Here is a 41,058-nt window from a genome sequence, read left to right on the forward strand (position 1 = left end):
TCCACCGCCACCTGCGACGTCAGATGATTCGAACCGTCATACAACACCCGCGAACCATCATCGAACGACCACGTACTGCCATCAGCCGCATACGCGATCGACGCGACACCCTTACCATCAGGCAACACCACATGCGTCGGACCATCATCGGTGAAAGCACTAAACACCGAGCCATCCACCGCCACCTGCGACGTCAGATGATTCGAACCGTCATACAACACCCGCGAACCATCATCGAACGACCACGTACTGCCATCAGCCGCATACGCAATCGACGCGACACCCTTACCATCAGGCAACACCACATGCGTCGGACCATCATCGGTAAAGGCACTAAACACCGAGCCATCCACCGCCACCTGCGACGTCAGATGATTCGAACCGTCATACAACACCCGCGAACCATCATCGAACGACCACGTACTGCCATCAGCCGCATACGCGATCGACGCGACACCCTTACCATCAGGCAACACCACATGCGTCGGACCATCATCGGTGAAAGCACTGAACACCGTGCCGTCCGGCAACTCCTGCGACGAGACGTGACCGTCATCGTCGTACGAGACAACCGATCCGTCAGAGAGCTTCTCGGTCAGCACTCGGCCTCCTGGTCGGGGCGTCGGATGGCAGTCTCCACCGAGGCTAGGAGCGGGCATGGGAGCGCCGGAAATCCTCCGTTCAGGGACGTGCGTGAGATCTCCGGGGAAATCCGACCGTCCGTGAACCGGTGCCGCAGGCGACACGTTCTAGGAGCCGTTCACCCCGGTCCGCCCGGGTTGAGGCCCTGGAGGTACTCGTGTATTCAGTTGCGATCGTCGCTGCACAGCCCATCGCACGCGCCGGCATCGAGAAGCTGACCTCGGACGACCCGGGACTGCGGGTGGCGGCGGCAGTTGGTTCCCTGCGAGACCTGTACAACCGCGGCGGGTCGTACGACGTCGTCGCGCTCGACCTGCCGCAGGTCACCGCTTCCACGCTTGACGACGTGGCCAAGCTGACGTCGATCGGGGCGCCGCTGGTGAGTTCGGTGTGGGAGGGCTCCCCGTCGCTGCTGGCGACGATCCGCGCGGGGGCGCGCGGTTGCATCAGCCGGCAGGCGGAGCAGCGTGACGTGCGCGAGGCTATTCGGGTGACCGCTCAGCAGGGTTTCTACCTGTGCCCGCGCATGATCGGTCAGTTTCAGATGGAGCTGAACAGCCGCGGCGACGAGGACCGCAGCGGGCTGGCGCCACGGGAGGTGGAGACGCTGCGGTGGATCGCCTCGGGCTTCACCCACGCGCAGATCGCCACCCGGATGGGCCTGTCGCAGGCCACCGTCAACACCTACGCGAAGCGTATCCGCGCCAAGTTGAACGTGAGCAACAAGGCCGAGCTGACCCGGATGGCCATCGAGATGGGCCACCTGTCCCGTACCCGCCGCAACCCCGCCGCCTGACCTCAGAACAGTGCGCGGCCGACCGCGACCAGGTGCTCGAACACGCCCAGCACGCCCAGCGTCAGCGGCGCGATGGCGAGCCCGGTGACGACGCCGACGGCCTCGGCCCGGCTGCGTTTGCGCGGTGCCTGCACCGTGGCCTCGTCGGTCTGATCGTCCTTCGGGGGAATCAGGTAGGCCATCGCCACACCGACGCCGACGACGAGCAGGCCGGCGACGAGCAGCAGGGCCGCGACGAGTACGTCGGCGGCGCCGGCCCGGCTCACACCCACGATCAGCGCGAACAGCCCGATGAGACCCGCACCGGCGGCGGCGAGCAGTTCACTGGTGACGGCGGCCTGCCGGGCGCGGGCGAGCAGGGCCGCGCTGATGACGATCGCCGTGGCGACGGAGAACCCTTCGCCGGAGACCGCGAGCGGGGGCAGGGCGAGAGCCAGGGCGACGGTCGGCCCGGCCACGACGACGGCCAGGAAGCGGTTCGACTCGCGTACGAGGTGGGTGGTGGCTTCGGCAGCCGCGGTGCGCCCACGGGGGCGGCGTACTCCCCAGGACGTCAGCATCGCCGACGTGCGGCGCGAACCCGCGAGCATGGCCACGGCCACGGCGGCGACGAGGGCCATGGCCTGGTTCCGGTCGGCCTCCAGGCCGAGGAGGAGCAGCGCGACGACGGCCGCCACGAACAACTGGACCTCGACGGCGGCGACGACCACGCTGGGTACGAGCGCCAGTCCCATGAGCGCGGCGAGGTTCGCGCCGGCGATGGCACCGATCCAGCGGTAGTCCGGGCCGCCCAGGCCGCCTCCGACGAGCAGGCCGGCGACGGTCAGGCACGGCAGGGTGCCGAGCACCACGAGGTGGACGAACGCCTCGGGCATGGTGCTGGGCTTCTGTTGCAGGCCCCAGGCGACTCCGAGAAGCGCCAGCGCGACCAGGACCAGGACGATGACCGTGACGGACGGGACGCGCAGTCCGCTTGCCCGACCGACGAGGACCGCTGCGGCGGCGAGCCACGCGAGGCCGAAGGCGAGCACCACCGGGCCTCCACCCGCCCGGGTGCGGCGCTGGGCGGCCGACTCGTCGGCGACGACCTCGTCGATGTCCATGACCACGGGCGCCTCGCCGGGTTCCCGGGTGACGTCACGTAGGTAGAGCACCTGACCGTCGACCACGTCAAGGTCCTGGAGGCTGGCGTCGAGCGGGTACGCCTGCCCATCGACACCGGCCAACGACCAGGCGGCCGGCATCACGTCCGGCTCGGCCTGCCCGCACAGCTCTGCCAGCTGTGGCGCGTACTCGCCGATGGGAGCGGTGGACGGCACGGCGATGTCGACCCGGCGCAGTTGTCCCACGACCGTGATGCGGCTCTGCTCGTTCGCCATTGAAGACGCCTTTCGGGTACGGGTTGTCAGACGCTCGTGGCGACCTGGATGAGCCGGCGGGGACGTCCCCGCTCGACCAGGACGCCTCGGCCGGGTGGACGCTGGGCGGCACGTTCGTCGCCGAGCACCACCCCTTCGCGGTGGTCACCGGAGAGGATCAGTCCGCCGGTGCCCATGTCGCGGATGCGGGCGCCGAGCGGATCGCCCATGGTGCGGGACATGCCGGCGACCCGTCGGGCCAGCACGACGTGCAGGCCGACCTCGCGAGCCTGCGGTATGTACGCGGCCAGCGGGTTGAGCGGCCCGGACGTGCCGGTGAGCAGGTCGTAGTCGTCGGCGACGACGTACAGCTCGGTGCCCTCCCACCAGTCGCGGGCCTTCAGTTGGGCCTGGCTGATGCCCGGCGGGGGTACGCGTTCCTTGAGCTTCTCGACGACCTGCTGCACGTAGACCTGCGCGGTGGTGGCGTCGCCCGCGTACGCGCCGAGGTAGTCCTCGGGTACGACGTCGAGCAGGGTGTGCCGGTAGTCGAAGAGGACGACCCGCATGTCGTACGGGGAGGAGCGCTCGGTGAGACCGGTGAGCCATGTCTTGAGCACTGTGCTCTTGCCGGATCCGGCGTCGCCGTACACCAGGAAGTGGGGGTTGTCCCCCAGGAGGTCGAGGGTGACGGTTCCCAGGTCGTCCTCTGCGAGACCGATGGGGACGGCGGCGCTGGCGGGGTCGGTGGCCAGCTCACGCACCTCCACCCGGTGGGGGAGCAGCTTGACCGGGGGCGCGACCCGGCCGGTCCATCCTGCGGTGATCTTTGCGATCGTCTCCTCCTGGGCCTCGCGCAGGCCCTCGGCGGTGTCCTGCCCGTCGAGGCGGGGTAGCACGATCTGGAAGTACGCGCCGGGGGCACTGAGACCGCGACCGGCCGTCCCGGACGGCACGCGGGCGGCCATCCGCCGGTTGACCTCGGACTCGGTGGGGTCGTTGAGTCGCAGCTCGATGCGGGTGCCGATGCTGTCGCGCAGGGCCGGCCGGATGTCGTTCCAGCGGCCGGTGGTGAGCACGACGTGCACGCCGGCGCCGAGGCCGCGTGCGGCGATCTCGGTGACGATCTGCTCGGCTCCCTCGAACTCGGCGCGCAGGGCGCCCCAGTTGTCGATGAGCAGGAAGATGTCGGCCCCGCGTACTCCGGCGGGCAGTCCGCCGGCGGCGCGGCGTTCCCGGAAGTCCCCGATCGAGTCGACGCCCAACTCGCGCAGTAGGCGCTCCCGTTCGACGATCAGTGCCCGCATCTCGGCGAGGGTGCGGCTCACCAGTTCGAGGTCGGTACGTCCGGCGACCGAACCGACGTGCGGCGCCGCCGCGAACGGATGCAGCGTGCCGCCACCGAAGTCGATGCAGTAGAACTGGGCCTCGGCCGGGGTATGGGTGAGCATCGTCGACATCATGATCGTGCGCAGCAGGGTGCTGCGGCCGGTACGCGGTGCGCCGACGGCGGCGAGATGACCGTGCGCCCCGCCGAAGTCCATGAGCAACGTTTCGTGTTCCTGCTTGAGCGGCAGGTCGAGCAGGCCCAACGCGACGGAGAGTTGACCGGTCAGCGGCCACATGCGCGCGCTGTACCCCCGGTCCGGCTGGTCGGTGGGGCGGCCGATGAGGTGGTCGAGCGCGAGCGCGGGCGGCAGCGGCGGCAGCCACACCTGGTGGGCGGGCGCGGTCAGTGAGCTGAGCCGCTCGACGATGATCTGCAACTCGGTGGGGCCGCTGCGGTTGGTCGCCTGGTTCTCGTCGGGCTCCCGCTCGATGACCTCGGACGCCGTGCGAATCCCGAACGGCGCGAGCGTCGGACCACGACCGGCAGCCGCATCCCGCTCCTCGGGGCTGACGAACGGCGAGGAGACATGGGCAACCCGCAGCCGCTGGTAGATCGACTCGTCGACCTTCAGGTAGGCGGAGCCCGGGATCGGCGGCAGCTTGTACGCGTCCGGCGTCCCGATCACCGTCCGCGACTCGGCCGCGCTGAAGGTACGCAGGCAGATCCGGTACGACAGGTGCGAGTCGAGCCCGCGCAGCCGCCCCTCCTCCAGTCGCTGGGTGGCCAGCAGCAGGTGCATGCCGAGTGACCGGCCGACCCGCCCGATCTGGACGAACAGTTCGGTGAAGTCGGGCCGCCCGGCGAGCAGTTCACCGAACTCGTCCACGACGATGAGCAGGTAGGGCAGCGGCTCCAGGGGCCGACCCTGCGGGTCGGTGACGCCGCTGGCACGGCGCATCTGGTACTCGCGGATGGTGTCGACGTTGCCCGCGTCGCGCAGCATGCGTTGACGTCGCTGCTGCTCGCCCATGAGCGCGGCGAACACCCGGTCGATCATCGCGGCGTCGTCGGCCAGGTTGGTGATCAGCCCGGCGACGTGTGGCAGTCCGACCAGCGGGGCGAACGCGGCGCCGCCCTTGAAGTCGACGAGTACGAAGCTCAGCAGCTCCGGCGAGTGGGTCAACGCAAGGCCCATGGTCAGGGTGCGCAGCAGCTCGCTCTTACCGGAACCGGTCGCGCCCACGATGAGGCCGTGTGGACCGGACCCGCCCTGCGCCGACTCCTTGATGTCGAGTACGACGGTCCGACCGTCGCCGTCGGTGCCGATCGGCGCCCGCAGCATCCGGGGGTCTCCCGGGGCGACCCACCGACCGGTCAGGTCCGCGCTCACCGGGTCTGCGCCGAGCACCATCTCGGTCAGCGACCTGGTCCGGGTCAACACCTGCTCGCGCTCGTCGGACAGCCGCAGCGGAGCCAGCGCTCGGGCGATCAGCTCGGCGAACTCGGGGGTCACCGCGTCCGGCACGCAGTCGACCGCGGGCGTGGTTACCAGTTCGGTACGGCCCTCGACGGCCAGGTGACCGTTGTCGTCGACGCGTACCCGCAGGTCGACGCGACCGGGCTCGTCGGCGTCCCGGTCCGCCAGGAAGATCAGCGTGACGCCGGTCTCCGGCCCGGCCGCCAGCAGCAGCGCGTTCATCAGCTCCGAGCGTCCCCACTCGGAGACGGGTGCGAATCCGGTGAACACCACGATGAGCCGGCGCTGCCGAGGCGCGCTGCCGCGCTCGCCGGCCAGTTGGGACCTGCGGGCGGTCTGGGCCTCGATCCGCTGGGCCAGTTCCTGGGTGAGGTACGGACCCAGCAGCTCGGGGTCGGGGGCGATCAGCGACACGGTGCCCGCCTCACCGCGGGTCTTCGGCTCGAACGTGTGCGGCAGCCACTTGGCCCAGTTCCAGCGGGGAGCGCCGAACGTCTCGACGGCGATGGTGACGTCGTCGGGAGCGTGCAGCACTGCCACCTGGCAGAGCAGAGCACGCAACAGTGGTTCGGTGCGGGCGGCGCCACCGACGAGGCTGATCACCCCGGCGTTGCCGACATCCACCACCATCGGCTGGCGTTCCACCCGCCCCATCTGGTCGATCAGGGTGCGCGCCGCCTGCGCCGACTCCCAGTCGTAGTCGGCCAGCGGGTCCATCTTGGCGTCCATCTGCAAGGGCGTGGCGAGCCGCACCGAACCGCAGCCGAGCCGCGTACGCAGGAAGTCGTCATCCTGCTGGCGGCGCTCCCAGATTCGCTGTCGGGTGGTGGCGATCGACCAGAGCCGGGCCGGCTCAGGATTGCCGAACGCCGCCACCGTGCGCTGGACGGCGGCCACCTGCCGGGCGCGGTCCCGGGACAGTTTGAGGTGGCCCCGGTAGCGCAGCCGCTGGCGCCGGGTGGTCTTGCCGGCCACGCTGCGCTGCTGCATCCGCATGGCGACGACCGCGCCGACGGACGTCACGAAGAAGAGCACGCCGATGATGATCAGCGCGGGTCGCCCGAACGTGACCATGTACGCGGCCATGCCGACGCTGGACAGCAGCGGCAGGACGAGGCTCCACGCCGTGTTCGACGGGTTCTCGGTGGGCGGCTCGGGCGGGGTGGGCAGTACGACGGTGTCGTTCGGCAGTTCGGGTTGCAGGACCCGCGCCGGGCGGTGGAAGGCGAGTTTGGTCACCCGAGGTCACTCCCGGAAGTCGACGTCGATGCCGGCAAGGTCGTCCGCCTCCAGCGTGCTGAGGTGTTCGTCGGTCGGGTTGATCAGCTCGAACACCCGGGCGGCGTGTTGCTCGGTCATCTGCTGGAACACCTTGCGCGCGAACCGCCCGTTGCCGAAGCCCTCACCCCGCCCGGTGGCCCCGAAGAAGGACCGTAGCGCCGACTGGGCGGCCGGAGACAGTCGGTAGTCGTGCTCCCCGGCCTGCGCCTCGACGATCTCGACCAGTTCGTCGGAGGTGTAGTCGTCGAACGTCAACGTCCGCGAGAACCGCGACGACAGGCCCGGGTTGGCGGCGATGAAGTGCCGCATCTGGTCGGGGTAGCCGGCCACGATGACCACCACCTCGGCGCGGTGGTCCTCCATGAGCTTGACCAGCGTCGAGATCGCCTCCTGGCCGAAGTCGGAACCCTGGCCCTCGGGCACCAGCGCGTACGCCTCGTCGATGAAGAGCACGCCACCGAACGCGCGCCGGAAGGCAGCCTCCGTCTTGGGCGCGGTGTGCCCGACGTACTCGCCCACCAGTTGGCCGCGGTCGACCTCGACCAGGTGCCCGCTGGCGAGCATGCCCATGGCCGCCAGTAGTTGGCCGTAGAGGCGGGCGACGGTGGTCTTTCCGGTGCCCGGGTTGCCGGCGAAGATCAGGTGGCGGGACATCGGTGGCGGCGACAGCCCGGCGGCGCGTCGCCGCTGGACCATCTGCATCAGCTTGACCATGGTCTTGACGTCCTTCTTGACGCCGGTGAGACCGACCAGGGCGCCGAGTTGCGCGAGCAGGGCGTCGAGGTCCGCCTCCGATGCAACCGGATTGACCTTCCCGACGGACCTGCGCTGACCGCCTGCCGCCAGCGCCGGCACGGTCAGGGCGGAACGCTCCGCCGGGGTGGATCCCCAGGTGGCGCTGCCGACGTCGGTACTCCAACACTCCTGGAAGGTCGCCTGGCCGCCGTCGGCCTGGCTGACGTCCTCGTCGGCGTCGTGCACGTGGCAGCGCAGCAGTGTCGGGTCGGCGCCGCTGCCCACGTACACGGACGGGTAGGCGGTGTGCGACACCTCGGCGTCGATGACGAGACCGTGCGCGTCCGGCCCGAAGTAGAGACCGTTCTTCTTGCAGTGGCTCAACCGCAGGTCACGGATAACGGGTGCCGCCTCGGCCCAAACGGCAAGCCCACTGCCGCCGACCTCGGTGATCTCGCAGCCCTCCAGCACCGCGCGGGACTCCTCGCCGAGGAACACACCGGCCGCACCGCAACCCTCCACCCTGGTCCGGATCAGCGTCGGCGCGCAGCCCGCCGCCACCTCGATGCCGGTCTGCACGGCCGCGCTGATTCGACAGTCCTCCACCAACGGACGGTGCGGGGTGTCGAGGTGTACGCCTATCGTGCCGCCGGTGACTGTCACGTCGCGCAGAACGGCGTCGGCCGTGCCGTCGACGTGCACCCCATGGTGCTCGGCACCCTCGACGACTCCGCCCCGCACGTGCAGCAGAACCCGCTCACCGGCCCGGACGCCGATCTCCGGCGTACCCGCCACCACGCAGTCGACGAACGTGGCCTCGGTCGCGCCGACCAGGTGAACCGCAGTGAGCGCACTGCGGCGGATCTCGCAGTCCCGCAGCAGGACCCGACCACCCGCCGCGTAGATGCCGTTCGCGCCCGAGTCGGTGAGAGCGCCGGAGAAGCCGCGTACCTCGGCCTCGTCGCGGACCGCGAGCGCGGTCTGCCCGTTGTGTGCCACGCGGACGTCGTGCAGCGCGAGCCGGCTCTGCCCGGTCGCGAGGATCCCCGCCGACCCGGCCCGCTCCACGTCGGTGTCGTCGACGCGGACCTCGGGAGAACCCTCCAGGAGCAGTCCCGCCGCCTCGGTGCGGCTGATCCGGCACCGCTGGAGGGTGACTCCACCGTTCCCGGGATCACCCACCTGCGCGCCGGCCAGCATGCCGGGCTTGACCGTCGGCCACCAGGCCGCGTCGAAGGGCGCGCTGCCGGTCACCCGCACACCGTCGGCCGCGATGTCCTGTACCACGCAGTCGGTCAGGCGGGCCGTGGCCTGCTCGGTGATCGCGACGCCGACCGCGCCGATCCGGCCGAGCTGACACCGATCGAGTACGGCCGTGGCGGTGCCGCCGACGACCAGTCCGGCCCCGGTGATCGAGTCGAAATGCACGCCCACCAGTTCGCCGCGCGCCGACCCGGTCAGCACGACACCGTTCCCGTCGATGCGGTCCACCCGCACGTCGACGGCACCGAGCCGCGCGCCGTCCGTCGCCGTCACGCCCGTACCGGTGACGTCCTGCACCGCGCACTGCCGCAGCAGCGCCGCCGCTCCACCGGAAACCTCGACGGTCCCGCCGCTGACGATGGCCGCCTCCAGGGTCAGCGAGCCGCCGGTCACGCTGACCGCGACCTGGCCCCCACGGGTGCCGGAGACAGTCAGTCCGCGTACGGTCGCCGCGCCCCCACGGACGACGAGCGCCGGACCCTCGGCGGCGGTCAGCTCGGCGGCGCCCTCCTCCTCGACGAGGAGGGTGACCGGGCGGTCCAGGACGACCTGTTCGCGGTAGACGCCCGGCGCCACCACGATGACGGTGTCCTCCCGGGCGGCACGTACCGCCGCCCCGATGGTGCGGTGCCGGCCCCAACCCCTGGTGGACACGCGTTCCACCCGGCCCGTCGCCGAGATCGGCGCGAGGGTTTCGGTATCAGGTCTCACAGGCCACCTTCATCTGGGCGAGCGCGATCCGGCTGCCCTTGGCCCCAGCGCTACCGGCGAGGTCGAGAGCGACAGCGATCTTGTTCTGGTGCACCGGGAACGTGCCGGCCGGTGCCCAGGTGCCGGCGTGTGCCTTCTGGTCGAAGGTGAAGTTGGCGTACGGGGTTCCGCCCTGCCCCGGCGTCATCGCGTACCGGACCCGGTTGGCGGGGTTGTAGTCCCCCTCGGGTACGTAGACCGAGACGGCGCAGGTGTTCATGCCCTTCGGCGGCGCGAACCACCACGTGACCGACTCGACGCCGGCTTTCGTCTGCTTCGTCGCCGGAGGCGGCACCGTCGCGTACGTACCGTGGCAGTTGTCGCCGTTCCACCCACCGGTGCCGACGGTCCGCCACTGCGCGGTACGTCCGGCCGCCTCGAATCCGTGATCCGGCGCTGCGACGCAGTCCCAGCCGGCCACCATGCTCCAGGTGGTGGGCGCACCCGAGGCGAGCACTCCGTTGGGTGGGGCGGCCTGGGCCGGAGGTTTCTTCTCCAGCGGCTTGACCAGACTCCAGAAGATGCCGACCACCAGGGCGCCCACACACACCAGGGCGGACACCGTCACGAGAGTTGGCCAGCGCACGGTGAGTCGCTCACTGGTCGGGCGATCACCGGCGTGCTCCACGTAGGCGCGGACGAACTCCCGACGCCAACTGATCGCGGCTGCGGGCCCCGAACCCTGCGGCTCTGGCATCACCACTGTGGGGGCGCGGGACGGCTCAGCCACGGTCACCTCCAAGATTCCCGTTCACCAGACGGGTGGCCGACCGTCCCGGTTCACGAGTTCGTCGTGAATTTGCGAGTGACCACGCCCGGCGGGTGAACCGGGTGGTCCAGAAGCCCGTTCTGTAGGGGTCGTCGGCGCGGTCACCGGGAGGTCGGATGCAGTTCGGTGTGTACAGCGTGGGTGACCTCACGCCGGAACCAGCGCAGGGGCGGACGGTCAGTGAGCACGAGCGGCTGCGAGCCGTCGCCGTCATCGCCGAGCACGCCGAGGCAGCCGGATTCGACGTCTTCGCCGTCGGCGAGCACCACACCGGCGCGTACGTGACCTCGTCACCGGTGGCGCTGCTCGGATACGTGGCGGCCCGGACATCGCGGCTGCTGCTGTCCACGGCCACCACTCTGATCACCACGAACGATCCCGTACGGCTGGCCGAGGACTACGCGACGTTGCAGCACCTCTGCGCCGGTCGGCTCGACGTGATGCTCGGCCGGGGCGCCTCCCGCTCGGCCTATCCACTGTTCGGCCAGGAGATCCGCGACTCACACGCCCTCGCGGCAGAGAACTACGCCCTGCTGCACCAGCTCTGGCGTACCGAGGACGTGCACTGGTCCGGCACCTTCCGGACGCCGCTGCACGGTCACACCACGCTGCCGCGTCCGCTCGACGGCACCCCGCCGTACGTCTGGCACGCGGCGGTCACCAGCGAGGAGACCGCCGAGCAGGCCGCCCGGTACGGCGACGGCTTCTTCGCCAACCACATCTTCTGGCCGACGGAGCACACCCGTCGGCTCGTCGCGTACTACCGGGAGCGGAGCGCCGTACACGGTAAGGGCCCCGCAGTGGTCGGACTCGGCGGCCAGGTCTTCGTCCGTCCCCGCTCGCAGGACGCGGTCGACGAGTTCCGCCCCTACTTCGACAGGTCACCCGTCTACGGCGGGGGTCCGTCACTGGAGGAGTACACCGCGACGACCCCGCTCATCGTGGGCAGCCCCCAGCAGATCATCGACCGGGTGCTCGGCTTTCGTGAGTACGCCGGTGACTACCAGCGTCAACTGTTCCTCATCGATCACGCGGGGCTGCCCCTGCGGGTCGTCCGGGAGCAGCTCGACATCCTCGGCGAGGAGGTGCTACCCGTCCTGCGGCGTGAGGCACCCGCGCTGACCTGGACCTAGTCGGTTTGCGGTGGAACATCCGCGGTGACGACCGCGCCGCCGCCGGCCCGGGCCACGGTGAACGACGCCACCGACCTCAGCGGCACCGCCAGGTGACCGCTGACGTTCTGCGTCGTGTCGTCGGCCTCCCAGCTCAGTACGCGCCAGACATGGCCGTCCGACGTGGCCGCCATCAGGCGATAGCCGGTGCCCTTGGCGAGCCCGTCGACGGCGGCCCGGACGTCCACGCCGTCACCCTGCCCGGTGGCCACCACGGACAGCGAAGCGCCCGTCGCCGAGTCGGCCGCCACGGCGGTCACGGTCACCGCGAGCGGCGGCGTGACCCGACCGACGTGCTGCACCAGGGCTCCGATGGCCAGGCCGGCCACCGCCAGCGCGGTCGTGAGCAGCAGACCGGCGCGCACCACCGCACCGCGTCGACGCCGCCTCGGGGCACCCGGCCGATCCGCGAGGGCCTCCCCGCCGGGACGGCTGCGGTCGTTGCGTACCACCGCCGGAGCGGTGGAGACGGCCGCGACAGCCGGTCCTTGGCTGCGCAGCGGTCCGGCTTTCCCGGGGCCGGGCTCCTCCCGACCCGCCGACCGGGTCGGAGGCGGGCGTTCGGCGGTGGGGAGGATCGGCTCGGAGGAGAGCGCCTCGGACGGCCGCCGGGTCGATCCGGGCATGACCGACAGACGCGCGGCCGGCCCGGGCGCGACGCGAGGCACCGGTTCCGGTGCCGGCACCTCCCGGACCGGCAAAGCCGGAACCGGCGCTGGCGCGGTCGGGCCCGGGGCTGGCGCGGTCGGGCCCGGGGCTGGCGCGGTCGGACCCGGGGCTGGCGCGGTCGGACCCGGGGCTGGCGCGGTCGGACCCGGGGCTGGCGCGGTCGGACCCGGGGCTGGCGCGGTCGGACCCGGGGCCGACACGGCCGGGACCGGCGCGGACACAGTGGGGACCGGCGCGTCCGGAGCACCACCGGGGGCGGACGCTGGCGCAGCCGCATCTGGCACAGCAAGGGCTGGCACTACAGGGGCTGACACAGCAGGGGACGGCACGGCCGAGGCTGACGCGCCCGAGGCATCGGGGGCGGGCGCAGCCGCAAACGGTACGGCCTGGGCCGAAGTGGCGGCCGGGGCGACCGGCGACGCGGACGGCGACGCGGACGGCGGCCGAGCGGCCGGAGGGGCCACCGGTGGGGCGGCTGCCGACGACGATGTGGTGTTTCTCGGCGCGGGCGGTGACGTGGCGAGCGGGCGTGCGACCAGTGGCTGGGTGACCGGTGGCGGCTCCACCGGAGCGGGCGGCTGCGGCTCAGACGGGCGGCTGTCGGACCTGGCGGCTCCGGAGCCGGCGACCGCAGGCCCGTCGCCCGGGGACTCGGCGGCCAAGGACGCGGCGGCTTCGGGGCTGGCAGCTCTGGACCTGGCGACCTTGGATGCCACGGGCCCGGCCCGGTCCCGGAGTCGACGCCGCAGACCCGGTGTGGGCTCCGGCTCCGGTTGGTGCGCGAGGAACTCGACGAACCGGGCCGGGGGTGGGCCGGTGCGGTTCAGCGCCCCGAAGCTGTCGAGCAGTTCCTCCCGATCCTTCTCCGGCAGCAGTGCCAGCACCGCGATCGTCTCGATCACGGCCTCGGCGGCGTCCCGGCAGTCGGCACAGTCGTCGAGGTGCGCCGTCACCAGCGTTCCCTCCACGCGGTCGAGCACGTCGAGGTAGTACGGGGTGAGCAGTTCGGTGACGTGTGGGTTGCCAGCTCCGCCGCTCATCGTTCACCCGGCCGGGTGGACGGGTCGACATCCTCGTCGCTGGCAACTGCCTCATCAGGCTCGTCTAGCAGGGCCAGCGCCGCGACCGTCTCGACGATCTCGTCGGCATGGGCCTGGCAGCACGCGCACACCTGGAGGTGGCGGTGGATCAGATCACTCCGACCAGGGTCGAGCGCACCCAGGTAGTGGAGGACGAGCTGCTCCTCCTCGATGTGAGCGCCCCGCACGCTCTCCGCCCCTCTTCTCCGCCCAGCTTCCCGTCTCAGGACCCGAGCAGCCGCCGCCTCTGATCCTGCTGCGTCGTCAGCCTGCCCGACCGGTTGACCGGATTCCGGTTCCGGGTGGGGTTCCTGCCGGACGGGACCTGGTCTGCCCCGTCGATCTTTAGGACCATGCCAGAGTTCCGGTTGGCGATCCAGACCGTGCCGCCGCTGACGTCCCTGCGGCTCCACTGCCGGTCCGGGCGCGCGGCGGCCGGTCGCGGCGGGGCACCCTCGGCGGGCGAGGTTCTCAGCCCGTCGTACGCGTCGGTGACGTAGCCGGGCCGCGGGGAAGCGCTCTTCCACACCTTGTCCTCGGAACTCACGGAGAGCCCGAAGGCACCCATTTCGGCACGTCCGCGTCTGGTCGCCAGGAGGCGGTGCCACACGCGCCGCAGCTTTGCACGCTTTTTCATGATCCACTCTTTGCGGCTAGAACGTCCGGAAGGAGACGGCGCTCACCAGACGGCGCGGCGACGGCGGCGGTTCACGGTTCGTCGGACATTCGTTCTTTCGTCGGAGGCCGGAACACGAATCCTCGGGCGATGAGCGCCTCACGGAGCGCCTTGAGCCCGTAGAAGCTCCGCGACTTCACGGTGCCCGGCGGGACGGCCAGCAGTTCGGCGACTTCGGCCACGGACCGTTCCTGGAAGTACACCTCGACGAGCGTGACCCGCAGCCGCTCCGGAAGTGAGTTGAGGGCCGCGCGCACCTCCTGCGCGTCGATCATTCGCTCGAAAGCGTCGCCCGCCCCCGCGTGCGTGTCGATGAACTCGTCGGAACGCTCGTCGGGGCGCACGTTCGCGGCGCGAAGCTGGTCGATGAAGATGCGCTTGGCCACGGTGAGGAGCCAACCCCGACTCCAGCGCCCGTCCGCGTTGCGGGCACCCGGGTGCCGCCACGCTCTGAGCAGCACCTCCTGGACGATGTCCTGGGCACGGTGGACGTCGCCGCGCGTCAGTCGGGTCAGGAAGCTGAGCAGCACCGGTCCGTGGACCTGCTCCAGGTGTCGCAGCGCTTCCTCGTCGCTCTCATCGGTCGCGGCCGCCGACTGGTACGGGACGATCGGGGCGGCCTCGGGTTCGTCCGGGCCACGAAGACCTGAGGACATATGTGGCACCCGGCCACCATGCCAGTGATCACCAGACGTGTCATGACGTTGCCGCGCACCGACGGACGTCCCCGAAAGGGGACGTCCGTCATGTCCCGAGGGGGACGTCCGACCCCTGGATCAGCCTCGTGCCGGGCTGGGTTCGGTGAAGGAATCCTCGTCCTGGGCACGGTCTTCACGCAGCAACCGCCGCACGCGCAGGACCAGCATCACCGCCGCGACGAGCGCCAGGAGGGTCACGACCACGAGCAGAGTGGTACGTCCATCGGTCATCCCACCGCCGCTCACCGGCATGCCGCCGACCTTGGCCTTGGTGACCTCCTCCGGGAGCCGTGTGGTCACCGACGCCGCCAGGTCGATCAGGCCGTAGCCGTACCGGGCGTCGGGCACCTTGCCGCTGCCCATCTTCTGCGCCGTCGCCTCGATCCGGTGGGCCACCTGCTGCGCCGTCAGATCCGGGTACGCGGCCCGTACCAGCGCCGCGGCACCGGCAACGAACGCCACCGCGTACTGGGTGCCCGAACGTGCCGACGAACCGGTGCCGGTGATGCCGAGCTCGGTGATGTTGACACCGGGCGCCACCACGTCGATACGGCCGAGGTGGTAGTCCGCCGCCCACTGCCCGTCCATGCCGATGCCGCCGACCCGCAGCAGGCCCGGGCTTGTCCTGGCGTCCTGCGCCACCACCACCGAGGACAACGGGGAGCACGCCACCACGACGACGTCCTTGCCCACCGCGCCGTTGACCGCTGCGATGACGCCGGGGTCGTTGGTGTCCACGTGTGCCCCGAGCGCGATCACCGTCGCGCCCGCCTCGGCGGCCGCCGTGATCGCCGACGCGCTGTCCTCGGGGCGGGCCTTGCCGGCGGCGTCGGTGATCCGGACGGGCATGACGGTGGCATCGGGAGCGATACCGCTCGACCCCCGGTCCTGGCTCACGATGAGCCCGGCCATCCCGGTGCCGGTGCCCAGGCAGTCGGTGTCGCCCCGACCCGACCCGGCGATGATGTCCATTCCCTCCGAGACGTGGCCGGCCAACTGCGGGAGGCTGCCGTCGACGCCGGAGTCGATCACGGCGACCAGTTGACCGTTGCCCTTGCTCGTGGGCCACGCCTGGTCGGGTGCGAGTCGAAGGGTGGCCCAGTTCGACTTGGAAGAGGACGTCGAGGCGGTCGCGCACTGGCCCGGCTTCGGTTTCGTACCCGGCTTGGTGGTCTTGCCGGGCTTCGTGGTCGAACCCGGCGGTGTCGTGCCCTTGCCGGGCTTCGTCGCGCCGGGGGACGGCGACGACTGCGGCCTCGGACCGGGCGACGGCACCGTCACGGGTGACTTGTCCCCGAGTGCTCCGTGCTGCACGCCGGCGCCGACCGCGTCCCACGGCAGGATCAGCATCCAACCGGGGTTGAGCTTCGCCGGATCGGTCAGGGCCTGGCCGTCGGGCTGCTTCCGGCCGGCGTTCAGATTGAAGATCTCCGACGATCGGGAGCCACTGCCCAGGAACCGGTCGGCGACCTCCGTCAGGTTCTCCGGCTTCCCGGCGTACGACGTTGTCACCGTGTAGTACTTGACGTCCTCGGCGGCGGACGCCGCCTGCGCGGTGAGGCCGAGCAGCGCCAGAACCATCGCGGTGACCAGGCTGACGCGTCCGGCCGAGCGGGTGTTGCAGGACATGTATTCACCTTCGTCGTCGCCCCGGACTTCTCCGCGCGGCCGCCCGACCGGCACGCCGGTCGGCCACGCCAGCCAGACGAGGTGGGTCATCCACCGGTTCACGATGTCGACGAACTTTCTTCGGCGACGAAGCGAAAGCGTGAACCGGCATCAGTGTCCGGCCGTTACCTCGTCGACCCGTACCACCGTGGCGTGAAGGTGTGTAGCAGTGACTCCGTTCAACCGAAGTCCTCGACCCAACCGATGGCAGTTGCCCCGACTTCGCCGCCGGCACGCGGCGATCGCCGGGTTAGGTGTCCTTACCCTCATGGCTGGTGTTCTGCCGATGGCGGGGGACGGTCCCGCAGCGGTGGCCGCGGAGGCGGTCGCCGGCGCGCCGGTGCCGCCCGCGCTGTCCGAGACGATCGTCGCGGCGTCCCTGTCGTGCCCGACGTTGAACCCGTCCCGCCTGTCCGCCCAGATCATGATGGCGTCGGGCTTCAACACGGGTGACAGCCGGGGCGTCGCCGGTCTCGACGACGACGACTGGAAGCTCTGGCGCCCGACGAAGACCGCGAACCGGGCCGACAGTGAGGCCAACATCTACGCCCTGGCCCACCACACCTGCGACACCGCCGGCCGACTGCGGGCCGCCGGGCTCACCGGCGACCTGTGGCCGCTGGCCATGGCCGCCGACACGAGCGGACTCGCGGCTGTCACCAGGGCCAAGGGCATCCCGGACGCCGCCCGCGTCTACGTCAACCGCCTTGAGGCGTACGCGCGCTGGTACGCCGACCAGCAGCCGTTCCGCATCGACGCCAAGGCCGCAGAGTCCTCGCCGTCGGCGGCGATCCCCGTGCCGGAGGCCTACGTCGCCGCGATCCGCAAGGCCGGCTCGGTGTGCCCGGCCGTCCCGCCACCACTGGTGGCGGCGCAGCTCATGGCGGCGTCGAAGTTCGACGCCAACCTGCGGTCGCCGGAGGGCAACCAGGGCATCGCCCAGTTCAGCCCGGAATTGTGGAGTCAGTACCGTGCCACGGCGTCCGCCTCGGTGTGGAACCCGAACGACGCCATTCCGGCGCTCGGCATGGCCATGTGCGACCTGGGCGCACAGCTGACCGACCTGAACGGCGCCGAGCCGTACCGGCTCGCTCTCGCCGCCTTCCAGTGGGGCGACATGGCGGTCCGCGCGGCCGGTGGGGTGCCCAGGGCGAACGTCCCCCAGCTCGCCGACATGACGCCGCGCTACGTCTCGGCGTACGAGAAGGACACCCGGCTGGGCGGCGGCCCGGCCAAGCCCGGCAGTTCGCCGACGCCCGCGAGCCCGAGCCCGAGCCCGAGCCCGGCGATGACGCCGACGCCGACGGGTGCCAGCCCCGGCGCCGTTCCCCCGGCCGGCGGTGGGTCCCAGGGCCAGGGCACGTCCACCACCTCACCCAGCCCGGCCGCCGGCAATCCGCAGGCCCCACCGGCGACCATCGCGGGGCTTCGGGTGGGTCAGAAGTACAAGCTGCTCAACGACCACACGAACTCGGTGGCCGAGCTGCCGGACCAGGACACCAACAAGAGTGTCGGCGCGCACGTCCAGCTCTGGCTGAAGAGGGACCAGGCTGATCAGTACTGGAAGGTGACGGCGGCCCCGGCGGCCGGTTACATCGTCTTCGTGAACACCTTCAGCGGTCACGCCCTGGGCCTCGAATCCGGCGGAACCTGGGACGGCGCGAAGGTCCTCCAGGTGAAGCTGAACCCGGCCGACCCCACGCAGCAGTGGTACCTGCAGGATGCCGGCGGCGGCAAGTGGTTCATCCGCAACCACGCGACCGGCAAGACGCTGGACATCCTCGGCGACGACCTGGGACCGGTGTCGGACGGCACCTGGAACGGCAAGTGGGTCGAGCAGTGGGACATCGTCCCCGGCCAGCGCGACCAGCTGTGGAGTTTCATCCAGTGACGACGCGGTGCGGCCCCGGGCTGGTGCGCCCGGGGCCGCACCGTCACACTCCTCTCGGCACGTCCACCGCGAAGGACGCACGTTCTGCGCAAAGGCGATAAAAACGCACATGCTGGGTAATAGCCTCATATCGGATTATTGGTAACACCGAGAGAGGCAGATGCATGAAGGCCGTCGTATTTCACGCCGTGGGTGACATCCGCCTCGAGGATGTCCCGGAGCCGACCCTGCAGGCCCCTACCGACGCGATCGTGCGCCTGACCGGCTCCGCCATCTGCGGAACGGACCTGCACTTCGTGCGCGGCACTTTCACCGGGTTCGACGAGGGTCAGATCCTCGGTCACGAAGGTGTGGGCGTCGTCGAGAGCGTCGGCTCGGACGTCAAGAACATCAAGGTCGGCCAACGCGTTGTCATCCCGTCCACGGTTGGCTGCGGCGAGTGCAAGTTCTGCCGACGTGAGTTGTACGCCCAGTGCGACCGGGCCAACCCTGGCGGCAAGCTGGCGGGCAGCGTCTTCTACGGAGGGCCGGTGGCGACCGGAAATCTTCCCGGTCTGCAGGCCGAGAAGGCTCGGGTCCTCTACGCCGATGTCAACCTCGTACCGATTCCGGATGGAATCACCGACGACCAGGCCGTCATCGTCAGTGACATCTTGACCACCGCCTGGTTCGGCACCGAACTTGCCGAGGTCGAGGAGGGCGACGATGTCCTGATCTTCGGCTGCGGACCGGTGGGGCAGCTCGCCATCGCGTCGGCAAAACTCAAGGGAGCGCGGGTCATCGCGGTTGACCGCCTGACCGAGCGGCTCCAAGCCGCGAAGCGGCAGGGCGCGGACACCATCAACTTCGACGAGGAGAAGGTGGTCGACGCGGTGCTTCGGCTGACCGACGGCGACGGCGCGGCCAAGGTCATCGATCTCGTCGGTATCGACGCCCAGCACCCGCAGCAGGGGCCGGGCGTCCCCGGGAAGGACGAAGCGGCCGCCATCGCCCAGGTTCGGAAGTCGGCCACACCAGACGCCATCCGGAGCGGCGACCACTGGGTCGCCGGCGACAACCCCGCCCAGGTGTTGGAGTGGGCCGTGGAGTGCGCCGCGAAGGTGGGAACCATCGCGATCGTGGGCGTCTACCCTCCGACGATCAGCTCCTACCCCATTGGCACGGCGATCAACAAGAACCTGACCATCCGAATGGGCATCTGCAACCACCGCCGCTACGTGCAGGTGATCTTCGATCACATCCTGGCCGGCCGGCTCGACCCCACGAAGATCGTCACGCAGGACGAGCCCATCGCCGACATTATCGAGGCGTACGAGGCCTTCGACCACCGCCGTAAGGGCTGGCTGAAGGTCGAAGTTCAGCCACAGGGCTGACGGTCGCCACACAACCGCCCGCACCTGCCGCGACGGGTGCGGGCGGACTACACTGCGGGCACCGTCACTTCCAGCGCGGACCGTTGCGCACCAAGCGGGCGCTGAGCAGGACGAGTCCGAGCAGGCCGACCAGCCACACCGCCTCGACGAGCAGGGGTCGTACGCCGATCGCCTCGGGGAAGTACGACGTGGTCTGCAGCAGCGCGACGACACACCCGTTCGGGTGGATGTCGCTGATGGTGCGGTACGGCTGCGGGAGCAGGGCGGTCGCCACGGCACCGCCCGACGCCGCGTTGCCGATCGCGATGAAGATCAACCAGGTCGGCACCACCGCCCATCGGCCGATGAGGATCACCATCAGCGTGCCGAAGAGACCGGTGACGGCGATCTGGGCGGCCAGTGTGCCCCACAGGGCCGGCAGGGACGCGGGAAGCGCCCCGAGAACCGGGCCCACGATGACCGCCAGCGCCAGTCCGCCGATAACGGCGAGTCCGGCGATGATGGAGAGCCAGGTCCGCAGCGGTAGTCGGCCGACGTTCATCCGCAGTTGCAGGGCGGTGAGGAAGCCGAGCAGGGTGGCGGCGATCATCGCGTAGAAGGCGGCAAGGCCGGAGCGGTCGGTGTCGGGCAGTGGCCGGACGTCGGTGACGACCAGTTTCCGTCCGCCCTGCTCGTCCAGCTTCAGAGCGGCGTTGCGCAGCATCTGAGCGAGGGAGTTGCCGGCGGCGCTGGCGACGAGGAGCCGAGACCTACCCGGCTCGGCGATCAGGGCCGCGTAGACCTTCTGCTGCTCGATGGCGTGTTCGGCCGCTTCGGCGGTTGGGTAGCTGCGATATTCGAGCGCGCCACGCATGCTCGACTTCAGCTGTTGGGCGATCGCTCCGTCGCTCGTCTCGCCACCGACGAGCGCCGCGGCGATGCGCTGCGGCGGCGGACGGTCCAGTGCCAGGGTGTACGAGGCCACGAACGTCATGGCCAGCACGATGCCGACGACCACGACGGTCAGCACCGTGCGGAGTTCCCCGGGTTTGTGCTCCCCGCCAGCCGTGTTCCTGGTCAAGAGTCCCCCTCGTGTCGGCGTGACCGTCGACGGCGGGGCGGGAGCCGATCTGGCCCCCGCCCCGGTTCGCTAGCTGTTGGCAGGTACGGCGAGGTCCGGGAACGGTGTCCAGCCGTCCTGCGCGATGGTCGCCCGGACGGTCTGCACCGTCTCGACCAGTCGTGGCGGCAGATCCCGCTGAGCCTGCCGGAAGTGGTCCGATCGCAGATGCGCGTTCACCGCCGCCTCGTCCCGGTAGGACTCGATCAGGATGTACTCGTTCGGGTCGTCGACGCTGCGCGACCAGTCGAACCACAGACACCCGGTCTCGGCACGGGTCGCGCGGGTGAGGTCGGCGACCGTCTCCGGCCACTGCTGCGCGTCCTCGGGCCGTACCCGGAACCTCGCGGTGATGATGAGCATGCAGTGCCCCTCAGCGCGCTCGTGCCGCGAACAGTTCGATCACCTTCGGGTTGAAGGCCGGAATGTCGTCGGGCTTCCGGCTCGTCACCAGGTTGTCGTCGACGACGACCTCCTGGTCGACCCAGGTCGCGCCGGCGTTGACCATGTCGGTACGCAGTGACGGCCAGGACGTCATCGTCCGGCCCCGCGCGACGTCGGCCTCGGCCAGCAGCCAGAGGGCGTGGCAGATCGCGGCGACCGGTTTGCCGGCGTCGAAGAAGTCCCGCACGAACTGGACGGCCGTCGGGTTCGTCCGCATCGTGTCCGGATTGCCGACGCCGCCGGGCAGCACCAGCGCCGCGTAGTCCGCCGCCGAGACCTCACCGACCTGCTTGTCCACCGGGAAGGTGTCGCCCTTGTCGTAGTGGTTGAAGAGCTGGATCGTGCCACCCTTGTTGGAGATCAGTTCCAGGTCCGCGCCGGCCGCCTTGAGTGCGTTCCACGGCTCGACCAGCTCGGGAGTCTCCACCATGTCGGTGGCGAGAACCGCGATCCTGACCCCGCTCAGTGCCTTGTCCGTCATTTTCCGTCCCGTCCTTGGGCTCGTGTTGGTTGTCGTTGTGTGGAAAAGCCGGTCAGGGTCGCAATGCGACCTTGAGCCATCCCGGGCTGCGGAGATCGAACTCCCGGTACGCGCTGAGCGCGTCCGTCACCGGCTCGTGCTGCGTCACCACCGTCGCCGGGTCGATGCGGCCCGACTCGACCATCGCCAACAGCTTCGGGATGTAGCGCGGGTGGTTGCCGTTACCGGCCTGCACGGTGAGGTTGCGGCCCAGCACGGTGCCGATCGGGAAGTAGCGGTCGTTCGCCGGGTAGACGCCCACGATTCCGAGGGTGCCCATCTTGGCGAGGCTCTCGACAGCCCAGGTCTGTGCCTGGGTGGGGGCGTCGCCCGGCTTCCACCGGCCGTCGGTCACGTCCTGGTTGGCGTCGGGGGAGATCTCCCGCTGCTCGTTGCGGTTCTGCTCGGCGGCCGCGCGCGTACCCTCGGCGGCGGGCCCGGCCTTGGCGCTCTCCGCGTCCACTCCGACAGCGTCCACCGCGCAGTCGGCGCCGATGCCCCCGGTCAGCTCCATGACGGCCTGCACCGGGTCCACCTCGTTGAAGTTGACCACCTCGGCGCCGTGGAGTCTCGCCTTCTCCAGACGGTCGGCGTGCCCGTCGATCGCGATGACCCGCGACGCGCCGCGCTGGAACGCCGACACCACGGCGAACTGACCGACCGGACCGCAGCCCCACACCGTGGCGATATTTCCGTCCCGCACGTTCGCGAGAACCGCGCCGAAGTAGCCGGTCGGGTAGATGTCGGACAGGGTGATCGCCTGATCGTCCGTGACGGTGTCCGGCAGTCGGAAAAGATTGGTGTGGGCGAACGGAACCCGCGCGTACTCGGCCTGCAGACCGTTGAAAGGACCCTGGGGCTTTGGCGACCCGAAGGATGCCGTGCCGGATCGCGGGCCGTAGGGGTTGATGTCGTCGCATTGCGCGAAGTAGCCGCGCCGACAGTAGGAGCAGGAGCCACAACCAAGTACCGCCGAGATGAGTACGCGATCACCCGGCTTGAAGCTGCGGACCTGCGAGCCGACCTCCTCGACCACGCCGACGCCCTCATGACCGAGGATGCGGCCCTGCTCCATCTCGGACATCGTGCCGCGGATGAAGTGCAGGTCGGTACCGCAGATCGCCGCCGTCGTCACTCGTACAATGGCGTCGGTCGGCTGTTCAATTTTCGGCTCGGGGACATCGTCTACCCTGATGTCGCCCGTGCCGTGATAAACGACTGCCTTCATCAATACCTCCCACTCACGTCTGCCAGGCGTTCAGCGAAAGCGCAGATACCCCTCGGGGGAGGATTGAAACAATAGAGTAAGCGACGCCACGACAACGGAGAATCGGAGAAAATTCCCCACGCTAAGGCTCGGAACTTTACGCGGAGTTGATTTCCACCGTACGGCTGGACCCGTCCTACCGATGATCTGATTTCGGCCCCCGGGACAGCGCGGCCTGCCGCCGACAAGGGATACTCTGCGGACCCATATCGATGAGCCACCCGTCGGCGGCGCGCAGGCGTAGCGAGCTCCGCAGCCACGCCGACGGACGCCTCGACTCAGCGACCAGGAGAAACCCACCTCACATGCATAGAAGACTGCTCTGCGTGCTGATGTCCGCCGGCCTCGTGGTCGGTACGGCGCTCGGCGTCACGCATCCGGCGCAGGCCGCAGACCCGTCCGTCGACGGTGGCGGCCGAGCGAACGCCGGCATCGCCCCGGGCGCGCGCAGCAGCGCGATGGCCAAGAGCGCCGCCATCCCGGCGGGTTACACGGTCCGGGGCATCGACGTCTCCAGCCACGACCACAACCTGGGCCCGATCAACTGGCCCGCGGTCGCGGCGAGCGGCGTCAAGTTCGCCTACGTCAAGGCGACGGAGGGTAGGACGTACCTCAATCCGTACTTCGCCGAGGACTACGCGGCGGCCAAGGACGCCGGCCTTCTGGTCGGTGCCTACCACTTCACCCGTCCGGACAGCCGCGACCCGATCAACGAGGCCAACTACTTCGTCGACAACGCGAAGTTCGCCAAGGACGGCCAGACCCTGGTGCCGATGGTCGACATCGAATGGCCCTACTGGAGCGGCGCGCCCACCTGTTACGGGCTCACCCCGACCGAGATGTCGAACTGGATCAAGGCCTTCACCAACCAGATCAAGGCACGTATCGGCCGGCCTCCGATGATCTACACGAACACCAACTACTGGAACCCCTGCACCGGAAAGAACGCGTCGTTCGGCGCGAACCCGTTGGACATCGCCGGCTACACCGCCACTCGCCCGCCGCTGCCGGCAGGTTGGACCACGGAGACCATCTGGCAGTACGCCGCCGGCAACCCGAGCCAGCCCGGCAACTACAGCCAGAACGTCTTCAACGGCACCTACGCGGCTCTCACCAAGCTCACCAGCGCACCGGTGGCCGCACCTCCCGTCGCGCTCCGCTCGCGGGCGAACAAGCGGTACGTGGTGGCCGAGAGCGCCGGTGCCAAGCCGCTGATCGCCAGTCGCACGACTGTCGCCCGGTGGGAGCAGTTCGACGTGATCAGCGCGGGCGGCAGCTACGTGGCGCTCCGCTCACGGTCCAACGGTCGGTACGTGAGCGCGGAGAGCAAGGGTGCCAAGCCGCTGATCGCCAACCGGACCAAGGTCAGCACCTGGGAGAAGTTCACCATCATCAAGAACTCGGACGGCACGATCAGCCTGCGCGCCGCGGCCAACGGCAAGTACGTGGTGGCGGAGAGCAAGGGCACCAAGCCCCTCATCGCCAACCGTACGTCGATCAGTAGCTGGGAGAAGTTCGACCGGATCAGCCTCTGAGCCCCGCCGCTGCCCGGCACCCCGCAACGGGGCGCCGGGCAGCGGTCTGTCATCACCGGCTCGCTGCTTACCGCTGCCCGCCGTCCAGGTAGCGCAGCACCGCGGTGACCCGGCGGTCAGCGCGGTCGTCCGGCGGTAGCTGGAGTTTGGCGAAGATGCTGCGGATGTGTTTGTGTACCGCCCCGTCGGTGACGAACAGCCGCTCGGCGATCGCGGTGTTGCCGAGCCCTTCGGCCATCAGCCCCAGCACCTCACGCTCGCGGGGTGACAACTCGCCCAGCGCCGCGTCCGACCGGCGGTTGCGGGCCAACAACTGGGCCACCACCTCCGGGTCGATCACGCTGCCGCCGTCCGCGACACGGCGCAGCACGGCGAGGAACTCCTCGACCCGGCCGACGCGCTCCTTCAACAGATAGCCCAGCCCGACAGCGCCCACCGAGAACAGGTCGGTGGCGAACGCCTGCTCGACGTACGCCGACAGGACCAGCACCGCGAGGCCGGGCCGCCGTCGCCGGGCCTCCACCGCGGCCACGATGCCCTCGTCCGTGTGCGTCGGCGGCATGCGTACGTCCACGATCGCCACGTCCGGCGCGTGCTCGTCGACGGCGACCAGGAATTCGCCAGGTGTGCCGGCCGTGGCGACGACGTCCAACTTCTCGGCCCGCAACAGCAGCGCCAGCCCCTCGCGCAGCAGCGGATCGTCCTCCGCGATCACGATCCGCATGGCAGCTCCACGTGCATCCTCGTCGGTCCTCCCGATGGGCTGGTCAGTGTCATCCGGCCGTCGTACGCCTCGACCCGCCGCCGGATGCCGGTGAGCCCGGAGCCGTGTGCCTCGTCGGCATCGCCACGCCCGTCGTCCTCGATGGTCACCAACAGCAGTCCCTGCTCACGGCGCACGGCGACGTCCACCTGGCTCGCGCCACTGTGCCGGACGACGTTGGTCAGCGCCTCGGCCACCACGAAGTACGCGGTGGCCTCGACCGAGGCCGCGCAGCGGACGGCCACGTCGACCGCGAGCCGGCAGGGCACCGCGCAACTGCCGGCGAGGCCCGCCAGCGCGCCGGCCAGCCCTCGGTCGTCCAGCACGGGCGGCAGGATGCCCCGCACCACCGTACGCAGTTCGCCGAGCGCCTGTTCCGCAGCGTCCTGCGCCTGCCCGATGATCTCGTCGGCGCGCTCGGGGTCGCGCCGCACGGCTCGCCGGGCTGCTCCCAGCAACACGTTGACCGCGACCAGCCGATTCTGCGTACCGTCGTGCAGCGACCGCTCGATGCGGCGCAGTTCCAGCGCGTGGGCGTCCAGCGCGGCGGCCCGGGTGGCCGTCAGCGCGGCCACCCGCAGCGACAGGTCGATCCCCGGCGGCGGGGGCAGCAGCAATCGGCCTGGCCAGGCCTGGACGCGGGCCAGCGCCGGACCGAACCCGAACGCGGCGACCAGCAGGCCCACCCCGAGCAGGCCCACCAGCAGCGCCTCGGACAGCCCGTCGACACGCCACCAGACGAACCCCGGGGCGCCGTCCTCGGGCGAGACCAGCCGGTACCACAGCGGGAAGGTGACGTCCTGGACGGCGTTGACCGGCAGGGCGAGGCCGACCAGCCCCAACACCAGCCCGATTGTCGAGTGGAGCGTGAGCCAGCCCAGCTCCCGGCGCACGAACGGATCGCGTGCCGCCTCCCGCAACCCGTCCTGCACCGGCCCCGGCGCGGGTATCGACGTGCCCCAGCGGGACAGCCGACCCCGCTCCCGATCGGCCACCGAGCGCACCGACCGCAGGGCGCCGGGCACCAACCGAAGCCCCAGCCCGGTCAGGCAGGTCACCGCCACGACCATCACCCAGAGCAACGCGCCCAACGCGAGCAGCGCGGTGCCGAGCCCGCCGACGAGGTGTTCGAGGGCGTCGACCGAGGCGCGCAGCCGGCCCCGCACGTGTCCCATCGCCACCCACCTCCAGCGCCAACATAGGTCACGGTGGGCACCCTCGGCAGCGTCCGCGGCGGAAAGTACAGCCTGCTGTACCAGCGGTTGTCGAGCGGGGAGACTCGTCGCCGGGGGTTACCGCTTCGCCGCCCAGAAGACGTAGACCGCGCCGTACGGCACGGCCTTCGTGGCACCGTCCGTGCAGGCGCCCGCCGGGGCCGCGCCGCCCGAGGTCCGGAGCCGACTGATGTACGCCACCTTGCCGAGCGTGCCGGTGCCGGTGTGGCTGTCCACCGTCAGCAGCAACTCCGGGATCGTCCCCGCACGCGGGCTCTCCGCCGTCTTCTTGGCGGTGATCAGGGAGTTGTCGCGCTGGGACTGCCAGCTCGGTCCCTTGAAGTGGTGGATCCGACCACCGGTCCCGAGGAGCTGGGCCTCCGGCACGGAAGCGCCGGTGAACACGCCACCGGTGCAGGTGTAGGTCTGCGTTCCCCGGGTGACGACGTACGCGCCGACCGGTCGAGAACCCGCCGGCGGCTTGATCGCTGCGGCGATTCGCGGGATGTCGACCCGGCGGGCGTCCGGTCCAACGGCAGCCGGGGCAGCCACCTCGGCCGCGGAGGCCTGATGGGTCACCGCTCCGGCCGCCGCGAGAAGACCGGCCACTCCGACGACCAGGAGTCCCCGCAAGCGGGAACGAGACATGCTGCGCATGAGATTCCTCCGATTCGGGCGGGCAGGTTCCTGCCCACCTGAATCCTTTTACGGACGGAATCCGCGCGCCGATCAAAACCGCGTGACATTTGATCGACCGTTCACCCGCGAGGCGTACCGGACAGGATTTCAGCCGGTGGCGGCTGCCAGCCGCCGGACGGACCCGGCGCGGGCCGCCCAACGCCCGTCCTCGTGGCGTACCTCGATGGGGTGCGCGAAGGCCGCCGAAACCTGCGCGGTCGTGACCGTCTCGTCGGCCGGGCCGGCGGCGACCACGCTGCCGCCGCTGATCAACATCGCGTGGGTGGTCGTGGCCGGAAGCTCCTCGAGGTGGTGGGTGACCATGATCGAGGCGAGGCGGGGGTGGGTCGCGCGGAGAAGGTCGATGGTCTCGAGCAACTGTTCGCGGGCCGCGACGTCGAGACCGGTCGAGGGCTCGTCCAGCAGCAGCAGTCGCGGCTGACTGATGAGAGCCCGGACGATCAGGGCACGACCCCGCTCGCCCTGCGAGAGGGTGGGCCAGCGTTCGTCGGCCCTGTCGACCAGCCCGAACGTGCTCAGCAGGGAATCCGTCCGTGCACGGTCATCCTGGGTCGGCCGCCAGCGTGGCGGCAGGTCTACCGACCCGACGAACCCGGTCAGGACGACCTCACGGATGGTCAGAGGCGACCGCAGCGGATGGCGGGGGTTCACGTGACCGATCGCCCTGCGCAACTGTTGCAGGTCGACGCGGCCGAGTTGCTGACCGAGGATGCGCACGATTCCCGAGCTCGGATGGGTGAGCGCGCCGCAGAAGCCCAGCAGCGTGCTCTTGCCCGCGCCGTTCGGGCCGAGGAGCGCCCAGTGCTCGCCTTCGCGCACGGTGAGGTCGATGCCGTGCAGGATCTGCTTGCCGTCCCGCCGGAACGTCACGTCGCACAGTTCGACGACGGGGGACGGAGGGAGTGTCTCGGCGGACCTGGCGAGCATGGCCTTCTCTCGGTACGGCAGCGTACAAGGTACGACGACGGTCGCCCCTGCACGCTGCCACAGACCGGCCCGCAGGTCAGTGACCGGGGCCACCGCCGCTGAAGTGCTCGCCCGGGTGCGGTCGTCGTCGAGGTAGACCAGATCGGTTCGATGAATCTACACTCATCTCTGTTAACGCTCACACTCGTCCCAGTGCTGAGGCAGCAACGCCGTGCCGATCCGACGATCGGCGCGAGCCGGGCAACGCCCGGCAGCCGGCGGCTGCTCGGTCCGCCGGCCCCCGAGGTTGCCGGCTGCCCGTGGCGGCCCTACCGATCGGCCAACGCCCTCGGCCAGCTCGACCGACCCAGGGAGAAGACATGCGAACGAAGGCACGGTGGCTCGCGACACTCGCGGCGCTCGGTGTCGTGGTCGTCGGAGTGGTGGCACCCACCTCGCCGGCCAGCGCGGAATCCAACGGCGGCGTACGCGTGATGCCCCTCGGTGACTCCATCACCGAGGGCACGCAGGTCCCCGGCGGCTACCGCATCGGGCTCTGGCAGCGTCTCGTCAGTGGCCGGTACACGGTGGACTTCGTCGGATCGCAGTTCAACGGGCCCGCCAGCCTCGGCGACCACGACCACCAGGGGCACCCCGGCTGGCGCATCGACCAGATCGACGCGAACATCGTCAACTGGCTGAACACCCAACGGCCGCAGACCGTCCTGCTGCACATCGGCACCAACGACATCCTGCAGAACTACAACGTGAGCACCGCGCCGAACCGGCTCTCCACGCTGATCGACAAGATCACCATCACCGCGCCCACCGCCGAGGTGTTCGTCGCGCAACTCATCCCGCTCTCCAACAGCAACCAGGAGAACGCCGCCCGTACGTTCAACGCGGCGATCCCCGGCATCGTGCAGAGCAGGGCCAACGCCGGTAAGCGGGTGCACCTGGTCGACATGCACAGCGCGCTCACCACCGCCGACCTGATCGACGGCGTCCACCCCACCGCCGGCGGTTACGACAAGATGGCTGCCCGCTGGTACAGCGCGTTGCAGTCGGTCCCCGGCAGCATCGGCGACCCGAGCAGCGGCGGCGGCCAGACCACCACCACCCTCGTGGGCACGCTGTCCGGCCGGTGCGTCGACGTCCCCGGCTCCTCCACCACCGACGGCACCCAGGTGCAGTTGTGGGACTGCCACGGCCGCACCAACCAGCAGTGGACCTACACGTCCGGCAAGGCCCTGACGGTGTACGGCAACAAGTGTCTCGACGCCGCCGGCTACGGCACCTCGCCGGGCACCCTGGTCACCATCTACGACTGCCACGGCGGCACGAACCAGCAGTGGAACGTCAACGCCAACGGCACCATCACCGGCGTGCAGTCCGGCCTCTGCCTGGACCCCTACAACCAGGGCACAGCCAACGGCACCAAGCTCGTCCTCTGGACCTGCACCGGCCAGACCAACCAGCAGTGGAGCCGTCGATGAAGCGGCTCGGCACCGCCAGCTGGCTGACGGGGGCACTGGCCGTGGCCCTCGGCATGGCACTGGCGACGACGACCCGGGACGCGGCGGTCGCGGACAGCCCGTACCAGCGGGGCCCGGACCCGACCCTGGCCAGCGTGGCCGCCACCCGGGGCCCGTTCGCCACGACGCAGGCGACCGTCCCAGCCGGCAACGGTTTCAACGGCGGGTACGTCTACTACCCCACCGACACCAGCCTGGGCACCTGGGGCGCGATCGCGATCGTCCCCGGCTACTCCGCCCTGTTCGCCAACGAGGAGGCCTGGATGGGCCCCTGGCTGGCCTCGTTCGGGTTCGTGGTGATCGGCATCGAGACCAACAGCCGTACCGACGGCGCCGACGCCCGGGCCACCCAACTGCTCGCCGCGTTGGACTACCTCACCCGGACCAGCCCGGTCCGCAACAGGGTCGACCCGAGCCGACTGGGCGTGATGGGCCACTCGGCGGGCGGCGCGGGCACCCTGCTCGCCTCGCTCCGGCGACCCACCCTGAAGACGGCGGTCGGTCTCGCACCGGGCACCCCCGGCAACAACCTGAACATGTCCAGCACCCAGGTGCCCACCATGCTCATCTCCGGCCAGAACGACGGCACGGTCACTCCCTCGTACGTCCAGGGGATCTACAACAGCCTGCCGGCCACCGTCGAACACGCCTGGGCCGAGCTGGCCGGCAACGACCACCTCTCCTTCACCAGGTCGAACCCGACCGAGATGCGACTCCTGATCCCCTGGCTCAAGACGTTCCTCGACAACGACACGCGCTACACCCAGTTCCTCTGCCCGCTGGCGGACAGCCGGGGCGTCTCGCGGTACAGCGCCACCTGCCCCCTGGTGCCGCCGGGTGAACCGACACCACCGCCCACCACGGGTACGCCCACCACACCGCCTCCCACCACGCCACCGCCGACCACGCCGCCTCCCTCGGGTGCCGCCTGCACCGCCACCTACCGCACGGTCAACTCGTGGTCCGGAGGCTTCCAGGGTGAGGTCACCGTGACCGCCGGCACCGCCGCCGTCGACGGGTGGACCGTCCGTTGGACCCTGGGGAACGGCCAGAGCATCAGTCAGGTCTGGAACGGCACCCTGAGCACCAGCGGCTCGACAGCGACCGTCCGCAACGCGGTGTACAACGGCTCGCTGGCACCGGGCACCACGACGACGTTCGGCTTCCTCGGCTCCGGTACGCCGACCACCCCGTCGCCAACCTGCACCAGCCCCTGAGCAGCCGCGCGGGGGACGGCGATTCTCCGCCTCCCCCGCGTCCTGCGCTGCCGGCCGACAGGGAGCTGCCGACCGGCACGGTCAGCGACTCTCGTCGCCGAGAGGGACTGGTTCGAGCGCGGGCAGAGGCAGCCAGAAGACAGGGATCATCAGGGCGTATATGGCAAGCCCCGCAGCGGGGGCGAACGCGCCGACCGCCGCACCGAGGAGAGTCAGCAGCGGTCCCGCCAGAAAGCGTCTGCCCACGAGCCTGCCCGCGTGCGCACTGACCCGCGAATTCAACAGCCTCGGTGTGCGCAACGCGTACCACCAGAGGGCATTGAAGAAGATCGCGCCCACGCCGAAGGAGCCGCCGAAGAACAACACGGCTAGCGGCTCACCCGCCCCGATGCCGATGAGAGACCCGGTTGAGCGCGAAGACGAACACCAGGTCGAAGAAGAGCTCCAGGAGACTCGGCCGCTGCGGCTGCGCCGACTTGCGAAGCAGCGTTGCCGCGCCTGTCGACATGCCGCCGCCCGGCCTTGCCCGGATTCTTCACCTATCGGCAATTGATACCACCTCAGGCAGCCACCCGGGGCCGATACGACGAGCCACCACGCCCAATGAGACGTTTCACCTGACTGCGGATTCCCGCAGCTCGGCAGGTGCCCCCCGCCAAGATAACTAGGGATATACATGCCTGAGTGCGTTGGGTAGGGTCATGCCCGTTGTTTGTTCGATGAATGGGGGGGAACGAGTATGAAGCTACGCAAATTCGTCGCTGTCTGCGCGGCACTGGTCGGGGTGGCTGCCGGTGGAGCGATCGGGCCGTCGGCTGCCTACGCCGCGGACAACGGACCGTGGGAGATCTTTCCCGCGAGCGCTGTCGACAAGTGTGTCGAAGTCCAGGGTGGTTCGGGCTCGTTGAGCGCACAGGTCCAGGTCTACACCTGCTCAACCTGGAGCGGCGGCGTCACGCCGCTGCACCAGCGGTGGATCTTCCGGCCCACCTCCGGTGGCTACCAGCGCATCATCAACGGCAAGACGGGCATGTGCGCGAACATCAAGGGCAGCACGGACGTCAACAGCACGAAGATCGTCCAGTACAACTGCGGTGGCAGCGCGACGCTGAACGACCAGTGGTACCCGCAGTTCGTGCGGAAGATCGGCGGTTTCGACTTCTACCAGTTCAAGAGCCGGCTGAACAACACGAAGTGCCTCAACGTGCAGGGCAGCAGCACGTCGAACGGCTCCGACCTGATCCTCTACCCGTGCAGCACGGCGGACAACGCCATCTTCTCCTGGGCGCCGGCAGTCCAGGCGTAGCTGCGGCGACGCTGTAACGAACATCAAGGGTCAGGCGCGGCTGGTTCGCGCCTGACCCTTGATGTGTGGGTGCCTCGGATGGCCTGGGTGCTCCGGCGGGACGACGGGGAGAACTTCCGGAGACCGGCAGGCTGGACGAACAGTTCCCGCCGGGCTACCGCCTCACCCCGGGCGTCCAGCTCGTACCCTCGATCCAGACCCACCCGTCGTACGTGATCCGGTCTTCGAGCACGCGGATGAGCCGGAAGAGGAAACGGCCGGGAGAACTGGACGCTGGCCGACCTCGTGAGGTGCAGGAGGTCACCACTCCTGAATGGGGGCACGACCCACCGCCCGTCGCCAAGCCAAGATCCGCGCTCGGGCTACCGCAGCCCTCGGGCACCAGCCGTCCGGGTGACAGCAGCTGCACCTCTGCATGCGGTGGTGGTCGAGCACCGTCCAGGAAAGCTCCACATCGAACGGGACGTCGCTCACCGCTCACCTCCGTACGCAGCTTTCGGCAGCGACGGCAGGTGTCGTCCCAGAGGCGTCTATAGGGTGTCGATCATGGTTGACGAGATGAGCCCGGTAGCGCTCTACATCCAGCTCGCGGATCTCCTCACGAAGAAGATCGAGTCCGGGAAGCTCAAGCCTCGTCAGCCGCTCCCCTCCGAGGCCCACCTTCAGCAGGAGTACGGCGTGGCTCGCGGCACGGTCCGAGCGGCTATCCGCCTATTGCGGGAGCGGGGTCTCGTCGTGACGCTGCCGGCGCGCGGAACCTTCGTCGCCGACAAGCGGTAACCGCCCGCCCCCTCCGGGTCCAGCCCGGGCCCGTCGCCACCGATCGAGCGGACGGCATCACCTACACGTACTGCCGGCATCGTCGGCTCGAAAGCCTCCGCTCGCACCGAACACATCACCACGCGCCGCTGGATGCCGCGCCTTGGCAGTCTGGTGCGAAGCCTCCTGGTCACGTTCAGTCGGAGGTTCTGTCTTCACTGACGGGGATTCCATTGGCGGCGGACCACACCGGTGTCGCCGAACTAGCCGAGCCGTTCCACCGCCTAGTGCGCTGTCCATGAAGGTTCACCGTGTCTGAGTCGTCGGGCGGCCTTGGTGTGGGATCGGCCCCAGCGGTGCCGGCGTTCGCTGCGGACACGGGCGCGTTCTCGGCGTTGGGCGGCCAGGACGTCAGGGTGCCGGGCGTTGGCGCCCGAGGTGCCCGTGTCGGGAGCACCACGAGCAGCCCTCGTCGCGACGTGGATTCTGGCCTGCACGCTCGCGCCTTCTCGGCAGATGGATCGTGGAGGGTGGACGGATCGACGTTGATCAGGGCTGGGTGGATGGGACTTCGCTGCCGGCGGACTGACCGTGCGGGCCACCGCGGGCCTGGGGGATCGCTCGGCGGCCACGTTCCGGGATCGGCCGGGGCGGTGGCGGCGCCGTCGAGGCGCGGACGACCAGCTCGACCGGTTGGTCGGCCGCCGGTGGAAGCTCGACGTCCGGCTTCTCGATGACCTGTACCAGCAGCGCGAGGCCCCGCCGCACGACCTCGTCGAACGGCTGCCGCACGGTGGTGAGCGGGGGAGTGACGTAGGCGGCGACCGGGATGTCGTCGAACCCGACGACGCTGATGTCCTCGGGCACGCGGCGCCCGGCCTCGAGCTGCGCGCGGATGAGACCGATCGCCATGTCGTCGTTCGCGGCGAACACCGCGGTCACGGTGCCGTCGCCGGCCAGTTCCCGGCCCGCCGCGTAGCCGGACGCGGCCGACCAGTCGCCATCGACGACCGGCGGCTCGTCCGCGCCGTGGGCTCGCAGCGCCTCGCGCCAGCCGGCGAGACGGTCCCGTGCCGAATACCACCGCTGCGGGCCGGCCAGGTGATGGACGGTCACTTGCCCCAGCTCCAGCAGGTACTCGGTCGCGGCCCGTGCGAGCCGGCTCGCGCCGACCCTGGCGGTCACCACCTGCGGCGCGGCGAAGGTGGGCGGCGCGCCGAGGACCAGGACCGGCACGTCGACGCTGATGAGGCCGACACCCTCGTCGATCGGCTCGGAGATGACGATGCCGTCCACGCCCTGGCCCAGCAGCGACGTCAGGGCGCTCGCGATGCCGCCCGGGTCGCCCTCGATCGTGGCGGCCACCCGCAGCGTGTAGCCCACCTCCCGGACCGCCCGCTCGACGCCCATGAGCCACGACGCCGGCCCGTACAAGGCGCTGCCGAGCGTCACCACGCCGATCGACCGGGTCCGCCCGGAGGCCAACGCCCGGGCCGCCTGGTTGCGCCGGTAGCCGAGCTCCTCGGCGGCGTCCAGGACCCGCCGGCGCACGTCGGCCGAGACATACGGCTCGTCGTTGAGGACCCTGGACACCGTCTTCTGGGAGACGCCGGCCAGCCGCGCGACGTCCACGCTGCGCGGCGTCGGAGGGATTTCACCCGGCCTCACCAGTCGCGTCACGGCACCTCCCATCACCGGCCATCGTCCTGTATGATTGCGTAGTCATGTCTACGCAGTCAGACACTCACCGTTAAGAGCCCGCAACCCGCCCGCGACGCTGGCGAAGCACGTTCCTTACCAGCACCCTAACTCCATTTGGAACCGAACAAGTCAGGCCGGGCCGCCCGCCGACTTCATCGAGGACCCCGGTGCTGTCCGCGCCTTCAGCGTGTCACGCGGCCGGGCGCGCCGCAGGGTCGAATCGGTTCGAAATTCGATCGGCACCGCGTCGGTGGGCCGGCGACGAGGAATGCCTGAGCGCGATGCTCCGGCATTCCGGAAGGGTCGTACTATCGACGGCCGCTCGACACTTGCGAGGGGTCACGAGCAGGACGTAACCGCGTCGAAACCTTGACTTCACGCTCGCTGCACCCATTAATACATATCTATGCATTTGGGCCGCAGTCACCCTTCCCGGGTGGTCGGCGACGCCGGCAGATTCGTCGAATCGATTCGAGCATCGGCCTTGTGGCTGTGCCCTGAACCGAGTTTCGGAGCCGGCGGATGAGTCACAGGAGGGTTACCGTGCATCGTACGAACGTCCACTGGGGTGGCCGATTGTCGGCGTCGGCCAGAGGGTTGGCCGCGACCGTGGCGCTCGCCCTGCCCCTGACGCTGGGTGGGCTGACCCTGGCGACCCCCGGGTCGGCCCTGGCCGCGCCGGTCGAGACGCAGAGTGTCGCGGCCGCCGGACTTGACGGTGTGGCGGCCGGTAGCGCCGCGATCGCCTCGGTCGATCTGAGCGGGACATGGAACTTCACGCCCGCGGGTCGGGGTGCGACCACGATCGCGGTACCCGGTGGCGGCTGGTACAAGCAGGGCTTCACCACCGTGAACGAGGCGGTGTACTCGCGCAGCATCACCGTGCCGGACTCGGGGCAGCCGCAGTCGACCTGGATCGAGTTCGGCGCCGTCAACCACCAGGCGACACTGTCGGTCAACGGCCGCGTGGTCGCCACCCAGACAACGGCTTTCACCCCGTCGAACTTCGACATCAGCGCATACGCGGCGCCCGGCACCACCCACACGATCACGGTGAACGTGAAGGGCCGCGGCGCGTTGAAGGCATCCAACGGCCGGTACCTGGTGCCCGACGCAGCCACGTGGTCCGAGGCGGTACCGCAGGGGATCTTCGGGTCCGCGTTCCTGCGGGCGTACCCGGCGGTGTACGTCAGCGACACATTCGTGCGTACGTCGGTGGCGAACAAGACGCTGACCTACGACGTGACGGTGCGGAACACGTCGGGCAGTTCCCGGTCGGTGACGTTGACCGGGTCGCTGTCGTCCCACAACGGAACGGCTTTCAGCTACCCGGCACTGCCCAGCCGTACGGTCACCGTGGCGGCCAACTCGACCGCGACCGTGACCGTCGGTCCGGTCGCGTGGAACCTCGACAGCACCTCGTACTGGTGGCCCAACGTGCCGTACCGGTCGGGGTACCGGGCGCAGCTGCACGAGCTGACGGTGCATGCCGTCACCGACGACGGCCGGACGAGCGACGCCGAGTCCCGGTTCGGGTTCCGGGAGGCCACCCAGAACGGTGACTACTACTACCTCAACGGCGTGCGCGTGAACTTCCGCGGCGACAACCTCCAGGGTGCCGACTATGACCGGATCAACAACGGCGGCAAGGGCGACGCGTACCACACGCTGCCCGGCTTCCTGCCCCCGTCGTCCGGCAACGGCGGCTGGCCGCAGGCGGTGGACAACTACCAGCGGCTGAACTACAACGTGGTGCGCATCCACCAGGAGCCCGGAAGCCCGTACATGTTGGATGTCGCCGACGAGATGGGCCTGATGATCATCGACGAGGTCGCGATTCGCGGCTCCCAGTCCTCACAGGAGTGGCAGAACTCCGTCGGTCGCGACAACATGATCAACCACGCCCGTGCGCTGGTCCTGCGCGACCGCAACCACCCCTCGATCATCCGCTGGAGTCAGAACAACGAGCCGAACCAGAGCGGCCAGGATTCCGAGCAGTTCGAGAAGGACCTGTACGCGGCGATGAACGGCGCCGACGGCACCCGGCCGATCATTGTCGAGGTGGGCGTCGGCAACAATGTCAGCCTGTATCCCGGGATGACGTACGCCAACTTCGCGGTGATTCCGCACTACGTCGACGGCTTCGGCAGGTACGGGGAGGGCCTGGTCAGCGTGAACGGGCGGCCCGACGGCGAGGGCGAGTTCATCTGGCCGGCATGCAACAACAAGCAGGGCTTCGAGTGGTTCGCCACCGCGACTGCTGCCAAGCGCGGCAAGGGCGCCACCGACCTGCGTCCGTACACGCTGCTGTCCGCCTGGGCCAGCGTGGTGCCGGGCGTGCGGTCCACCGACTTCACCCCGGAGGAGGGCGGTCACCCCATCTACGGCGTGGACAACCTGCCCGATCCGTGGAGCAACGCGCAGATCCAGCGCGTGCAGGCGGCGTTCAACCCGGTGGCCGCGATCGACCTCCCGTACTGGTCCGCCTCCGGTAACTCGGACTCCAACGGCAGCTTCCCGCTGGCGCAGGCGGTGCCCAGCTACGCCCGCAACGCCACGGTGACCCGCAACATCACCGTGTTCAACGACGACCTCACCAACACCTCCGTGGACTTCACCTGGACCGCCCGGCTCGACAGCCCGACCGGAACGGTCGTCGCGTCCGGCAACAGCACCCTGACCGTCCCGCTCGGCTCACGGGTCACCCAACCGGTTTCCTTCACCGCCCCCGCCACCGGCAGCCGCGTGTACCTGCAGCTGTCGACCGCCAAGTCCGGCAGCACCGTCTTCACCGATGCGGTCGAGTACCTCAACCTCAGCGGAAGCGGCGGAACCGGGCCGGCAGCAGGCACCTACCGCATCGTCAACCGCAACAGCGGCAAGCCCCTCGCCATCGCCGGCAACTCCACCGCCGACGGCGCCAAGACGGTCCAGCAGAGCGGCTCCCCCACCTGGACGATCAGCACCACCCAGGACACGTACACCCTGCGCTACACCGCCTCAGGAAAGATGCTCGACGTCAACGCCGGCAGCACCACACAGGGCCTACAGCTACAGCAGTGGTCGGCCAATGGCGGTGCCAACCAGTCGTGGTACCTGCGGCCCACCGGTGACGGCTACTACACCATCGTCAGCCGCAGCAGCGGACTCGTGGCCGACGTCTCCGCCGCCTCGACCAGCGACGGCGCGCAGGTCGTGCAGTGGACCGCCAACAACGGGACCAACCAACAGTGGCAGTTCGTACCCGCCTGACCAGTGGCAGAGGTGGTTGACAAGTCCGACCGCCGGTGACCGCCTGACGATCGTTGTGAGGTCTACTCGGGCGCGGGGGTTCCCGCGCCCGGGTAGATCACGACCCGATCTCATGCCGCCCATCTTCTTGCCGAATCATTCGACAAGACAGAACCGAGAGCAGGTCAACGTACAAGCGACCCACGCGACACCCACTGTCCAACGGGACGATCAACAAAAAACGCCTGACCGCGTTTCCGCAGGTCAGACGTCTTTTGATCTTGTGCGCCCGAAGGGACTCGAACCCCTAACCTCCTGATCCGTAGTCAACGCAAGGAAGTTGCCGTGACCTGCATGTATATATGTTTGCCCTGATTTGATATGTAGCAGCGTAAACGGAACGTGACGCCCAAACACGCTTCACTCCTGCATGGTGCCACTCAAGTGGCACGCCTGACTCGTGTCGTGGTACTGCCGGGTCAGACGTCCCGATGACCGGCCGGCACACTCTCTGCCCGGAGGGCGGAACGTCCTCAGGTTAGGTTGCGTACTCCACCATTCGGTCGGATAGTAGGCGGAAGACCGATGCCCTTTCAGGATCGCGAGGACGAGAGGCTTCCCCTACACTTCGTGCGTGGCCGACAACGAACAGGTGCTGCTCGATCAAGTTCTGGTCCAGCGGCAGGCCGAACGATCAGTCCCGATCCGCGACGATGAAGCCTTCGAACTGTTCGCAGCGGAACAGGCGCTCGTAACCCGGCAACTATCTGCAGAGGAAGTCGCCGAGGGAGTCATCGGAGGCAGCAACGACGGCGCCATCGACGCGATCTACGTATTCGTCGATGGAATGCTTCTCTCCGAGGACAGCGATGTGCTGCAGGCCGGATTCTCATCTAGCAAGCTGCCACGGGGCGTCAAGCTGCAACTATGGTTGGTACAGGCCAAGCGGGAGACCTCGTTCACTGAGACGGCCATCGACAAGGCTGCCGCTGCGCTCGCGCGGTTACTGAGCCTCGCGGAGCACGAAGATGATCTCCTCAAGCTCTACTCCTCAGGCACCGTCTCGCGGACCGGATTCTTCCGAAAGGCTCTCCGGGCCCTAGCCACACGGCATCCCCAGGTGGAAATCCACTTCGTATATGCCACCCGTGGTCGGGCCACCGGCCAGAACTCGATCAACACCAAGGTCGAGATCAAGGCACGCGACCTGGAGACCCAACTCGCTAGCGTCATATCCGGCGCGAAGGGCCACGTCGAGTTCCTCGGGGCGGCCGAGCTATGGCGACGGGCGAACACCGTCGCGTCATACACGACCGAGCTGACCTACCAGGAAAACGCGACCAGCGGCAACAGCCACGTCGCTCTGGTTAAGCTCCGCGATTACATGGCCTTCCTTAAGGATGAGGACGGCCAACTCCGGCGGCACATCTTCGACTGGAACGTCAGGGACTATCAAGGCGACGTTGAGGTTAACCGAGAAATCCGGGCCTCGCTGGAAGACCCCGAAGGCCCCGAGTTTTGGTGGCTCAACAACGGGGTAACTATCGTCTGCTCCAAGGCAACCGCAGTCGGCAAGACTTATTCTTTAGACGATGTTCAGGTAGTCAACGGGCTACAGTCCTCGCACACCATCTTCAATTTCTTGCGCACGGCATCTGAAAGCCATCCTGCCCTCGACCGCTCAGTGCTGGTCCGCATCCTGGTCACGGGCGACGACCTGGCTACCCGGGATCTCGTCATCCGCGCCACCAACCGCCAAACGTCGGTGCCCGCCGCCTCACTGCGGGCCACCGACAACATCCAGCGCGACATTGAGGCGTACTTCCTCGGACACGACTGGTACTACGACCGTCGGAAGAATTTCTACCGCAACAGCGGCCGCAGCGCCGAACGGATCGTGAGCATCTCTCTGCTTGCGCAGGCTGTTATGGCCATGGGGCTGAGTCGCCCCGACAACTCCCGTGCCCGACCTTCTAGCCTGCTGAAGCGTGACGAAGAGTACAAGCGGATCTTTTCCAAGGAAATCCCAGTGGAGATCTATCTCTGGGTCGCCCGGGCTCAGAAGGAGATCGATGCTTTCCTGGCGTCGGAGACTGCCGGCGTCAGCGTGCCTGAGCGCAATAACTACCGCTTCCATCTGGCAATGGTGGCAACGGCGAAGCTCGTGGGCCAGCCCGTACGGTCTCCGAAGCAGCTCAGCCGCTTGGCCTCGGCTGGCACCCCGCTGGCAGACGCAGACCTACCGGCGACCTTGGCCTTCCTCCGCGGCGAGTTTGCTGCACACGAACGCCGAACGGGGAACTCACTCGACAAGATCGCCAAGGGGCCTGACTTCGTCGAGTACCTGCTGGGGATATCGCACGATAGGACTACCAAGGGGCCTGACTTCGTCGAGCGCCTGCTCAAGCGTTTTTCCTAGAGCAAGGGAGCTTCAGGCGACCGACGCCTGCGAACTCCTGGACCACGGCAGACCCGCGCTGATCTTCCGATCTAGCCTCGTTGCCAGATAACCCAACTCGGCCACGCCGGCCCGCTGACCATCCCGGACCGTCGCCCTGCTTGGCGATCCCAGGCGGTCGAAGCCGGTGGCTCACCAGGGCCACGATCACCCCGATGCAGCCATCGTTTCCCCTCTTCTAGAGGTGAGTTTCTCGACAGACTATGTGCAACATAGACAGCTGTACACGCTGCGGTCATGTCAAGATCGCGACTCCGCCAGCATGAAGGACGGCCCTCCTCGTGCAGTTAGGCCACCTCCGGCGCCGGAGCGGCGGTGTCGCGGACCGAGTGAAGGATCGTGATCAGGCGGTCTACTCGGAGGATGGGAGGATCGAGTCCGGCCCGTGCGGGACGATGTCGATGAACGGAGAATCGTAGAGCAGCTCGGGCTCCATGACCCCGTTTTGGGTCAGGTCAGCGATGATCAGGTTCACGAAGTTGATCTGGTTCGCGTTGAGCGTCCGGCTGCTCAGGAAATCGCCGAACACCTCCGTGGCGGCCTCCCTATCGAGTCCGACCAGTGAGCAGATGAACAAGCCGAGCCCATGGGCCGAGCGGCGGGCCTGGTCAAAGTCTTCGGTGCCGCCACCGCTGGCCGCCAGCATCCGTTCCAGCTCGTCAAGGTCCGTCAGGGAAAGCTGCTAGTACGGCAGCCGCCGTTCGTGATCATGGTTGGAGTTCGATGGTGAGTCGGCGGGCGTAGTGGGCTCGTCTGGCTCGTGCTTGGTGTCGGCGT

At 69.1% G+C, this 41,058-nt stretch carries 32 protein-coding genes; 12 read left to right on the forward strand and 20 right to left on the reverse strand.

What is annotated here, in order from left to right; all coding sequences use genetic code 11:
- A partial coding sequence (locus ACGFH9_RS25535) for a hypothetical protein (RefSeq protein WP_393223823.1) occupies positions 1 to 602 on the reverse strand: 602 nt, incomplete at its 3' end.
- A gap of 128 nt (positions 603 to 730) precedes the next feature.
- Here ACGFH9_RS25535 and ACGFH9_RS25540 point away from each other — a divergent pair.
- Complete coding sequence (locus tag ACGFH9_RS25540; protein ID WP_393223826.1) at positions 731 to 1,438, forward strand: DNA-binding response regulator; 708 nt, start codon at positions 731 to 733, stop codon at positions 1,436 to 1,438.
- 2 nt (positions 1,439 to 1,440) lie between these two features.
- Here ACGFH9_RS25540 and ACGFH9_RS25545 read toward each other — a convergent pair whose 3' ends face one another.
- The 4 genes from ACGFH9_RS25545 to ACGFH9_RS25560 are packed head-to-tail and all read right to left on the reverse strand — an operon-like array spanning position 1,441 to position 10,362.
- Positions 1,441 to 2,817: an EsaB/YukD family protein gene (locus ACGFH9_RS25545; protein ID WP_393223829.1), complete on the reverse strand. Its 1,377-nt coding sequence runs from the start codon at positions 2,815 to 2,817 to the stop codon at positions 1,441 to 1,443.
- A gap of 26 nt (positions 2,818 to 2,843) precedes the next feature.
- Positions 2,844 to 6,842: a type VII secretion protein EccCb gene (gene eccCb, locus ACGFH9_RS25550; RefSeq protein WP_393223832.1), complete on the reverse strand. Its 3,999-nt coding sequence runs from the start codon at positions 6,840 to 6,842 to the stop codon at positions 2,844 to 2,846.
- 6 nt (positions 6,843 to 6,848) lie between these two features.
- Positions 6,849 to 9,593 (reverse strand): right-handed parallel beta-helix repeat-containing protein, encoded by a 2,745-nt coding sequence (locus ACGFH9_RS25555; protein WP_393223835.1) that lies wholly within the window; start codon positions 9,591 to 9,593, stop codon positions 6,849 to 6,851.
- Positions 9,583 to 10,362 (reverse strand): hypothetical protein, encoded by a 780-nt coding sequence (locus ACGFH9_RS25560; protein WP_393223838.1) that lies wholly within the window; start codon positions 10,360 to 10,362, stop codon positions 9,583 to 9,585. Before ACGFH9_RS25560 ends, ACGFH9_RS25555 begins: the two co-directional genes overlap by 11 nt.
- 155 nt (positions 10,363 to 10,517) lie before the next feature.
- Between ACGFH9_RS25560 and ACGFH9_RS25565 the strand changes: the two genes are divergently transcribed.
- Positions 10,518 to 11,534, forward strand: coding sequence for a CE1758 family FMN-dependent luciferase-like monooxygenase (locus ACGFH9_RS25565; RefSeq protein WP_393223841.1), 1,017 nt, complete (start codon positions 10,518 to 10,520; stop codon positions 11,532 to 11,534).
- Here ACGFH9_RS25565 and ACGFH9_RS25570 read toward each other — a convergent pair.
- Positions 11,531 to 12,199, reverse strand: a complete 669-nt coding sequence (locus ACGFH9_RS25570) for a hypothetical protein (RefSeq protein WP_393223844.1) — start codon at positions 12,197 to 12,199, stop codon at positions 11,531 to 11,533. The two genes, ACGFH9_RS25565 and ACGFH9_RS25570, sit on opposite strands and share 4 nt — an antisense overlap.
- A gap of 1,079 nt (positions 12,200 to 13,278) precedes the next feature.
- Complete coding sequence (locus tag ACGFH9_RS25575; protein ID WP_393223848.1) at positions 13,279 to 13,509, reverse strand: hypothetical protein; 231 nt, start codon at positions 13,507 to 13,509, stop codon at positions 13,279 to 13,281.
- Between the two features lie 165 nt (positions 13,510 to 13,674).
- On the opposite strand from ACGFH9_RS25575, the gene ACGFH9_RS25580 reads away from it, so the two are divergent.
- Positions 13,675 to 13,821: a hypothetical protein gene (locus ACGFH9_RS25580; RefSeq protein ID WP_393223850.1), complete on the forward strand. Its 147-nt coding sequence runs from the start codon at positions 13,675 to 13,677 to the stop codon at positions 13,819 to 13,821.
- A 208-nt stretch (positions 13,822 to 14,029) separates the two neighbouring features.
- Here the strand turns inward: ACGFH9_RS25580 and ACGFH9_RS25585 are convergent, their stop codons facing one another.
- Positions 14,030 to 14,653, reverse strand: a complete 624-nt coding sequence (locus tag ACGFH9_RS25585; protein ID WP_393223853.1) for a sigma-70 family RNA polymerase sigma factor — start codon at positions 14,651 to 14,653, stop codon at positions 14,030 to 14,032.
- Positions 14,654 to 14,773: 120 nt separating this feature from the next.
- A complete protein-coding gene (locus ACGFH9_RS25590; RefSeq protein ID WP_393223856.1) occupies positions 14,774 to 16,324 on the reverse strand; it encodes a S8 family serine peptidase in 1,551 nt (516 codons plus the stop codon).
- A 307-nt stretch (positions 16,325 to 16,631) separates the two neighbouring features.
- Between ACGFH9_RS25590 and ACGFH9_RS25595 the strand changes: the two genes are divergently transcribed.
- Together ACGFH9_RS25595 and ACGFH9_RS25600 are read left to right on the forward strand one after the other, a co-directional pair.
- On the forward strand, positions 16,632 to 18,254 hold the full coding sequence (locus ACGFH9_RS25595; RefSeq protein ID WP_393223859.1) for an RICIN domain-containing protein: 1,623 nt from the start codon (positions 16,632 to 16,634) through the stop codon (positions 18,252 to 18,254).
- A 164-nt stretch (positions 18,255 to 18,418) separates the two neighbouring features.
- Entirely contained in the window at positions 18,419 to 19,627 is a 1,209-nt protein-coding gene (locus tag ACGFH9_RS25600) for an alcohol dehydrogenase catalytic domain-containing protein (RefSeq protein WP_393223862.1), read from the forward strand.
- A 64-nt stretch (positions 19,628 to 19,691) separates the two neighbouring features.
- Here ACGFH9_RS25600 and ACGFH9_RS25605 read toward each other — a convergent pair whose 3' ends face one another.
- The 4 genes from ACGFH9_RS25605 to ACGFH9_RS25620 form a co-directional block, all read right to left on the reverse strand.
- Positions 19,692 to 20,687 (reverse strand): hypothetical protein, encoded by a 996-nt coding sequence (locus tag ACGFH9_RS25605; RefSeq protein ID WP_393223865.1) that lies wholly within the window; start codon positions 20,685 to 20,687, stop codon positions 19,692 to 19,694.
- 69 nt (positions 20,688 to 20,756) lie between these two features.
- A complete protein-coding gene (locus ACGFH9_RS25610) occupies positions 20,757 to 21,089 on the reverse strand; it encodes a putative quinol monooxygenase (protein ID WP_355240605.1) in 333 nt (110 codons plus the stop codon).
- A 10-nt stretch (positions 21,090 to 21,099) separates the two neighbouring features.
- Positions 21,100 to 21,651 (reverse strand): type 1 glutamine amidotransferase domain-containing protein, encoded by a 552-nt coding sequence (locus ACGFH9_RS25615; protein WP_355240602.1) that lies wholly within the window; start codon positions 21,649 to 21,651, stop codon positions 21,100 to 21,102.
- Between the two features lie 52 nt (positions 21,652 to 21,703).
- The gene (locus ACGFH9_RS25620) at positions 21,704 to 22,918 is read right to left on the reverse strand and encodes an alcohol dehydrogenase catalytic domain-containing protein (protein ID WP_393223870.1); all 1,215 of its coding nucleotides are present in this window, start codon (positions 22,916 to 22,918) and stop codon (positions 21,704 to 21,706) included.
- Between the two features lie 344 nt (positions 22,919 to 23,262).
- Between ACGFH9_RS25620 and ACGFH9_RS25625 the strand changes: the two genes are divergently transcribed.
- The gene (locus ACGFH9_RS25625; protein ID WP_393223873.1) at positions 23,263 to 24,492 is read left to right on the forward strand and encodes a GH25 family lysozyme; all 1,230 of its coding nucleotides are present in this window, start codon (positions 23,263 to 23,265) and stop codon (positions 24,490 to 24,492) included.
- Positions 24,493 to 24,559: 67 nt separating this feature from the next.
- On the opposite strand, the gene ACGFH9_RS25630 is transcribed toward ACGFH9_RS25625, so the two are convergent.
- From ACGFH9_RS25630 to ACGFH9_RS25645, 4 genes are all read right to left on the reverse strand, one after another.
- Entirely contained in the window at positions 24,560 to 25,216 is a 657-nt protein-coding gene (locus ACGFH9_RS25630; RefSeq protein WP_393223876.1) for a response regulator, read from the reverse strand.
- On the reverse strand, positions 25,204 to 26,430 hold the full coding sequence (locus tag ACGFH9_RS25635) for a sensor histidine kinase (protein ID WP_393223879.1): 1,227 nt from the start codon (positions 26,428 to 26,430) through the stop codon (positions 25,204 to 25,206). Before ACGFH9_RS25635 ends, ACGFH9_RS25630 begins: the two co-directional genes overlap by 13 nt.
- Positions 26,431 to 26,547: 117 nt before the next feature.
- Entirely contained in the window at positions 26,548 to 27,117 is a 570-nt protein-coding gene (locus ACGFH9_RS25640; RefSeq protein ID WP_393223882.1) for a DUF3455 domain-containing protein, read from the reverse strand.
- A gap of 138 nt (positions 27,118 to 27,255) precedes the next feature.
- Positions 27,256 to 28,188 (reverse strand): ABC transporter ATP-binding protein, encoded by a 933-nt coding sequence (locus tag ACGFH9_RS25645; protein ID WP_393223885.1) that lies wholly within the window; start codon positions 28,186 to 28,188, stop codon positions 27,256 to 27,258.
- A 266-nt stretch (positions 28,189 to 28,454) separates the two neighbouring features.
- Here ACGFH9_RS25645 and ACGFH9_RS25650 point away from each other — a divergent pair, with 266 nt between their 5' ends.
- Both ACGFH9_RS25650 and ACGFH9_RS25655 read left to right on the forward strand, forming a co-directional pair.
- Positions 28,455 to 29,570 (forward strand): ricin-type beta-trefoil lectin domain protein, encoded by a 1,116-nt coding sequence (locus ACGFH9_RS25650; RefSeq protein ID WP_393223888.1) that lies wholly within the window; start codon positions 28,455 to 28,457, stop codon positions 29,568 to 29,570.
- Positions 29,567 to 30,826, forward strand: coding sequence for a cellulose binding domain-containing protein (locus ACGFH9_RS25655; RefSeq protein WP_393223891.1), 1,260 nt, complete (start codon positions 29,567 to 29,569; stop codon positions 30,824 to 30,826). Before ACGFH9_RS25650 ends, ACGFH9_RS25655 begins: the two co-directional genes overlap by 4 nt.
- An 81-nt stretch (positions 30,827 to 30,907) precedes the next feature.
- Here the strand turns inward: ACGFH9_RS25655 and ACGFH9_RS25660 are convergent, their stop codons facing one another.
- Positions 30,908 to 31,192, reverse strand: a complete 285-nt coding sequence (locus ACGFH9_RS25660) for a hypothetical protein (protein WP_393223894.1) — start codon at positions 31,190 to 31,192, stop codon at positions 30,908 to 30,910.
- Between the two features lie 373 nt (positions 31,193 to 31,565).
- Here ACGFH9_RS25660 and ACGFH9_RS25665 point away from each other — a divergent pair, with 373 nt between their 5' ends.
- Positions 31,566 to 32,132, forward strand: a complete 567-nt coding sequence (locus ACGFH9_RS25665; protein ID WP_393223897.1) for an RICIN domain-containing protein — start codon at positions 31,566 to 31,568, stop codon at positions 32,130 to 32,132.
- A 546-nt stretch (positions 32,133 to 32,678) separates the two neighbouring features.
- On the forward strand, positions 32,679 to 32,912 hold the full coding sequence (locus ACGFH9_RS25670; protein ID WP_393223900.1) for a GntR family transcriptional regulator: 234 nt from the start codon (positions 32,679 to 32,681) through the stop codon (positions 32,910 to 32,912).
- 528 nt (positions 32,913 to 33,440) lie between these two features.
- On the opposite strand, the gene ACGFH9_RS25675 is transcribed toward ACGFH9_RS25670, so the two are convergent.
- Entirely contained in the window at positions 33,441 to 34,571 is a 1,131-nt protein-coding gene (locus tag ACGFH9_RS25675; RefSeq protein ID WP_393223902.1) for a LacI family DNA-binding transcriptional regulator, read from the reverse strand.
- Between the two features lie 564 nt (positions 34,572 to 35,135).
- Here ACGFH9_RS25675 and ACGFH9_RS25680 point away from each other — a divergent pair.
- Positions 35,136 to 37,844 (forward strand): RICIN domain-containing protein, encoded by a 2,709-nt coding sequence (locus tag ACGFH9_RS25680; RefSeq protein ID WP_393223905.1) that lies wholly within the window; start codon positions 35,136 to 35,138, stop codon positions 37,842 to 37,844.
- Between the two features lie 613 nt (positions 37,845 to 38,457).
- Positions 38,458 to 40,242 carry an AIPR family protein gene (locus ACGFH9_RS25685; RefSeq protein ID WP_393223908.1) on the forward strand — a complete coding sequence of 595 codons (1,785 nt, stop codon included), beginning with the start codon at positions 38,458 to 38,460 and terminating at the stop codon, positions 40,240 to 40,242.
- A gap of 391 nt (positions 40,243 to 40,633) precedes the next feature.
- On the opposite strand, the gene ACGFH9_RS25690 is transcribed toward ACGFH9_RS25685, so the two are convergent.
- The gene (locus ACGFH9_RS25690) at positions 40,634 to 40,954 is read right to left on the reverse strand and encodes a type I restriction-modification enzyme R subunit C-terminal domain-containing protein (protein ID WP_393223914.1); all 321 of its coding nucleotides are present in this window, start codon (positions 40,952 to 40,954) and stop codon (positions 40,634 to 40,636) included.
- Between the last annotated feature and the right edge of the window lie 104 nt (positions 40,955 to 41,058).

Source organism: Micromonospora sp. NPDC049102 (genome assembly GCF_043197485.1).
GTDB lineage: Bacteria > Actinomycetota > Actinomycetes > Mycobacteriales > Micromonosporaceae > Micromonospora.

What these genes read in the sequence shown, in the direction of transcription:
- ACGFH9_RS25585 (WP_393223853.1), bottom strand. Translation starts at nt 14,653, where the DNA reads ATGTCCTCAGGTCTTCGTGGCCCGGACGAACCCGAGGCCGCCCCGATC.
- ACGFH9_RS25650 (WP_393223888.1), top strand. Translation starts at nt 28,455, where the DNA reads ATGCGAACGAAGGCACGGTGGCTCGCGACACTCGCGGCGCTCGGTGTC.
- ACGFH9_RS25630 (WP_393223876.1), bottom strand. Translation starts at nt 25,216, where the DNA reads ATGCGGATCGTGATCGCGGAGGACGATCCGCTGCTGCGCGAGGGGCTG.
- ACGFH9_RS25665 (WP_393223897.1), top strand. Translation starts at nt 31,566, where the DNA reads ATGAAGCTACGCAAATTCGTCGCTGTCTGCGCGGCACTGGTCGGGGTG.
- ACGFH9_RS25595 (WP_393223859.1), top strand. Translation starts at nt 16,632, where the DNA reads ATGGCTGGTGTTCTGCCGATGGCGGGGGACGGTCCCGCAGCGGTGGCC.
- ACGFH9_RS25545 (WP_393223829.1), bottom strand. Translation starts at nt 2,817, where the DNA reads ATGGCGAACGAGCAGAGCCGCATCACGGTCGTGGGACAACTGCGCCGG.
- ACGFH9_RS25640 (WP_393223882.1), bottom strand. Translation starts at nt 27,117, where the DNA reads ATGTCTCGTTCCCGCTTGCGGGGACTCCTGGTCGTCGGAGTGGCCGGT.
- ACGFH9_RS25615 (WP_355240602.1), bottom strand. Translation starts at nt 21,651, where the DNA reads ATGACGGACAAGGCACTGAGCGGGGTCAGGATCGCGGTTCTCGCCACC.
- ACGFH9_RS25600 (WP_393223862.1), top strand. Translation starts at nt 18,419, where the DNA reads ATGAAGGCCGTCGTATTTCACGCCGTGGGTGACATCCGCCTCGAGGAT.
- ACGFH9_RS25610 (WP_355240605.1), bottom strand. Translation starts at nt 21,089, where the DNA reads ATGCTCATCATCACCGCGAGGTTCCGGGTACGGCCCGAGGACGCGCAG.
- ACGFH9_RS25655 (WP_393223891.1), top strand. Translation starts at nt 29,567, where the DNA reads ATGAAGCGGCTCGGCACCGCCAGCTGGCTGACGGGGGCACTGGCCGTG.
- ACGFH9_RS25620 (WP_393223870.1), bottom strand. Translation starts at nt 22,918, where the DNA reads ATGAAGGCAGTCGTTTATCACGGCACGGGCGACATCAGGGTAGACGAT.
- ACGFH9_RS25565 (WP_393223841.1), top strand. Translation starts at nt 10,518, where the DNA reads ATGCAGTTCGGTGTGTACAGCGTGGGTGACCTCACGCCGGAACCAGCG.
- ACGFH9_RS25580 (WP_393223850.1), top strand. Translation starts at nt 13,675, where the DNA reads ATGCCAGAGTTCCGGTTGGCGATCCAGACCGTGCCGCCGCTGACGTCC.
- ACGFH9_RS25670 (WP_393223900.1), top strand. Translation starts at nt 32,679, where the DNA reads ATGGTTGACGAGATGAGCCCGGTAGCGCTCTACATCCAGCTCGCGGAT.
- ACGFH9_RS25625 (WP_393223873.1), top strand. Translation starts at nt 23,263, where the DNA reads ATGCATAGAAGACTGCTCTGCGTGCTGATGTCCGCCGGCCTCGTGGTC.
- ACGFH9_RS25590 (WP_393223856.1), bottom strand. Translation starts at nt 16,324, where the DNA reads ATGTCCTGCAACACCCGCTCGGCCGGACGCGTCAGCCTGGTCACCGCG.
- ACGFH9_RS25570 (WP_393223844.1), bottom strand. Translation starts at nt 12,199, where the DNA reads ATGCCCGGATCGACCCGGCGGCCGTCCGAGGCGCTCTCCTCCGAGCCG.
- ACGFH9_RS25635 (WP_393223879.1), bottom strand. Translation starts at nt 26,430, where the DNA reads ATGGGACACGTGCGGGGCCGGCTGCGCGCCTCGGTCGACGCCCTCGAA.